Raw genomic sequence first — 57,671 nt, forward strand, 5'->3', positions numbered from 1 at the left:
TAAAACCGTGACTTGGGACGTGGTCACTGTTGAAGATCCAGAGCTATTAAGAGGTTGTGAAACCGGTTTATTCGAACCTATTGATTGGAAAATCGTAGGTGCTGAAGATCAATTTATCGAAGGTGCAACCAGTGAGTGTGGTGTAGGTAGCTATGTCTGGTCTACGGCTCTTGCTTATAACACTGACACTTTAAAAGTAGGCCCAAAAAACTGGGCTGATTTCTGGAATGTACAAAAATTCCCTGGTAAGCGCGGCCTACGCAAAGGCGTGAAAAGTAACCTTGAATTCGCATTGATGGCTGACGGTGTTGCACCAACGGAAGTCTATAAAGTATTAAGCACACCTGAGGGTGTTGATCGTGCTTTCCGCAAACTAGACGAATTAAAACCTCATATTCAATGGTGGGAAGCGGGTGCACAACCACCAGAGTGGTTAGCGTCTGGCGATGTTGTAATGACCTCGGCTTATAACGGCCGTATCACTGCCGCCAACAAAGAAGGTAAACACTTCCAAGTGGTTTGGAGTGGGCAGGTTTACTCGGTTGACTCATTTGCGGTAGTTAAAGGCTCGCCTAATAAGAAACAAGCGATGCAATTTATCGGCTTTGCCAGCCAGCCAGATAACCAGAAAAACTACCCTATTGAAATTCCATACGGCCCAACCCACAAAGCAGCAGTAGAAAAAGTGCCTGCAAAAGTGGCGAAAGACCTACCAACCCATCCTGACAACCTAAAAACAGCACTGCGTGAAGACACCATGTTCTGGTTAGATTATCAAGATGAACTGACACAGCGTTTTAACGCTTGGGTTGCCCGTTAATCAAGTCTGATCTTGAGTAAACAAGGAGGTGTTCAGCACCTCCTTTGTACCCGATGTGTACCAGACCTCCCTTAAGAGACGAGGAACAAAGATGGAACTGGCAGTTGAAAACAATGGCCCATCGTTAAAAGACGAGTCGCGTGAGCTAAAAATACGTTTGCGACGTTCGCAGCGTCGGCAAAAAATGAAAGCGTTACTGCTAGTAGCTCCGCTGTTTTTATTCACCTTAATCGTATTTATTACCCCTATCGCACTGATGATGGTGCGCAGTGTTGAAAGCCCTGAAGTACAGAATGCATTTCCAGAAACCAGCAAGGCCTTAATGCAGTGGCAGGCGACTGAATTACCCAGCGTTGATATCTACGCGCTAATGGTACAAGAGATTCGTCAGTCTTGGGCAGACAAAACCTTATCGCAGGCTGCACAACGTATTAACTACGAAGACCCCGGCTTTCGCAGCTTACTCACCCGTACCGCTCGACAGCTGAGCCGTGGCAGTGCGCCAAAAACCGCTGCTGAGGCCAAAGCCTTATTGATTAAAACCAATGCCCAATGGGGCGAGTTGCCCACTTGGCAGGTGATTAAAAACACTGCTCCGGCTTACACCAGTTACTACTTGCTCACCAGTCTTGATCTACAAAAGAATGCCCAAGGTGACATTGTTGCCGCACCAGAAGATCAGGGTATTTACGTGAATATCTTCTTACGCACCTTATGGATCGCTTTTGTGGTGACCATGATCTGCTTGGTGTTAGGTTTTCCATTGGCACATTTACTGGCAAACGCGCCATCTAAATATGCCAACCTATTGATGATTGGCGTGTTGCTGCCGTTTTGGACCTCGCTACTGGTACGTACCAGTGCATGGGTGGTGGTATTGCAGAAAAACGGCTTAATAAACGGCCTACTAGAAAGCATCGGTCTCATCAACGAGCCCCTGATTTTGTTGTTCAACCGCCCCGGTGTGTATATCGGTTTAGTGCATATTTTATTGCCCTTTATGGTGTTATCGCTTTACAGCGTGATGAAATCCATTCCAGGTACTTATATGCGTGCGGCACTGAGTTTAGGTGCGCATCCAGTGGTGGCGTTCTTTAAAGTTTATGTGCCTCAGACCCTGCCCGGTGTGGCCGCAGGTTTTTTACTTTGCTTTATCATGTCGATTGGTTACTACATCACTCCGGCATTGATTGGCTCACCCCAAGACCAGATGATCAGCTACTTTATTGCTTACTACACCAACAACGTCATTAACTGGGGTATGGCATCGGCATTAGGTGCCATTCTATTGCTGGCCAGCACATTGTTGTTTGTGCTTTACGCTCGCTTGAGTAACCGTAACCAGATCAAAATGGGATAACGCAAATGGCCTTTCAACCTTACCACACCAAAACAGATCGCTTGGCCCACTACCTTTACTGGGGCGTAGGCTTAGGGGTATTGCTGTTTTTAATTTTACCGATTTTGGTCGTTATTCCATTGTCGTTCAGCTCGGATAGCTTTTTAAGCTATCCGATGCCGGGTTGGTCACTGCGTTGGTACGAAGAGGTATTAACCTCTGAGCAATGGACAAGCGCGTTAAAAAACAGCTTGCTCATTGGTTCTGCGGCAACCTTATTGGCCACTATTCTAGGTACGCTGGCCGCCATTGGTTTGAACTATGCTGACTTTAAAGGCAAAAACTTGATGTTAAGCCTCATGATTTCACCCATGGTTGTCCCTCTGGTGATCTCTGCATTAGGTTTATATTTCTTCTTTGCTGAAATGGGTCTAAATGCCAGTTTCCTCGGTTTAGTACTGGCTCATGCCATTTTAGGCGCGCCTTTTGTACTGATTACGGTGAACGCCACGCTACAAGGCTTTGACCGCAACTTAATGCGTGCAGCCAGTAGCTTAGGCGCTAATCCTTGGATCAGTTTCTGGAAAGTTGTGCTGCCGTTGATTTTACCAGGCGTGATTTCAGGCGGGCTTTTTGCCTTTGCCACCTCGTTTGATGAGGTTGTGGTGGCACTATTCGTGGCAGGGCCTGAGCAGCGCACGTTACCTAGACAAATGTTTGATGGTATCCGTGAGAATATCACCCCCGCAATTTTAGCGGTGTCAACTTTACTGACTTTGTTCGCTTTAGCGTTGCTCTCAACATTAGAGTGGCTGCGCCGTCGCAATGAACGTTTACAAGGACGCTAAGGCCTTAGTTTGATTGTTTAGAAGTTGCTTGTTGTTTTAGTCTGTTGTCTGTTTGCCCTTACATCTCGTTAGGTGTAAGGGCTTTTTTAGTTTACAGTTTAATAACACTACTGATGCTGGCGACTCTCTTGTTTAAAATTTCTCTCTTAATACTTTGCACGATGTTACTACCCAGTCAGTTTGTCTTTGCGGCTAACGCTTGCCCAGTGCAACACAACAATACTGAAATAAAATTTGAGATGATCACAGGAGAACCAAGCTACGATCATAGCCACAGTTCGGCACAAATTAACCGTTTAAGCAAAAAGCAACTGGGTAAAAACTGGTATCAAGCAGGACTTACCGTCGCAAAATTACAGTACCAGCAAAGTATCAATGTCACCTATTACGACTTGGGGCGAGGGCAATATTGTATGCGCTTGTCTGGAGTAGATTTTAAATTAGGTTATACCGACGTTAATGTTTATATCGACAAAAAATACCCGCGTAATAGCTGTGAATTTGCCTCAGTGCTGGATCATGAAAATCGTCATGTATTGGTCAACATTACCACTTTGAAAAAGCACTTCCCTATCATCGAACGTGAAATGAAAAACTTTATCCACAGCCTAAAACCTGTGCATTTTAGAAAAGCAGAGCAGCAAGCGGTAACTGAACAGCTAAAAGCAAAACTACAAAAGCAGATGATGCAGCTGGTAAACGCGGTTAATAATGAAGTTCAGCGAGGTAACGCAGCGATGGACACCAAAGCCAACTACCTAAAAGAGCAAGCTCAGTGCTCGAATTGGTGATGCCCTCATTAACAGCAATTCTGCAATGTAACATTTGATACGGGAAGGATTGAAATCTACCACGTACGGAGGAGGCCATTACGAAATGCTTGCTCCGATCAGTGATCTAAACCTCCGCGCCCCATCTCCCCATACGCCTCATTCAAAAACGCGCTAAACGAGATCTTGTCATCCTCTTCAAATACGCGGTCGGTGCTGCTGACCCTTGTGATGAGATCCACGCGAAAGCTGCGGTAGCTGTGGCGTAACTCGCACCACGCGGCAAGCGTCCAAACCTTGCCCCAGAAGAACAGGCCAAGTGGCTTTAACTCCCGTTGGGTGGTTTCGCCCTTCAAGCTGAGGTATTCAACATGAATGACCTGTTTGGCGTTAACCGCTTCACGCAGGTCATCTAACAAGGCTGCGGTGCTGCTATTGGTGAGGACTTCCGGTGTATAGAGCCTTGGTTTTGCCAGTTCTTTTTTCAGGTTGTTCGGTAGTACAGCTTCTATCTTGTCTAGTGCGCTGTCGGCAGAGCGCGCGAGTTTAGATCCCGCCCAAGTTTTAACCAATCGGGCGGCGATAACCAACGCTTCTATCTCATCTTTGGTGAACATGATAGGTGGGATGTCAAAACCGTGGCGCAGTACATAGCCAACTCCGGCTTCACCTTCGATGGGGACGCCAGAGAGCATTAAGTCCTGAATGTCACGGTAGATGGTGCGCTCGGAAACTTCGAGCTTTTCCGCCAACCATTTCGCCGTAGTTAAACGACGGTTACGCAGGTATTGGATGATTTGGAAAAGACGGTCTGCCCGGCGCACGCGAATCTCCTAACTTTATGGCGAAGTAAGTTATAACATGGAGTGAATACCGAGGCGGTTACCTTCGGTGTCCATAAAGTGGGCGATGTAGCCAATTTCATCACTCAGATGGATTTTAGGTAGCAGCACTTTACCACCCGCTGCTTCGACTTTCGATAAAACAACCGCCAGATCAGCCCCGCCATTTAAGTAGACGATGCAGCCATCTGATGAGGGTTTAAAACCTTCACCGTGAATTACGGCACCGGAAACTTCGGCTTTATTATTATGGGGGAAAAGTCCCATCCGAAGTTCTGCCATATCGAAGTTTTCAAGCTCCACCTCAAAAATGCTCTGGTAAAAGCTGACTGCACGATCAAAATCGGTGGATGGGATCTCAAACCATACGGCGATATTGGTTTTATGTTCCATTGCGGATACTCCATGTTGCTGTTTGGGGTGTTGTTAAATTTGACCTGTGCAGTGTAATGCAGGGCTACTGACAGCATGGTGTCAGTAGTGTTGTCTTGGAGGGCAGTTTTTTAATAACTGAGAATCCATACAGTCTTTTTCTGCAAGATTTGCTATCATCTCTTTTTCGTTCATCACTTGATAAAAGCCTGTTATGACCACGCCTTTCACCCTTCGCCCATATCAGCAGGAAGCCGTTGATGCCACGATAAAGCATTTTCGCAAGTCGAATACGGCGGCTGTGATTGTGCTGCCCACGGGTGCGGGCAAAAGCTTGGTGATTGCCGAGTTGGCGCGGTTGGCGCGGCGTAAAATTCTGGTGCTGACCCATGTGAAAGAGTTGGTGGAACAAAACCATGCCAAGTACCAAAGTTATGGTTTAACAGGCAGCATCTTCTCCGCAGGGTTAAAGCGCAAAGACAACCAGCATCAGGTGACTTTTGCCAGTGTGCAGTCGGTGGCGGCTAACTTAGAGCAGTTCAATCAGGAATACTCATTGCTGATCATTGATGAGTGCCATCGGGTGAGCGGTGATGACAGCAGCCAGTATCAGCGCATTATCGAATTGCTGCGCCAACAAAATCCCGCGCTTAAAGTATTGGGACTCACCGCCACGCCTTATCGGTTGGGAATGGGGTGGATCTACCGCTATCACTATCGAGGATTTGTGCGCAGTGAAGAGGACAAACCTTTTCAGCACTGCATTTATGAACTGCCTTTGAGCTACATGATCCATCGGGGCTATCTCACCAAACCTGTATTGGTGGATGCTGCGGTGGCGCAATATGATTTTTCATCACTGTCTCAAAACCGTTTTGGCGAATATGCTGAAAAAGAGGTCAATCAACTGCTGGGCAAATATCAGCGAGTCACCCGCGCCATTATCGAACAAGTAGTAGAACTGGCGATGCAACGCAAAGCCGTAATGATTTTTGCCGCCACGGTAGAGCATGCCAAAGAGATCACAGGCTATCTACCGGAACCGCAAACCGCGTTAATTACAGGCGCCACTGATCTGAAAGAGCGCGACCGTTTGATACAAAGTTTTAAACAACGTCAGTTGAAATATCTGGTCAATGTTTCAGTGCTCACCACAGGTTTTGATGCACCTCATGTGGATGTCATCGCCATATTGCGCCCCACTCAGTCGGTGAGTTTGTATCAGCAAATTGTCGGGCGCGGCCTGCGTTTGGATGAAGGCAAAACCGACTGTTTAGTGATGGATTACGCAGGTAACAACGTCAACCTGCATCACCCCGAAGTGGGCGAAAAGAAACCCAATCCCGATAGCCAACCTGTACAAGTGTTCTGCCCCGGTTGTGGATTTGCCAATATCTTTTGGGGCAAAACCGACAGTGCAGGCCATGTGATAGAACACTACGGACGCCGTTGTCAGGGGCTGCTAGAACCTGTCGAGGAAAACGAGCGACCAGAACAATGCGACTATCGGTTTCGCTTCAAAGCCTGTCCACACTGCGGGGCTGAAAATGACATTGCCGCCCGAAACTGCCATCAATGCAAAAAAGCCATTATCGACCCTGATGATCAGTTAAAAGACGCCCTAAAGCTGAAAGATGCGATGGTGATTCGGTGCGCGGGTATCAGCTTAAACACCAGTGAGAGCAAACTCAAAATCACCTATCAAGGAGAAGATGGAGAGGAGCTGAGCGAATCGTTTGATTTCAGTAAACCTGCACAGCGCCATGTCTTTAACACCCTGTTTGGGCGACGTTTAGCCAACGGCCAAACCCCGCTAACGTTCAAAACCCTTGAAGAGGTCTTGCAGCTGCAATCCCTACTGCCTGCACCAGATTTTGTGATTGCCCGTAAACAAAAACACTACTGGCAGGTGCAGGAGCGTATTTTTGATTATCAGGGCAATTACCGAAAGGCCAATGAGATTTAGGGATTATGAGAAGGCTAAAAAACTTCCTCGCAACTTCTATAGGATGGAAGAGGATGAGACTTAAGGTGCAGTTTACCGATTGTAGGGCTTGGGATAGACTGCAAATTCAAGTAATTATGAAAAGTAGGCTCGAAATTACAAGTGCCTGCTGCTCAGAGCCGAATAACGCACAAAAGCGTTTAGCAGGGAGGCTGCCAGATCAGAAAATGGATTTTTCCTTCTTATCAAAATCTTTCCTTAAAAGCTGCCGATATTTTGAAACCGGTGACGTGTATCTGGCTGGAATTTTACAAGTCTAAATCAGTAGAGCGTAAAAAGAATGGAATCATGTAACTGTGGCGATAAAGCTGAGATTGGTGCAACAGTAGACTTTCAATGCAAGATTTGTGAAAACACTATAGAAAGGTTTTCGATCAAAAAACCACTTAAAGCGGCCAGTTTAGCCGCAATACTTGCCTATGGTGGAAGTCAATTTATTGATTACGCAATTACCGATAATCGCTATCCACTAGCGGTAGAGTCAGCAGTTTTAGAGGCATGCCATAGCGCATATCAGGAACCGTTATCCTATCAAGGTTTCGAATCGAAGAAGAAAATATGCCTTTGCGCTCTAGAGGAAACTATGAACGAAATTTCATATATTCGATACAAAGTGGATGAAAAAGGCTTTTTGAGAGCCTTTGAAAACAATGCAAAGGCATGCAAGTAGCTTGAGCTTGCCCAAGCTACTTTTTTAACTAGTCTCCGAAATAATTGTCGTTGTTTGGATTATTAATATCTGACCAAAGATCTAATTCCTCGTCAGACATTGTTGACGTATCGGGCATAAAACCTCCTATTTACTTTTTGGTGGGTTGTTGCCTCGACCACCACCGGAGGGATTGCCTGTTTTACTTGGCCCATTTGGTGGTGGAGTTGAACCAGACTTACTTGCTGCAGACTGAGCTCGAGCAGCGAAAGAGCCTTTAGGAACAGAGCCACCGTTTGATACTGCAGTTGCAGATTGAATTCGTGCAGCAGCGGCTTTCGACATTGTATTCTTGGTCATTATTTACTCCCATTGAATAAAGGTTTACTGCTCCCGCTGGAGCAGTGTCTGGAATATAACAAAGGTGCTAGGGACAAATGGGGACAACAGAAACACAAGTAGAAATTAAAAGACTGCTAGGCAAGCTTAAATGGTCACAAAAAAGACTAGGCCGAGAATTTTATTATGCTAAGCATGAATACGAGAATGACCCTAATGAGATCATTCGCTATGAGGAAAAAGTGAAAAAAGACCTTTCAAGGGAAAGCACCAAACTTGAGGTCCTGCAGTCTTATTTGGATATAATTGCTCAACATAATGAGTTCCAAAAATTAGATTTAGTTATTCCTATTTACAAAAGAAGCAGCATATTGAGTGAAGAAATGGAGATGGGAATGGCTGATATATCAGAATTAATTAACAAGATGACGTCTGATTAAATTTCTTGTAAGAAAGCGCTGCTGTCAGATCAATTTTTAGCAACGCACGGTTCTAGCACTCTAGCCCTTTGATGCTGTGAAAAAACTCCTTCACAGCATCAAAGTGTCAAAACCCAATATTCAGAACTTACTCGTAATCCGGCTCTGGCAGATGCGGCAGTTTCTGCACAATGTAGGTGTATACCGTTGGCACCACATACAAGGTTAGGATCGTACCGAAGGTTAAGCCCCCTACAATCACCCAACCAATGGCCTGACGGCTTTCTGCCCCTGCGCCAGTGGCGAGTGCCAGTGGTACGTTACCCAGCACCATTGCGCCTGTGGTCATGAGGATCGGGCGTAAGCGCAGCACTGAGGCTTCGACAATGGCGTCAAACTTTTCACGCCCCGATTCACGCAGTTGGTTGGCAAACTCGGTCATTAAGATACCGTGTTTGGTGATCAAACCAATGAGGGTGATCAAGCCGATCTGGCTGTAGACGTTTAAGGTGCCACCGGTCATTTTCATGGTCAGTAACGCCCCTAAGATTGCCAAAGGCACGGTGAGCATGATCACCATAGGTGAGCGGAAGCTTTCAAACTGTGCCGCTAATACCAAGTAGATGAACAACAGCGCTAGGGCAAAGGTGACCATTAACGAGCTGCCAGAGGTCATAAACTCACGGGCTTGGCCGCTGTAATCCAACTGCACCCCTGTGATGTTCAACTCTTTGGCGGTGGTTTCTACGGTTTCAGCCAACCACGCCAGTGCTTCACCTTGGGTTAAACCGGGGGTTAAGCTGGCTTGAATGGTGGCAGAGCGCAGTTTGTTAAAGTGGTTCAGCGCCCTTGGTGCCACGTTTTCAGAAACGGTCACTAAGTTTGACAGCTGTACCATTTGCCCTGTGCTGGCGCGTACATAGATGGCCGACAATGATGACGGGGTGGCACGATCTACATCGGCTACTTTCACGATCACGTCGTACTGCTCGTTGCCTTGTTTGTAACGGGTCACGGTGCGACCGCCTAACAAGGTTTCTAAGGTACGGGTAATTTCTGAAACCGATACACCTACCGCGGCGGCTTTATCACGGTTGATGTTGACCTGTAGCTGAGGTTTGTTCAGTTTTAAGTCCACATCGGGGTTGGCCAGTTTACCGCTGGCATAGACTTTACCCATTACCGCGCCCACTAGCTTTTGTAGTTCGGCAAAGTCGCCTGTGGTTTGCACCACCAGCTCAATCGGGCGTGCTATCGGGCTTTGGCCTAATGAAGCAGGGGTGATTGGGAATGACATAATCCCCGTGATCCCCGCAAACATAGGGCCACGTAGGCTACCTGCGATGGCTTGAGAGCTGCGCTCACGGGCTTCCCAGTCGGTTAAACCCGCAAAGGAGATGATGTTGCTTTCTGTGGGGAATAAACCCGTGATCACAAAGTAGCGTTCAATTTCGGGAACGCCTGCAAACACTCCTTCGATGCGGCGGCTGTATTGGTCTAAAAACTCGGTGGTAGAACCTTCAGGACCAATACCAAAACCGATGATGGTGCCACGGTCTTCAACAGGGGAAAGCTCAGACTGCAAGCTGTTAAAGCTGTAATACAAGCCGCCCATGCAGCTAAGGCCAACCAGTAAAACAAGTGGACGCGCTTTTAAACTGGCTTTGAGCGAGCGGCGATAGAGATTGCCAAGACCATCTAAAACTTTCTCCCCCCACAGATAAAAACGTCCGTGGTTTTCATGTTTCAGTAAGCGTGAACACATCATCGGTGAGAGGGTCAGCGCCACAAAGCCAGACACCAATACAGCACCTGCCAGCGTTAAAGCGAACTCGGCAAACAGCTTACCTGTGCGGCCTTCGGTAAAGGCTAAAGGGGCAAATACAGCGGCTAAGGTGATGGTCATGGCGACCACGGCAAAGCCGATCTCTTTCGCACCTTTAAAAGCGGCTTGAATCGGCTCCATGCCTTCTTCGATATGACGGTAGATGTTTTCCAACATCACAATGGCGTCATCCACCACCAAGCCAATCGCCATCACCATCGCCAATAGGGTTAAGGTGTTGATGGAATAGCCCAGTACATACATAAAGATAAAGGCACCGATCAGTGAGACTGGAATGGTGACTAACGGAATCAAGGTGGCGCGGAAGGAGCGCAGGAACAGGAAGATCACCAAAATCACCAGCGCAACCGCTTCGATAATGGTGGTGTAAACGGCTTTGATGGAGCGATCAATAAAGATCGAAGAATCATAGGCCACGTTAACTTTCATGCCTTCCGGCAATAGCGCCTCAATCTCAGGCGACATTTTGCGTACCGCTGCAGACACATCTAACGGGTTGGCAACCGACTGTTTCACAACCCCCAGTGCTACCGCTGTTTGGCCTTTAAAGCGCACGGTGCCTTGGTCGCTGGCACTGTCGATACGCACACGGGCAACGTCGTGTAGACGCACCAGATAACCGTCGTTGTTTCGTAGAATCACCTGCTCAAACTGTTCTGGGGTTTGCAGATCAGTTTGTGTCAGTACGGTGAACTCTCGCGCGGCTGACTTAATCGTACCGGATGGCACCTCTAAGTTTTGGCTGCGCAGTGCGTTTTCAATATCAGATACCGTCACGCCATAAGCGGTCATACGCGCCTGATCTAACCAGATTCGCATGGAGTAGCGGCGCTCACCAAAGATACGCACCTCTGCCACACCAGGAATGGTTTGCAGACGATCCTTCACCAAGCGATCGGCATAATCGGTCATCTGTAGCGGGGTGTGGTTCGGGCTTGAGAACGCCAGATACATAATCGGCTGTGCGTTGGCTTCAACCTTAGCAACAATAGGCTCGTCAATATCCGCCGGCATACGGCCGCGCACTCGACCTACACGGTCGCGCACGTCAGAGGCGGCATTATCCGCATCACGATCCAGCTTGAAGTTGATCGTGATCTGGCTTTTGCCTGAGCTGGAGGCTGAGGTCATAAAGTCGATGCCTTCAATGCCCGATAGAGAATCTTCCAGCACGTTGGTGACTTGCGACTCAATAATACTGGCGTTAGCGCCGGTATAAGTGGTGGTCACCGAAACCGTAGGCACGTCAATATTGGGATATTCCCGCACCGACAAACGGTCAAAGGTGATGATCCCCAGTAGTAGCAACAGTAAGCTCATTACTGTCGCCAGTACGGGGCGTTTGATGGAGATTTCAGACAAGACCATGCAAAAACTCCTTATTGACCACTGGTCGCTGCGGGGGCTTTAGGCAGATTGATCGGCATAGCCGCTGCCCCCGGACGTAGCTTCATTTGGCCTGCAGTGACAACGATATCCCCTGCATTTAAGCCCTCTACCACCTGTACACGGCCACGCTCACGAATGCCTAAACGCACGGGACTGATTTTAACTTTGCCCTCAACCAAGGTGTAAATCAGCTGTGCGTTACCTTGTGGTACTAGGGCTTCTTCTTGCACCATCAAGACGTTGTCTAAGGTTTGCAGCTGTAAATTCACTCGAGCAAACAAACCTGGGCGTAACTTACGCGCACTGTTATCGACACGGGCGACTACTTTTACGCTGCGGCCATTGGTGTCGACCTCTGGTGAGATTGCAAACACTTCACCCGTGAAAACCTCACCCAGCACCGCATCTAACTTCACATCCACTTTTTGCCCTACTGCCAAGCTGGTCAGGTAAAGCTCAGGTACACGAAACTCAACTCGTAGCGGGTCAATGGCGACTAGGTTAACCAAAGCTTGGCCGGGGGTGACATATTCACCCAAACTGACCGAGCGCAAACCCACTAAGCCATCAAATGATGCCGTTAGGTTCATCTGTGCAACACGCTCTTTGGCAAGGCTGACGCTGGCCTCATCAATTTGTAGTTTGGCCTGTGCGGTGTCACGGGCATTTTCACTGCCTGCATTGCGGCTGTATAGCTCATCTGCCCGTTTGAATTCGATCTGGCTTAAGCTACGGCTGGCTTCTGCCTTTTTCAGTTCGGCCCGTTGGATTGAGCTGTCCATCGTAAAAAGGGTTTGGCCCCGTTGAATCAACTGGCCCTCTTTAAAATTAATACTGGCAATACGGCCTGATACTTCTGGGCTGATCATAACGGATTCGTTAGCACTTAAAGAGCCGACCAGTTCAACACTACGAATTAGGGTTTCTGGCTGCACAATTTGTGCTTCAACAGGCATCGCTGGCATTTTAGGTTTTTCAGCTGCGAGTGCAGAAGAGGCCGCTAACGGGCTAAGTAAACTAAGCAGCAGCGCTGAATGGGATAGTAAGTTGCGGGGTAAAATTGTTTTCATAACAGGCCTCTGCGGGTTCCTTGAGTTAACTCGGCGTGTAGCAAATAAAGCAGTAGATCAATAAGAAGGGGCAAAATTTGCTCTGCTGCTGAAACATAATGTTCAAAGGAAGTAAGTGATCAAAACATCAAAATAACACCATTCAATTAAGGACGTTAGTGGGATGCTTTGAGCCGTTGAGATACTCATGCTCAACGGTGCACGACATCATACCCAGCTTTAGCATAGGCGACATATGAAACAATTAATCATAATCGTTTTAAACATTAATATGCGCGCTTGATGTCGTACTAAACCGCTAGTACCTGCCAAATTAAACGTAGTGCAAGCAGTGTTACCATCCATTTGAAGATTTGATTAAAACGTTGTGCAGGGATTTTATTCAGCAATTTCAAGCCAAGCCAAGTGCCGACCGCGCCCGATAAAATCATCAGTAAAATGGGCTGCCACCAGTCAGCAAAAGCAAAGCCCAATGCACCAAAGACTGCGGCTTTCAAAATATGCTGAAATGACATGCAACTGGCAAAGGCGGCGGTGGTGGCTAACTTGTCATGCCCCATCCGATGGATAAAAGCGGCAACCAGAGGGCCTGATGCGCCCACAAACATTGAGATTAAGGTGGTGGCGAACCCCACCAGAAGGGTTCCCGTATGTGAAACCGTCACCTGTTTAGGTTTAGGTGCCCACACCACCAATAAAATAAAGCAGGCAACCGCCAGACGGATGGTATCAACGGGCAGCTCTACTAACACTTGAGAGGCCAGCAGCGCCCCTGCACTTGCGCCAATGGCAAAGCGAATCAGCATGGGCCAGTGAATATGATGGCGGGTGACAAAAGCTCGGTTGGCATTGGAGCCAAGCTGTACCATGCCATGAACGGGGATCAAAACCATAGGGGGTAAAATGCTGGCCATAATTGCCAACAGCATCACACCGCCACCAATACCCACTGCTGCGGTGATAAAAGAGGTGATACCGCTGGAGATGATCAGTAGTCCGAGATCGAAAGAGGAAAGCACCAAGGTTGTCGCTCCAATTTGAACGAGAAAAACGACAGCCTAGGCGCAATCTTAATGAAGGTAAAGCGGGATAATTAAGTCTCTGAACGCTCGACTTTAAGCTGTGGCTGAGTATTTTGTTGTCGATAACGACCAATAATTGACCCCATCACTACGGTAACCAAAAGTGAGCTTAACCAAAGCTCTGCACCAAACATCACCAATGCAGAGCCAATAGTGATTGCATCAATCGCCAATAATGCAAAGCCACGATTGAGGTGCCACTTACGCTCTAAAAAGAGTACCAATACCGTGAACCCCCCTGTAGAGGCGTTGTGTTGAAATAGCGTCACAATACCAAAAGCGATTAAAGCACCACTGGCTAGCGCTCCTAAGATAGGGGAGTTTAGTTCAAGCTGAACGTTTTGCACTAATAGATCAGTGAATAAACTGATCAAGGTTACCGCTATAGCCGTGCGCACCGTAAACATTAAACCTTTTTCACGATAGGCCAACCAATAGAAGGGTAAGTTGACCACTAAAAAAATCTGGCCAAAAGAAAAACGTGGCATTAACCAATCTGCAATCAAAGCCACTCCTGTAATACCACCGACGGCAACATGGGTCGATTTTAAAAATAAAATCCCCAGCGCCACTAAAAAGCTGCCTTCTAATAAGCCTAACCAAGCATGTGCATGACGTTTCATAGTTGTTCCCAACTGAATATAACTAAGCCAGCGTTTATAGGATTTAACCTAAAGCCGCTAACTTAAAAATAGAAATAAAGAGGTTTGAATTAAAGCGCGTACAGTCAGAAGGGAAATCAACTGTGGCAAATACGCTGCAATAGTTGCAGTGAGGCAAACAGCCATTCATTAGGTTTAGAGGTGGCAGATTTAATGCGTCGTACAGGAGATAGGCGCAGCACTGAGCAAAACCCGCTTAACATCGACGCGTAGGAACACTGGAGTGCCATGCACCAGTTCAACTGCGTATGATGATTGTTAGGGTGAGTCATTCAGTTTATCGCTCTATGCTAGAGGCCAGATAGCGTCTGCTTTTATTGAATAGAAGTGCGCGCATTTTAGGCGGCTATTTTTAAAAGAAAAGCAGAAGAAGGGTATTGTAAACTATAGTTTACGCAGGATTTCATCTACAAGGCATAGGCTCCAAAATGGTGCGCTTTAGTCTAGCGCTTGTACAGGCACCATGCTCATCACCGCTGCTTTTACACGGGCAACCGTTAATGCCTCCACACAAGGGGCGGTTTGATTGCCACGGGCTAAATGGCAGGTGCTAGGTTCACAGGGCTGACAATATAGGTCGCTACGTACTGAGCGCGACTTCTCCGGTTGATCGACGGGCATAAACTCTTGTAAGCCCGAAGTGCCAGATAAGGCTATTAGCGGTTGTTTTAATGCCAGTGCAAATTGACTGAATAACCGATCTTGTGCAACTACGACTCGGCTAAAAGCCATTAGATCAATCATCTCTTCCCATGCCAAGCGGCCTGCAAGATTACTGATCGACATCTGCTGCTCACGATCAAGCCCTGCACAGATCTGCTCGCATAACGCCTGCTCAGCCTTAGGTGCCATTAACCAAATCACCCAACCCTGAGAGATCAATTCTGCGGCCAGTTGACTCCAATTACGGACAGGCCAACGCTGATTATTAGCCAGTGTTGCTGCGGGGCAAAACAGTGCCACAGGTTTGTCATCTTGAATATCGTCTTGCAAGTAATGGCTTTGTAGCAGTGCTTGGCCTTGTTCTGCGTCGGCAAATAACTCAGGTTCTGGCAGCTCTGTCACTGCTTCACCGTGATCATCCGCTAAAGCCAAATACTGTTGGCGCTCGGTGGCAAACTGTTTGGAGTTTAATAAGCGGGCATCATTGAGCAAAATGAAGCGCAGACGACCTAACCAACCTGTACGACGTTCTACCCCAGACAGAGTGGGTATTAGTGCAGGCTTCCAACGGCGGGTCAATACAATGGCTTGATCAAAGTGATAGCTCTCGAGTTGTCGCCCTGCCCACCAAAAGTACTTAAAGTGAACATCTGCCTCTGGTAATACCAATAACTCATCCAATAGCGGTAAACGACGCGCCAACGAGTGTAACGCTTTAGGCGCCAACAAACTGATTCGGCAGTTACGGTGTTTCAACACCAGTCGCTGCATTAATGCTTGCAGGTTTAGCAAACCTTCAGGATGTTCATCAGCAATAAGCAGAATTTTCATAAGGGTCGTCTTGGCTAAAAAAAGAGTGTTTAAGATGGTAAACAGAACGAGCAGATTTACAAGTGAGATGTATCAAGGTTTGTTTCGGGGATAAAAAAACCGGCTTTGGTCGAGACCTTAGCCGGCTAAAACTCCAAATCTAATCTTTGCGCGGGTTAGGCGCTTAACACGTACCCTACGAGGTGACTTACTCTGCGTAGAACAGTGCTTCATCAATTGCCATTAAAGTCTCTGCGCCAGCGTCAACTTGTGCAGCCAGAGAAGCAGCTTTTGGCAGAATACGAGCATAGAAGTAGTTGGCCACTTTAACTTTAGCGTCATAGAAACCGCTGCTGTCATCGGCGGCTTTTGGCGCGGCAACCGCTACCATACGCGCCCATAGGTAGGCATAAGTCACCAAGCCAAAAAGGTCTAGGTAGTCTTGTGCAGCTGCGCCCATCTCTTCTGGGTTCGCTTTTGCACGCGCCAGAACACCTTCTGTTACGTGAGACAGCGTTTGTAGGCTTGCATCCAGTTTAGTCAGATAAGGCTGTACAAAAGCGTTATCAGCTTGCTCGGCCATAAAGGCGCGGATGTCAGCTTCAAACAGTTTGACGTATTCGCCGTTATTCGCGACCACTTTACGACCGATCAAATCCATCGCCTGAATGCCGTTGGTGCCTTCGTAGATCTGTGCGATACGGGCATCACGTACATATTGCTCAGCGCCCCACTCACGGATATAACCTTGGCCGCCGTAGATCTGTTGTGCGGTAATGGTGCAGTCTAAACCACGGTCGGTTAAGTAAGACTTGGTCACAGGGGTTAGCAGGGCAACCAGTGCAGCGGCTTTGTTACGAACCTCAGCATCTTCGTGATACTTGGACATGTCCAACTGCATGCCTACGTAAGAGGCGAATGCACGACCCGCTTCGTTGAATGCACGTACATTCAATGCCATACGACGCACATCTGGGTGAACCAGAATGTTGTCAGCAGATTTCTCAGGATATTTTGCGCCCGTTGGTGAACGGCTCTGGGTACGTTCTTGTGCGAAGTCCATCGCGCTTTGATACGCCACTTCGCCCAAACCTAGACCTTGAATACCAATTGATAGACGCTCGTAGTTCATCATGGTGAACATGCAAGCCAGACCACGGTTAGGCTCGCCGATCATCCAACCTTTGGCACCGTCAAAGTTCATCACACAAGTGGCTGAACCTTTGATGCCCATTTTGTGCTCAATAGAACCACAGAATGCTGGGTTGCGCTCGCCTACAGAGCCATCTTCGTTGATCAGGAATTTAGGCACCATGAACAGAGAGATGCCGCGAGAACCCGCTGGTGCATCAGGCAGTTTCGCCAATACAAGGTGAACAATGTTCTCAGTCAGGTCGTGCTCACCACCGGTGATGAAAATTTTGGTGCCGGTGATGTTGAACGAACCATCTTCGTTAGGCTCTGCCTTGGTGCGAATTAAGCCTAAGTCTGTACCAGAGTGCGGCTCAGTTAAGCACATGGTGCCTAACCAGCGACCTTCATACATGGCAGGCAGCAGTTGCTCTTTCATCGCCTCTGTGGCGTGGTTGTCTAAGCACAGTGCCGCACCACTGTTCAGTGCGGGGTACAACGCAAATGAGGTGTTGGCAGCGTACAGCATCTCTTCAAACAATACGGTCAGCATTTTTGGCATGCCTTGACCGCCAAACTCTGGGTTGCCGCCAAGACCTAACCAACCGCTTTCGGATAGTAGTGTGAAAGCTTCTTTAAAACCTTCTGGCGTTTTTACGTCACCGTTGTTGAACTGACAGCCTTCTTCGTCACCCGTGCGGTTCAGTGGAAATAGTTCGTTCTCTGCGACTTTTGCGCCTTCTTCTAGAATCGCATCCACCAGATCAGAGGTGACCTCTGCCGTTGCAGGCATAGACGCCCACAGTTTATCCGCTTCAAAAACTTCGTTCAGAACAAAGCGCATATCGCGCAAAGGGGCTTTATACTTTGCCATGACAATTATTCCTCTAAGTGTTCAGTGACCTGCGACTGAAGCAATCAAATCATGCCTGTTGATTAGAAACAGGAGGCGACTAAATAATATATTTTAGTCATATTACTGAATGCATCCGGTTGCTGCTAGCAAGTAGCGTGACTTGTGAGTTCAGTATTCATGCGCCTTTCAGCGATTTTGCGCTGCAATATAGAGCTGATGCGGCCTTCAGAAATGTCAATCTTAAAGCCTGCAACATTGGTCTACTATTGCGGCAAAAATATGGTGTGAAAAAAAACAGGTCGTCCCTGACCTGTTTGATTCTGAAATGCTGCGCTTAGATTAGTAGAGTGAATCTAAAGCTTAGATCTCAAAACCTAAACCAAATTGCTCATCTTCCATCGCCATTAAGCTATCTGCGCCTGTTTGCATAGTGGCAACCAATGCACGAGTACGTGGCAGCAGTTTCTGGAAGTAGAAACGTGCAGTGGCAAGCTTGCCTTGATAAAACGCAGTTTCATTAGTGCCGTTGGCCAATGCGGTTTGTGCTGTTTTAGCGGTTTGCGCCCAGAAGTAAGCTAGTGTGACGTAGCCTGAGTACATCAGGTAATCCACAGAAGCTGCACCCACTTCATCACGGTTCTGCATCGCTTTCATACCCACTTGCATGGTCAGCTCGCCCCACTCTTGGTTCAGTTGTGACAAGGTGGTGGTGAACTCAGCCAGTTCGCTATTGCCTTCTTCTGCTTTGCAGAACTTGTGAACCTGTTTGGTAAAGCGTTTCAGACTTTCCCCTTGGCTCATCAGGATTTTACGACCTAATAGATCAAGGGCCTGAATGCCTGTGGTGCCTTCGTATAGGCGAGTGATGCGACTGTCACGTACAAACTGCTCCATGCCCCATTCGTGAATAAAGCCATGACCACCGTAGATCTGTACGCCTTCGTTCGCAGCTTCAAAGCCTGCTTCGGTTAAGAAGGCTTTTACAATTGGTGTTAACAGACCTAGTAGTTCGTTGGCTTCGTTAGCGTCCTCACCACCTGCATGTACTTTGTCGATCAGTTGAGCGGTGTAGTAGATCAGCGCACGACCACCTTCTGCGAAGGCTTTTTGAGTCAGCAGCATACGGCGTACATCTGGGTGTACGATGATAGGATCTGCCGCTTTTTCTGGAAATTTAGGGCCGTTAAGTGAGCGCATCTGTAAACGATCACGGGCATAAGCCAATGAGTTCTGGTATGCCACTTCGGTTAAGCCTAGACCTTGCATGCCTACACCGATTCGTGCTGCGTTCATCATGACGAACATGTAAGACAGGCCTTTGTGCGGCTCACCAATCAGGTAGCCCTGAGCACCGTCAAAGTTCATCACGCAGGTGCTGTTGCCATGAATTCCCATTTTGTGCTCAATCGAGCCACACTGTACGCCGTTGCGCTCACCTGCTTCGCCTTGTGCATCAGGCATAAACTTAGGCACGATAAACAGCGAAATACCTTTTGAGCCGCCAGGTGCGTCAGGCAGTTTTGCCAGAACAAGGTGTACGATGTTGTCAGACATGTCGTGTTCACCGGCAGAGATAAAGATCTTGGTGCCGCTGATGGCGTAAGTACCGTCTGCTTGAGGCTCTGCTTTAGTGCGAATCAAGCCTAAGTCAGTGCCGCAGTGTGGCTCTGTTAGGCACATGGTGCCAGTCCAGCTACCTTCAACCATTTTCGACAAGAACATCTCTTTTTGTGCATCAGTACCGTGGTGGAGCAACACGTCCATTGCACCGTGTGATAAGCCCGGATACATACCCCATGATAGGTTTGCAGAGCACACCATCTCATTAAGCACCATGCCTAGAGAAGAGGGCAAACCTTGGCCACCATAAGCTGGATCTTGTGTCATTGATGGCCAGCCACCCTCAACATACTGTTGATAAGCTTCTTTGAAACCATCAGGGGTTGTCACTACGCCTTCGTTATAAGAACAGCCTTGGCTGTCACCCACTTGGTTCAGCGGGGTGAGTACTTCTTCAGTGAACTTAGCACCCTCTTGCAGAATTGCACTGACGATTTCAGGAGACGCATCGTCACCGTTTGGCAGCTGTGCATAGTGCGTAGGGAAATCCAATAATTCATCCATAACAAAACGGATATCACGCAGGGGAGCTTTATAAGTTGGCATAGTGACCTCGGTTTTTACTGTTCTTGTATCAGTTCAGATGGGTTGAATTAGGCGTTTTAAGTTTGCTCTTTAGGCTCTAATTCAAACGTATGTTTGAAACTTATGATAGAGAGGGGCTGGGGTCAAGATTTTTTTATCAGTTCCTTAGAATATAGTTCGAAATTGCTCTGAAATATTAAAGCGCATAAAAGATTTTATGCGCTTACGGATATTTGTTGGCCAGAGGCTATAGGCGGATAAGTAAGACCAAGCTCATCAAACTTATTTTTAAGTTGTTGAGCTTGTGAAGGTGCAGGATTTTCTCGTTGAAAATACGCTGCGGTGTAAGTTTGTGGTATCACCATAGCAAAAGAGAAACTTTTAGGTTTGGCAGCTTCTGGGTTTTGCTCTGCTGTATGATCGGTGTCGAGGGTTTCTACATTGGCGTCAGGATCATTTGCCGCTAAAGCCTCTTCATCTTGCTGTGCCAATAGCTGTATATGGGCGTCCATCTGCATGGCACGCGCTTCAGCTGCAACTTTTAGGTCTTGGCCAGAGGGTTGAGCAGGTGCAAGAGCAGCACGGGCAATAATCTCCGCTTTTTCTAGAGTGGCTTCAGGGTCGTTAGGGATTGGAGAAGTGTCGATATTAACTCGACCACCAGTGGCATAGGTTTTACCGTCTGGGCCTTTAGTTAGCTCATACTCTGGCCCAGTAGCATATTGACCACCGATGGCTTTATGGGCCTGCTCATGTGTGCGCACTTCTGCGTCACGTTGGGCAAGCTGCGAGATGACTTCTTGTTTTTTTTGATCGAGCGTTTTCTGCTCGTCAGGATCGGTAGGCACCGCTCTTGTGAGTTCCTTTTTACGGTACTCTTGAACAATGTGACTATAACGCGCGGAGCTACTGACGGATGGCGTTTCCATAATGCACACCATTAATTAAGCACTTGATAAGCTAATTATGGTGGATTTTTCTGAGAAGTTCCTAGCATTTTTTTGTAACTTGTATCTTTGCTTGTTATACAGAAAAGCCCGCTAACAGAGAAGCTAGCGGGCTTTTTTTAGTAAATCAAATGCTTACAAAGTTGTATCTAATAGCTTACTTTTTTGATAGGCGAAATTTTATTTTGCGCGGTAGATAATACCAGGACGACATTGCACCATTTCATATAGGTCTGGCATATTGCTAAGCGCTTCAGATGCACCTAAAAATAAATAACCGCCAGGTTTTAGCGTGGCATGAATACGTGTCAGGATGTCTTTCTTTAGCTCAGCAGAAAAGTAGATCAGCACGTTACGACAAAATACGATATCGAATTTGCCTAGCATCGAATAGCTATGCAGCAGATTCATCGGGCGGAAATCAACTCGCTGTTTAATAGGGGCTTTCACGGCCCAGCGTCCGTCACCTGTTTGAGTGAAGAACTTTGTTAAGCGATCTTGTGATAAGCCACGACCAAGTGCGAGCATTTCATACTCACCTGCTTTTGCAGCAGCCAGAACAGTTGCTGCAATATCGGTCGCAACAATACGTTCGCCGCTACGGAAAGCACCTGGGTTTTTTTGTTTGAACTCATCCAACACCATACTAATTGAGTAAGGCTCTTGACCTGTTGAGCAAGCTGCAGACCAAATCTTAAGCTGTTGCCCACCTAAACTCTTACTTAACTCAGGTAATAGCTGGTTTTGTAGGATATTGAATGGATGGATATCACGAAACCACAGGGTTTCATTAGTGGTCATGGCGTCAACAACCGCTTCTTTTAAACCGGAGCGAGGGTGAGCCAGTATCTCTTTAGTCAGCTCACCTAAAGTCGTCATGCCATGCTGTGCCATGATTTTGTTTAAGCGACTTGTGACAAGATACTGCTTGTTGTCACCAAGCAATATTCCACAGGCATCTTGTAAAAACTTACGAAACGCCTCGTAATCCTGTGCACCAATTGTTCTAACTGTAGACATCCCTTGAACTCACCAAACCGTATGACAGATATTTAATAGCTTACCACATGTTTTAAATAAACAAGGGCTTTTATGCGACCAGTGCGCCAATTTAAAAAGCTGGAGGCGCACAGGGTTATTTGGGGTATTATACTGTAGCTGTACCTTGCAACACATTGATACGCTGCACTACTTTGCGTGCTAGCTCATCGGCATCGTATTTGGGTAGGAAGTCATTGGCACCCACTTTTTTAATCATCGCCTCATTAAATATGCCGCTCAGAGAGGTGTGCAGCATAATGTTTAGATTATTAAAAGCAGGGTTGCTTCTGATTTCGGTTGTTAAGGTGTAACCATCCATTTCAGGCATTTCGATATCTGAAATAACCATGAGTATTTCTTCACTGGCCGACTTACCGCTTTCCTCGATGGCGTTGAGATAGTCCAGAGCTTCTTTGCCATTGCTTAAGCCTATGGTTTGCACGCCTACTTCCTCAAGGCAGCGAATCACTTGGTTGCGCGCAACACCAGAATCATCTACAACCAAGACGTTATACTTGGATGAAATCAGCTTCAGTTTCTCGTCGATAACGCCTTTGCTGATGCGTTCATTGACAGGGTGTACCTGCGAGATAACCTTTTCGACATCAATGATCTCTATCATTACGCCATTCAGTTCTGTTACAGCCGTCAGATAAGTGTCTTTACCTGTTGCCGCTGGCGGCGGATGAACCTCTTTCCAATTGAGATTGACAATTTTGTCTACTTTAGTAACAAGAAAGCCCTGAGTGACTCGGTTGTATTCCGTTACGATAACAACTGATTCCGAGAGGTCTTTAATTGGCGGTAGCCCAATTGCCATGCCGAGGTCTACAACAGATATGGTCATACCTCGAATATTGGCTACACCTCGTACAATAGGATTGTGTTGAGGTAAATTGGTTAGTTTGGGACAAGGTAAAATTTCTTTTACCTTAAAAACATTAATTCCGTAGCTCTGTCGACCGCGCAAGTGGAAAAGCAGCAATTCCATACGGTTGCCACCTACGGTTTGTGCGCGCTCAGCTAAACGCCCTGCCTGTTCAGTCATGTTTATTTCCACAGGTATGAATTCAATTCAGAATCAGTAGACTAACATTTATCTAGAGTAAGGTAGAACTATAACCCTATTAAACAAAGTGAAAACTGACAATTTCTCTCAAAAAAATTACGAGACGGTTACATTAAAATGCTAACCTCTCCATAGGTTGCGAAATGTCAAAAGGATCCCAGTTTGTTACTTAAATATTTACTAGGCTTATATCTTGTTATGCTCAGCTTGTGCCAGTCAGTATGGGCTGTAGAGGATGATCCTCTATTTGAAAGTCAAGCCAGCTTAGAACAAGCCATTAAGGCGTATTTAGAGCCTCAGTTTACCTCATTGAAAGGCGCACGCTTTGAATTAGAGATTAATAACATTGATCCGAGACTGCGCTTAGGTAAGTGTCAAGTCCCCTTGGAATTGAATCCTCTTGGCCGCAATGAGTTGCGCGGTAAGATGAATATCAAGATAACTTGCACAAGTCCTCTATGGGGTATATTCATCCCTGTGCAAGTCAATAGTTTTGAACCTGTGGTCGTTAGCCTTGTCAGTTTACCTAGAGATACTGTAATCAGTGCCAGTATTCTAGGGTTAAGAGAGATGGAAACTAGTGCGTTGAACTACACGTTTTTCCGTTCTATCGATCAGGTTGTTGGCACTACGGCTGCACGCTCCATCCAAGCTAACAGCGTTATTTTTACCAATATGGTGAAAGCTGCTGAGGCAGTCCGTAATGGTGATAATGTGATTATTAAGGCAACGGCAGGATCGTTAACAGTACGTATTAAAGGACAGGCGTTGCAAGATGGCGCTATTGGCGAGCAGATTCAGGTGCGAAATACGCAATCTAGGCGTATAATAAGGGCAATTGTTATCGCGCCAGGGCAGGTCGAAGTGCCCATGTAATCAACTGAAAAAGGTATATTTTCTACAACAAATAAGCGAATAAAATACTAAAGTTTATTAAAGTTTTAGAATTGTATGCCGATACCTATTTTAGGTTAAAGATGAATTACTTATAGGGGTCAGCACATATGGCTATTGATCTAAACAGCCTGTCTGGCGGTCTTCACGGCAGTAAAATACGTAGCAATAACGTTAGTACCTCTGGTAAAGAGGAGGTCTCTAAACGTGAGACAGCTACCTCTGCAAGCACCGCTCAAACGGGTGTAAGAACTGACAGTTTCCAGCTCAGCGAAGAAGCGACGGCACTGCATGAGCGAGCAAACTCTGCACCTGACATTAATGAAGATAAAGTAAATGCTATTCGCGCAGCTATAGCTGATGGCAGCTACAAAGTTGATGCTAAGACGCTAGCGAAAGATATTATGCAATTTGAAACTAACTTCTGAGGTTAGCAGTGAAACCCGAACTTCCATCTGAAATCAAACAGCATTTACTTGATAGCATTCAAAATTTGAAGGCTATCAAGCTTTGCCTTGAGAATGAGAAGTTGGCATTGCAAACTCGAGATTTAGATCAAATTGAGTCTTTAGCTAAGCAAAAAGAACATTGCTTAGAGCAGATTAAAGGCGATATTAAAGCTAGAAACAGCCTGATTAGCAGTATGGGTTTTAGTATTGACGAAGCGGGTATGGAGTCTTTGATTGCCTCTTTGCCTGAGCAACATGCCAATGCTTTAAATAAGGGTTGGCAGCAGTTGGTTAATCTGCATAATGACATACAGCAGCTTAATCAAGCAAATGGCATGGTCATTAACCGAGGTTTGCAACAGGTCGATATGATGTTAGGTATTGTACAAAGTGGTAGTAATGCACGTACTACTAAAACTTACAATGCCAAAGGGCGTTCGGTTGCGACAACTTCTCGGATCATTGGACAAGCATAGCTAGCATTGCTTAATACACATTAGGGGCTAATCTATGTCTGGCAATGAAGCTATCAGCATTACCACTACATCAAAAGATGATGAAAAACACATCATCACCCGCCAAGCCAGTATCTTTGCTATTTTGCGCTCATTGCAGAAGCATCGCTCTGCATTGTCTATTGTTTTTCGTGGCGATAGCAAACAAGTCTATACCAGTATTGTTTTAAAAGTTGACCTTGATGAAGGCTACTTTCTAATAGATGAGTTAGCGCCTGCCAGTGGTAACAAGCGTATTCTAGCAGGTGATGTCTTTAGCATCCGAGCCAATGACCGAGGCGTACAAGTGTTGTTCAGTGGCAATAAAGTTGTTGCCGCAGGTCATAACAATGGTGCTGCAATCTACAAAGTAGCCTTGCCAAACAAAGCGCTTTATAAGCAGCGCCGTGATGCTTTTCGTGCTCACATCAGCATTGCCAACCGTGCAGAAATTAAACTAGTTTCGTATGAGCGTCAGCGACCATTAATAGGTAGCTTGATTGACATATCCTCAACTGGCTGCAAAATTGAATTTTCATATTTGGTCGAGCCTGCATTTGAAGAGTTTGAAGTATTTGACGAAGTAAGCTTTGACCTTCCTGAAGCAGTATTCGACTCGTCAGTACTTTGCTCCGCAGAGGCTCGACATGCTGTATATGATGAACATAAGCAGATAACTCAGTGCGGTTTTCGCTTTTTAAGCCCAGATGGCCGCAATCAGCGTGAAATTGACCGCTATGTGGCTTTTCTTCAACGTGATGCCCGTCGTTTAGGTATCGCTGAATAAAGCCTCGCTCAGTGCTCGCCAGCGCCTTAAATCCTCAGGGCGATCAATATCCCAAAGTGGCTCAAATGTAATCACGCTAAGTCCTGCCCTTTCAATGCAAGCTAAGCTTTGCTTTAGTACTTTACTTCCCCCCCATTCAACTCCTTCAAACAGCTGCTCTGGTAGTGGCTGGCGGCTGCCTATCAACACATATCCTCCATCTTCAGCGGGAATTAATACCAAATCGGATGAGTTCTCTTGTGTAAGTAAGGCATGAAAAGCCCTCTCTATAACTTCCCGTGTCAATACAGGGCAGTCGCTACCTACAAGTAAAGCCACGTTGCTGGTGCGGAGCGCTTGATTTAATGCTACACACATTTTTACGCCTAAATCCCCGTCGACTTGAACTTGTACCTGTGCCTTAGGATGTTGGTGATAGGGTGCAAAGAAGTTATCGTCTATTGCTCCTGCAATTTGTAAGTGGATCTGGTCAGCTGTTGTGGTTGTGAGTAGCGAAAAGGTTAAAGCAGTAAGCTCGCAGTGAACTGCCAAGGCTTCTTCTGCGCTGAGCTGAGTTTGCAGGCGAGTTTTAACTTGCCCAAGCACAGGGGCCTTTGCAAATTGAATGGCTGTTTTTTGAAAACGCATAAGCTGGTTCATTTAAGGTTGAGATGATGAGCCTGACACCTGCTCAGTCTTGGAATGAGCGTGATGGTTAGCGGGCTTAACATCAGGGTAATAAAGCCGTACTAAATGCTCAGGTGAGTCACCGAAGAAATAACGTAGACGCAGTTGCCACATAAAGAGAATTGTTTTTATGGTGCCATTTTTCTGCCAACGACGTGCAGAAGTCGTTACCTTTGCATGAAAGCAAATTGGCTTTTGTAACTTTTTTAGACGTGTAGATAGTTCAATGTCCTCCATTAAGGGTTGTATCGGTATACCACCTATTTGACGCCATAGTTGCCGACTGACAAAAATGCTCTGGTCACCTGTTGCTATACCTGTTAATCGAGAGCGTAAGTTCATCATATGCCCAACTAAGGCTAGCAGCCCTTTACGTTCGTCTAGCTGAACATCGAAGCGCCCCCAGCAAGGCTGAGCATTAGCGATAGGTGCTAATAAACTTAATGCATCGGGAGGTAGAGTAGAATCACAGTGATGAAACAACAGTAAGTGGCCTTCAGCGTGCTCTGCGCCTGCGTTCATCTGTAGCGCCCGCCCTTTGGGGCTGTGCAGTAATTTATCGCATAGAGGTTGTGCGATATGTACACTCTGATCAGTGCTACCGCCATCGACGACAATAAGCTCGTGCCCTTCAACTCTAAATGCTTGTAGTGCTTGTAAATGCAAGGCCAAACCCTCAGCCTCATTTAAAACGGGCACGATAATACTGATCAATTTCTACCTCTTACTTCTTTATGTATTGAATACAGAAGATTAAGCCAACGCACCACCACAACTGCTACCTTGCCCAGCAGTACAGCCATAGCAATGGTCTGCAATGCGAATCTCTTTATCTTGAATATCAATATCTAATAGGTCTTTGACATGCACTTTGCTGCGATCAGAAGCGATCATGGGCATTTTGAGCATTTGATTGAAGTCACAATCATATACATAGCCCTGCCAATCAATGCTGACTAGGGATCGGCACATTAGGTTCTGCAAATTATGCTCAGAAAAGTTGTCTTTCAGTAGTGTCATATAGGTTTCGAATTGACCTTTTGACAATAGCGTGCTGCCAAATCGGCTAATGGGCATATTGGTGATGGTTAATAACTCGTTAAACTGAATACCGAAGTTTTCACCAAGCTCTTTTTGATAAGCCTGTTGTAAGCCTTGCTGACTTGGAGGTAGAAAAGCACCACTAGGATTATAGACAAGGTTTAACGTTAAGTGCCCACCCTCAATGCCATAGCCTAGCGCATTAAGCTTTTGTAGCGCTGCAATGCTGTCAGCGAAAACCCCCTTTCCACGCTGGGCTTCAACATTTTGCTCTGAGTAACAAGGTAGTGATGCGGTTATGATGACGTTATTTTCGGCCAAAAACTCTGCTAGATCAGCATATTCTGGCAACATTAGGATAGTAAGATTGCAACGATCTATAACTTGTACGCCCCTTGCTCGCGCCTCTTTTACAAGGTAACGAAACTCAGGGTTCATTTCAGGCGCACCACCAGTCAGATCTAATACTTTTATTTTTCGTTTATCAATAAGCTGTAAAAGATTGTCGATAATGGCTCTAGACATCATCTCTGTACGCTTTGGCCCAGCATTAACATGACAATGTACACAACTTAAGTTACAGCGATAACCTAAATTCACCTGCAATACACTGAGCGGGCCTCGATAAATTGTTGGAAAGTCAGTTTCCGCTAACAATGGTGCAGTGTCTAACATCAATCAATCCTCTGTTTGGTATTTTGCGGTTAACTCTTTATAATGCCCGCTCTTGATATTTTGCCTCAATAGCTCAGTTGGATAGAGCGTCCCCCTCCTAAGGGGAAGGCCGCAGGTTCGATTCCTGCTTGGGGCACCAATAAACCCTTATAAAACAATGTGTTGCAAGTCTGTGTAAATCGCCTAAAAACCCTGTTTTAAAATTAGATACAGCATAGATACAGGGCGGCACAAACTAAGACAAACAAACACCCCTAAAGTTTAGCCTCTCCCAAGCTCCCATCCCACTGTATTTTCCAACCCCCTCAATATGCGTACCCCATTGGTCAGATTGGCACCAACTTTTAGGCGTTCTGTATCAGCCAAATTAGCGCCAGCACTTGAGCCTAATTTTCTAAATCTTTTTCAGCTTTTAGCTTTTGGTGGTGTAACAGGTGTAACAGGTGCTACAGCGTTGATTTATATAAACTTTCCAAGGTGTAACACTTAAAAGGCTTGGTGTAACAGGTGTAACAGGTTGCCTTTGTTGTGGTGGCGCGAATCGGCCTGTAACCCGCATGGTTTATAGGTTTTGGTGTTTTTGCTGGCGCTCTGTGTCAATCAGGTGGGCAAGTTCAACAGGCTGTTGAAGTGGGTTAGGCGTGGTCAAATCGGCCACCCTTGTAAGCGTTGGCGCTTGTGTTGGCGGTCTGATCTCTAGGCGGCTGGGAATGGGTAGCCGTTACCTTGACGGGGTTCAGGGGGTAATCTGCATTTTTTGCAATAACCGCTTTTGCTAGTAGTGAGGCTTTTACAGGCTGGCGTTTTGCATCGGCTTGGTAGGCTTAGAATCATGGCGGGAATCTCTATGCTGTATTTTTAACCAGTATATCGACTGGGCGGCTTTTTTGCCTTGGGTGTGTTGCGTGTCTGCCCATTGTCTGCGCACCCCTGTTTTGAGCTGTTGCGGGTTGGCCTTTATGTTGGCCTTTATGTTGGCCTTTTGTTGATCTGTGCCTGTGTTGGTGGCTGATCTAGTGGGCGTTTGGGAGCTGTTGCGGGTTGGCCTTTATGTTGGCCTTTATGTTTTGCCCGTCAAACCCACTGAGAAAATTTTTCTTATTTCGCACATAAAAAAATACAGCTAAGGGTGCGGTCATTCGCCCTATAGAGCTTTGGACTTTTGAGCCGCCCCTACTCGTTGTGCGTTCATTGTCTGCTTAGCCCTGTTTTGGGGTGTCGTGGGTAGTTGATGTGTCTCTGGTTTAGAGACAGATTTTGTCTTTAACTTAGAGACAGTATCTCTAGTTTGATCCTGTGGCGCTTTGGTCGTGGTGTGTTGGTTTGGTGTTGGTCGCTGGCCGTGTTGGCTTCGGCACCTTCGGCACCACAAAAAGGCTCTGCAATGCGGTGTTGGGTTCGGTGCTGCTGACGACCCTCTACCCCCGAAATTTAGCCAATAACCGCGACTCTGCGTCCCCGTGGCGTTCAAAATGTCGCTGGGAAGTACCTTGGGTTTTATTGCCAATGTGCGCCAGCTTATGATCTGCACCCAAGATCGGATACGCAGGTATAAGGTTAAAACAACCCTAAAGAGGTCAGAACAACCCTAAAGAGGTCAGAACGACCCTATATACCTGTGATTGATGTGTCTCCGGTTTGATCCTGTAGCGCTTTGGTCTTGGTGTGTCGTTTGGTGTGCCGTGCTTCCGCTACAGCCCTTGTTATTAGAAGCCTCTAGCGTGTCACTAGGTGTGTCGTTTAGGTGTTTGGGTTGTGTGAGTGCGGCCAACGGCTTATAGTGCGCCTCAGAGCCTCATTGAAGGCCAACAAATAGCCCAGATCGGCATCACTACTGATCTGGGCTTTTTTTCGTCTGTTGGTTTCTGATTAATGGCTGGCGCTTTTGTATGCCTGCTTAAGACTTTGGCCTTCTAAGCATAAGTTAGTAGGCGGCCTGTGTTTGGGGCTGCGGTGCTGTACTTGGCATAACTTGCATTTAAAGTAGTGCCTGTGCCAGTTGTCACGCGCCAGCACAAAGGCGGGGTTTGTTGGCTTGCTGGGTGCAATAGCTGTAGTGCCCTGCCTGTTGTTGTAGGTGTTGATTAACTCGCTTAACCCCATATCTAGTACCCTTTGTAGCTTGGTAATACAGCATATAGCCTAACTGGGCGGCCTCCTACACGCTTTGATACTGAGCTTTTACCATCGCTGTTTTTCTCATAGAGCCACCCTTCCCCGTCTAGCTTTCTGGCAATGGTCTTAATGTCATAACCCGCCCCAGCTTCTTTAAGTGCTGCTGAGTTGAAATAAAACACCCGCCCTTTTTCGGTATCCTGATAGTACCCTGCGCGGTTTATCACCTTGTCATTTTGCGGGTTGGTGTACTGTAGGTTGGAGAATCGGCTATCCCCGTGCGCCTCTATGAACTCATTAATGCTGGTGAGTATGTGACGGGTTTCTGTGTTGCCTTGGCCACGTTCATTACGCCAAAGGTTAAAGCCCTCTATGGCTGCGAGTAGTGCGCTACCCTCTTGCCAGCCTGTAAAGCCAAACTCGGTAGCCAGTTCACCCGCCAGCGCCAACAGGGCAAAGGTTCCACCCGCCCTAGATTCCGCTCCGTCATTGGATTTAAAGTCGTCCAGCGCCAACAGCTTTTTGTATTGCTCGGGTAGGCTCTTTTGGTAGCTGGCTAATTCACTGATAAAGGCTAACCCCACTTGCCCGTAATGGCTGGCGGCTTCGGCCTGTATCATATCGGCAAAGGTGCGGCCATCTTCAAAGCCGTGTAAGTCGTCAAAAGCACCATAGCGCCTAAGGGCTGCGGGAACGCTTAAAAGCCTTGCCTCTTGCCCTGCTGCGGCCTGTTGTCCAGCTTTCGCCATGTGTGCGGGTAGTGTGACCTCTCCATTAGATAAGACCATCAAGCGCCAACTTGCGGACGTTTGCATACCGCCTGTTTTAACCGCCCTCTGCTTGCCGTTACCATTGGCTAACAGATAAACCATGTTACCTACGTCATTTGGGTCGCTGAGCGCGAGTTCATCCAGTATCAGACAGCTATCGTTTAAACTGGCGGCCAGTGCCTCTACCCCGTTGCCCGTTGTTGCCCAGCCCCGTCTAAAATTAGGCGCGCCCCAAACACTTGCGGCCACATAAAGCGCAACAGATTTACCCTTAGAACTATCACCCACAAGGTGAAGCCCTGCGCCCCCTTCGGTCTGCTGTTTCGCAGGTAGTAATAAGGTTCCCGCTAAACTGGTGCAAACCGACAGAATTAAAATCAAATTGCCTTCGCAGTATTTCCCCACGGATCCGCGCCAGCTCTTAACCGTACCTTTTTGGGCAAAGTAGCTTTGGTACCTGCCCTCTGATTGGAACCTGTAGAGCGCATCACCAACGGTCTGATCGGGAAGCACAAAGGCGGCTCTATCGCCATGCCAGCCTGTACGGGTTGCAGCGACTAAACGGGCGCTCGGTTTACTGCTCATCAGGTAGCGGGTTAGGTGGCTTTTGGCCTTGTCGTTGTACACGTAGCCCATTTTCAACAGTTCGCCCCTAAGTGTGTCCCCGTTACCTGCTAATAGCGCCATAGGGGCTAACCATTCACGCCAATAGTTGTTTGTATCTTTGAAGCGCAGCAACCGGCCAAAATTGTATTTGTGCTCGTCATGGCTTATGGCTTCAACGTGTAGCGGTTCACCTATCCATACGTCTACGGGATTGCCTTCTCTGTTGGTGTCGTGCCAGTACAAACCCGCTCTGTTGGGGTGAATGCTGGCGCTATCAGCAAAGCGCACATAATCATCATAAGCGCCATAGCAGGGGCGCTTAATCTCTTTAATGACTAGGCTTGTATCGGCTGGCGGTGTGTCGCTGGTGTTGATGACCTTTAGCTTTAGCGGTGCTTTCTTAACGGGGTTGTCTTTAGTCGGGTTGGTCATAGGCTCCCCCCGTTCATCCAGTTGGCTAGGTCGTTGAAGTCGGTTAGATGTTCAGGTGCACCAATAGGCCAATCAGGCGCAACCAGTAGGGCATCTGTGGCTATGGCGGCTTCACGGGCTTTCACCATGCCCACGTTTATTCCTTCGCGTTGGGCTAACAGGCGGTCATCATCAGCGCATACAGTGAGTGCGGCACTAGGCCACCGATTACGGGCAAAGGTGGCAACGGCTTTAAGGTTGTTAGCATTCATGGCACAAAGCACGGCCTGCCCTGTGTCCTCGTAAATGGTCGCACCGGTTGCCCATCCCTCGCAGATATAAACTGCAGTTGGTGCGTCACATAAACCCATAAAGGCAAAAGCGCCAGCCATACGGCCACCCGATAAAAAGCGTTTCTGTATTTGGCCTGATTCGTCTCGGTAGATGCGTTGCAGATTCACCAGTTGATCATCTGCAAAAAGCGGTACAAGCAAGGTGTTACCCAATTGCATTAGGTCATGTGCGCCAACTTGTTTATTGACTAAGTACGGGTGCTGCGGATCGGCTGGGGTCGCACGGCTGATTAGTTTGAATGCTTTCTCTCTGGCGGCTTGTTGGCGTTGGCGGGTTTCTTGTTCCCGCTGCCTTTTGGCCTCTGCCAGCTTTTGATCAAATAGCTTGCGCTCTGATCGGGTCATGGATGGCTTACCGCCACAAATCCATGTTTGATAATGGCCTGTACGCCAGTTGCCAAAGTAACCCGCTGGGTGGCAATCATCTAAAAACAATTGGCAATAACAGGCGTTGTTGCCGCGCTTGCCCTTGGGATCATCAAAGCGGGTAATCTTGCTGGGGTTGACGTGATTGGGGGCGGCTCCCAAGTCTTTGAGCATGGCCGCCTTGAACTGATCCTCTACCATTCCGATTAACCAATCATCACTCATGACTCACCCCACTAGCGCCAGCGGTTGCCGCTTGTTCTGCATCGTCATTGCTTGGGTATAGGCTTTCGCTCATGTCCTCGATACGTGCGGCCACCTCTGCGGTCTGTGCTGCCATCACGCTTAAGGCATCCATTAAACCCAAGGTATCGGCCTCAGTCATAAATGGCACGTTTTCAAAATTAAGCGTTGCCAGTTTGGTAATGGTGCGGCTGCCCCTGCTGATCGTCATTAGCTGCTGTGCGTAGTCGTTCAACAAGGTGGTCTTGTAGTGCTCAATAAACGCCTGGTTGTTTGGTGTATGGCTCATGCTTTGCCCCTCGCCCCTTTGATGCTGTTAACGTCTCGGTCAAAACTCCCCGTTGTTTCAACTGTATGGTGCCCAAGCTGGCGCAAGGCGTAGATAAGCCCAAGGCGGTCATTGCCGCTTAGCTGTGCGGCTTCGTGGTCAACCTCTGAGTGAGCCAACAGGTTAGCGATTGAATAAACCGCTGTACCAATCTCAAAAAAACGGGTGCTGTAGTCTTCTGCAATATCTTTGATTAAGTCATGGCGGCTCATTGTGTGCGGCCTCCATGCTGTAGAGGCTTACGGCTGACTAGCGCCAACGACAGGCCAACGAATGCAGAACGGGCAACAGATAGCGTGGGGGCGTAACAGCTCACCAAACGGACGCGGTTAAGCTGGGATAGCTTTAAGCCCTTGGGGGCAATAAGAAAGGTGTAGATCATGGGATGGAACCCCTTGTTCATTTTGAAAACAAAGGGCGGATTGGCAGCCGCAAGACAGCACCGAACAAGGAAGGTGCAGCGGGGGGCTTCGCGGTCAAGCCGCTTGGCTCCCAATCCATCCCCCCAAAACAGGGCAAAGCGCACCAGCTTAAGGCCAGTGTGCAAAAATTTGTCATTAGGGAGATTATGTTCTCCTTGTTCAGATACTGCCTGCGGGTGTCTAATCCGCCTGCTGTGCTGGGTGTCTAGTCCAGCGCCACCGATACTAACGACAGCACCGACAGAAGGCAATACACAATGCGTGTTAGGTGTGGTCATCATGCGGCCACCTTTGCGAGATAATGCTTAACCAAGTTATCAGCATCAGCGCGGCTACTTTCGGCCAACGTGTAGCGGGTAAAGTATGCTGTGCCGCCATCTTGGTGAATGTGCGGCTCTGGCTGGCGCTCAATGGTTAAACCGTGGGTATTGCTTAACTCGCTGATTGTTGAGTGTAAGCAGGTTTCCCCGTACAGGCTCAACGCTTCCAACTGAATCAGTGATCGCGCCATCAGATACTGTAAGGCTATAATCTTTTTCGGTGGCTTACGGCTGGCGGCCTTCTTAACGGGGGGCGCTGGTTGTTGCTTCGTCATCTTGTCACCTTCCCCTTATGCAACCGCCATTGCGGCCTGTGCGGTGTTGGTGAAGGTCTGAAACTGCGCCAGCCAATTATCTAGGTCACTTTTCTTATAACGAACGTTGCGCCCCATTTTAATGAATGGCGGGGCTTCTACGCCTGCCAGTGTTCCAGTGGCACGACTTAAACGAATGGTGTATTCACTAAAGCCCAAAATTTCAGCGGCTTGAGCACTGGTTTTAAGTGTGGTGTTAGTTTCTGGTGCGGTCATGTGTTGCCCTCACGTTTCTTTGTTGTTTAACGTGAGGGCAAGGTTAAGCGGGAGTTAGATTGCTTTCTCTACAGGTTTTAATTTAACAAAACCGCCTCAATTTCATGTTGAAGGATGTTGTAGCAATTAGTTAAAACTAATTATTGCCGCAAGTTTTGGTTTCTAGTTTATGGCTGGTTAATATTTTCTATCGCCATTTCTGCATAGAGCTTATTTAAAAATGTTTCAGATAATGCCTTTTCTGCATTAGGGGCAGTTACTCTTTGTACCTTGTCTGCGCTTCTAACTTCTTTAACGCCATTGTTAAAAGAGAACAGAATCTGAGCGGCTAAAGCATCGGTTAAAATTCCATGCCCCTCTAAAGAATCCCATATAGTTAAATCAATATATGGAATAACTCTGTCATTTATCACTTTCTCAATAGTTAGGTTTTTAGGCTCTGGCGGATATATGCCTATGATCTCTCTGTATTTCTCAAGAAAGGCTTTTACATCTCTTAGTATCTCTTTGTTAGTTGCGGCTAGGTCAATTGATAAATGAACCTCAGTTCTACCTTTGCAAACGCCAGAGCAAGAATTCAATAGGGCAACGTCATAAGCCATGTGGTCAATATCGTATTTTGGCAGGCTGGCGCGCTCTTTTAGCAGCATATAGGTGTCATCTAAGCCCCCATCCCTAAAGTTTTTGGTATCTGCTGACAGGCTTTTTTCTCTGATCCTCTCATCTCCAAAGGAATCTATTATGTCGTATTTGTCGTTAATCTCTTGTTGTGCTTGCTCGGCCAGAAAAAGCATTGTCTCTTTAGCCCTAATTACCGCCTCTGCCATTTCTTCGACTTGACTAACATAGATGGGCGAAACCAAGGCGGTTCGGGGTGTTTCTTTGGTCGTGGCAATATCAATTTGGTAACCCATATCTGATAGGCTTATTTTTCCTGTTTGTTTGATCTGCTCCCAGTGAGATAAAACCCATTCGTTTTCCGTTGGCAGCATATCCCGTAAAAGCGCCCTAGCCGATAACTGTTGGTATAGTTCATACAAAGAACAGCTTTCCAAATACTCGTAATTGCTGTGCTTATACCAACTTAAATCAATATTTTTCTTGGTCACTTCCATTTTGCTGAACCCTTACCAGCACCCCCTCATTAGATCGGCTAACCAAGGCAAAGAGGGTTGCTTTGCTTTTCAGGCCGTCACCCTATGGTTAACCGTTGCTGTATATAATCACAGCTATACAACAGGCAACAAGCGCAAATAAGGAAAGGGTTAGGCGGGTTGGCTTACTGGCGCTTCCTTAGTAGACACCATAGGATTAAAAAGTGTTACACCTGTTACACCTACTATTTCTTTAGGTGTAACGCTTAAAGCCCTTATAAATCAATGTTGTAACACTTGTTACACCTGTTACACCTAAAAAACATAGCTCCCCAAAATTAATTTAACTATTCCCGCCCTTAATTCGTGACCGCCTTAACCTCTGGCAAGCCTGTAGTGTCGCTGGGCATCAGTGCGGTATTTGCAAACAGATCAACAGCATGGCGCTTGTGGTCAGGTCTAAGGTGGCCGTAATTCTTAATCGTGGTGTGTATGTCCTTGTGCGCCATCAGTTCAGATACGGCCAACAGATCGACCCCCGCCATAATCAACTGACTAGCGAAGTTATGGCGCAAGGTGTAGAGCACTAGCTTTGTGGGTAGACCTGCCAACTGGCGTATTTTTGCCCAAGGCGTTTGCATCGCGTTTTTACTCATGCGGCCACCTGTACGCTCAGAGGGGAATACATAGCCGCTTATTGGCTTGCCTCGTTGCTGGTGCCAGTCGGTCAGTATTTTTACTAACGGCTTGCTGATCGGGAATGAACGTGGCTCAGGGTTATGGTGAGCTGTTTTCTCTATGGTCTTGGTGATCGTGGCAAAGTTTAGGTTAACGTGCTCCCATCTCAAGCCGAACATATCCCCAGACCTAAACCCCGTGTAATACATCATCAACACCATAGGCTTAACGTGATCAACATACGTCATAACATCCCAGTCAGGTAATCGTAACTTTCCATGTGATCGGCTGTTCCTGCGTTGCTGGCGTTTAATTTCTTGATAGTCGTCTAGTGCTTTGAATAGTGCGGTGACTTCGTAAGCCTCTAGGTACCTGCGACTAGCGCCAGCTTTAGAAAGCTCGATTTCCGTCATAGCAGGCTTGGTTAATTTGTATCCCTTGATAGGGTTGCTATCAATAAACCCTTTGGTGGCGGCATGGTTGAGCATGGTTCTAAGCGCGCCAAAGATTCTAGTAATGGTTCCCCATGCCAAACCCTCAGCCTCTTTGGTTGCCTGCCATCGTTCTATGTCTCTTGAGGTGATTTTTGATAAAGGTCTGCCCATCAGATCAGTAAAATGGTTGCTGATCATCGACAGGGTTTCTTTGCCCTTTTTGTGTCGGTCTTGGTATACCTTGTAATGCGTCCATAGATAGGCTTTTAGCGTTTGCTGTTTTTGCAGGTCAGATTCTTTTTTAGCACTTCGCTTAATTTCTTGAACATCCTCCCCTCTAGCGACTCGCCCTAATAGGTCTTTTGCCTGCTCTCTGGCTTGCTCTGCTGTTATTTTTGGGTAATGGCCTATCGTGTAGATTCTCTGGGTATTACTGTTTGGGGCTTGGTATTTGATTCTAAAACTAATGCTTTTTGCACCAGACCGAACATGAAAGCCTTGGATCTCAGAATCAAAAATATCTTTCGTTGGTTGGTCTGCTGAAATGGCTCGGGCAATTTGCTGTAGTTTTTTAGCAGTGATTTTTTCAGTTGTCTTTACCATCTCTCTGTACCTAGTTTTAAAATTAGATACAGCATAGATACAGAGCGGCACCCATTAATGTCAACAAGCACCAACAAGCGTATACAGTGAAAATCAGCTAATTGATTGTATTTGAAGGGATATTTTGAGTTTTCTTGTTTATGCTTGTTTGTGGTAATATACGCCCTTAACCCCCTCCTAAGGGGAAGGCCGCAGGTTCGATTCCTGCTTGGGGCACCACTTGAATCATGTGCAGCTGATAGAAGTCTGCGCGTCCACTTAAGCTAATACGTCTTATTATTGGCTTTGGATTCAAAACCCGCTTAACCAATATCTCTTAGCTTTACTCAAGGTATGGTTAACAAAGGATCATACCCTATGCATTCCAAACCCGTAAAATATACCGCCGTACTATTAACAGTAGTGACATTGTTGCATGGGTTTACCGCTGCGCTCCTTCCTCTTTCCATTGATGAAGCTCACTATGCTTTGTATGGCGCACTACCTGCTTTAAGTTATTTTGATCATCCTCCTATGGTGGGTTGGCTTCAGTTTGCAGCTCTATCTGTTTTAGGTGACAGCGAGTTAGCACTGCGGGCTTGGGCTTTGATCATTTGGTTAGCTATTTGCTTTGTGCTTTATCGTTTGGCCTGCCGACTCTCACCAGAGCAGCCTTATGCAGGTTTCTTTTCTGTTGCTTTAATTAACTTGGCGACATTGAATCAGCTGATTAGCATGAGTGTGCTACCCGAAATCCCCTTATTGCTGTTCAGTTTGCTCACAATGCATTTAGTGCTAGATCTGATCGAAACACCAATTAAACAAAGTGCGGTGATTTGGCTTAAGCTTGGTGCTATTTTGGGACTTGCTGCGCTTTCTAAATACACGGCGATCACCTTGGTGTTGTCGATAGCGCTTGTCATGCTAATGGAAAGGCGTTTGCCAGAGTTATTGCAAAGAGGGCCTTGGCTAGGTGCTATCATCGCATTGACCTTGATTAGCCCTATTTTGTTTTGGAATGCTGACAATCAGTGGATCTCGTTTAGTTATCAACTCGAACATGGTACGGGTAAAAGTGAGTGGGACTTTGCTAATATTGCATTACTGCAATTGGCTCAATTTGTATTGTATGGCTCAGCGCTCTATATATCAGGTTGGTATATCGGTATTAAAACGCTGTCACTAAAAGCCGAGACGCTGCAACAGCGTCAAGCTAGAGCCGTAGCCCTATTTTCACTTCCCATATTACTGTTGTTTGGCATTACCGCTGGCAAGGGACATTCATTACCCCATTGGACGATGGTGAGTTGGGGGTTATTAACGCCTTTGGCGATGACGGCACTGCTGGCTGGCTGGAAAAAAGCTATTTGGCGTAGATTGCAAATTTTTAGCTATGCATTAAGCGTTGTTCTAACGCTTACAATGCTTATGATATTAGCTTTACCCCAGTTATTACCTGCGAAGTTAGTCAGCTCAACACGTCAGGACTTTGATGGTTGGGCTGAGGCTGCACAAAGCGCTAAAGCACTATTAAGCAGTTTGCCTGAGACTAACGCTTCACCAGTGATGGAACAGATAGAGCCTTATACTGGTCGTATTATTGTTACGAGCTGGACAGAGGCGAGTCGAGTAGGCTGGTATGCCTATCCAACACCTTTAAATGTGTTATCTGAACGTAACAAGCAGTTCCACATTTGGTATGGCGAAGCTGATCCTTTGGAGCAGGGGGTACTTATTGTCGATGATCAAAAAGCACTTGATGCACCTATCCCCACGGCACCAGACAATCTCAACTGCCAGTATCATTCTAGCCAGCCTGCTTATCAAAGCAGTGTACTGGTAAATCGTTTCCATTTTTATGTTTGTAATCTCAAGCAAGAGACTGCAAATTCAGCCGAGCAAAATCAGTAATGAGTCAACAACCTTCATCAGCCTCGCCAATGCAGCTCTTTAATGCTTATCGTCGACGCTATCCTATAATTAATGATTTTCTTAAGTTTGGTACAGTGGGAGCTTCAGGCTTTTTAGTTGATGTAACAATCTACTATCTTTTGCAATGGCTGCTCGGTATTCCACACCTTACTGCCCGTGGTATGTCATTTTGGTTTTCAGCCAGCTGGAACTGGTATTGGAATCGTAATTTTACTTTTAAGCATCGCCGACATGGCCGGAAAGTCACTCAGTGGGTGGGTTATATCATCACAGGTGGCGTAGGTTTTGGGTTGAACTGGGGAACTTACTACTTGTTGGTTACCTACGTTGAGTTTTTTGACCAATATAAAATTCTGGCTTTAATTGCCGGTGTAGGAGCAGGTATGATGTTTAACTTCGTCAGTGCTCGTACACTTATTTTCCGCTCAATCTAAACGCGTTAAGGCAGCTCTCTATTATGAAAGTAGATACAATGCGCAAAATTGACCACCATGTGGGCATCCCCTTGTGTTTTTTATTGGGACTGTGGTTCAAAGTCAAAGCGCTTATCAGTAAACCAATTCGGCAGCGTCCACGCAATATTCTCTTTATTGAACTTTCAGAAATGGGCAGTGCAATTATTGCTGATCCTGCAATGCGCAAAGCTAAAGCAGAGGGTGCTGAGCTATTTTTTGTTATATTTAAAGATAATGTTCATAGCCTGCGTTTACTGCAAACGGTGCCTGAAGCCAATATTTTTAAACTGGGCAGCAGCAATCTGTTTGATTTAGCGTTAGATAGCCTGAAGTTTCTATTTTGGTGCCGTAAAAATAAGATTGATACAACAGTCGATCTTGAGTTGTTCTCACGCTTTACCGCTTTACTATCAGGGTTAAGTGGCTCTACTAATCGTGTGGGTTATGATGGTTTTCATAATGAAGGTCTATATCGCGGTAACTTTCTGACCCATAAAGTGAGCTACAACCCGCATATTCATATCGCGAAGAACTTTATGGCATTAATTCACGCTGCGTTTGCTCAACGGGAAGAAATACCATTTAGCAAAATTAAAATTGAAGATGCTGAAGTAAAAATTGCTCAGGCAACTTGTAGTGAGACAGATAAACTGCAGGTTATTGATAAGATTAAAGGCTGCTACCCAGCTTATCAGCCTGATTCGCACAGGATTATTTTGATAAACCCTAATGCCAGCGACCTGTTACCACAAAGACGCTGGATGCCAGAATACTTTGTGCAAGTAATGCAACATATTGTGCAATCTTACCCTGATACTCTAGTGCTCATCACAGGCGCACCAAGTGAGTCCGCTCAGGCTGAAAGATTACGCCAGCAGGTTAATCATGAGCGCTGTATTAATTTTGCAGGCCAAGTAGGCTTTCAGCAACTTATACCGCTTTATTATCTCAGCACGTTAATGTTGACCAACGATTCAGGGCCGGGACATTTTTCATCTGTTACGCCTTTACGTACATTTGTAATTTTTGGCCCAGAAACACCTGCTTTATATAGCTCCCTTGGGAACTCAACAGCAATTTTTGCTGGCTTGGCCTGCTCGCCTTGTGTCAGTGCAAGCAATCATCGAAAAACGCCTTGCGAAGATAACCGTTGCTTGCAAGTCATTACGCCAGAGTCTGTTATTCAAACCTTAACACCCGCACTAGAAAGCGAAATTAAGCTGACACAAGTCAGCGAATAAGTGAGCTACAATAAAGATAGAGAGAAAATGTCTGTTCGCTCTCTATCTTTTTGAAAAGAATTCACTTATAGATTAATTCATGCACAACAACATAATTTGACGGCATGACAATAATTTCTTATATCACGACTCTTATATCATTCTTAGCTCTATTTTTAGCCTTAAGCTTTTTATGGCGAAGGTTGCGTCGTGCCCAGCAGGCTGAACGTCATTCAGATCATCGGCTGAAAAGTTATCTGATGATTATCAATCGTTACGTTGTTACCTCTAGAACCGATATTCAAGGCAATATACTTGAGGTAAGCGATGCTTTCTGTGAAATATCGGGTTATAGCAGACAGGAATTGATCGGTAATAGCCACAATCTTGTACGCCACCCCAATACTGATGACCAGACCTACCAAGATCTTTGGCAAACCATTCAACAGGGTAAAAGCTGGCAAGGTGAAATGTGCAACCGCCGGAAAGATGGCTCGCTTTATTGGGTGCAGGCTTCGATCACCCCTGACTATGATCTTGATGGGAAAATGCGTGGCTTTATCGCCGTTCATCAAGACATTACAGACCATAAAATGGTGATAGAACTTTCTATTCGAGATGCTTTAACGGGCCTGTATAACCGTCGCCATTTCAATCAGAATTTTGAGCAACTCCTCCAGCAGCGCAAATCTCAAGATGGCTTCATCAGTTTAATGATTTTAGATATCGATAACTTTAAAAAGTACAACGATACTTACGGTCATCAAAAAGGCGATACCGTATTGTCTGAAACAGCAGCGGTTATTCAAGATTGTTGCGATAAAGAAATGGCCAGTTGCTACCGCTTAGGTGGTGAAGAGTTTGCAGTACTCTCAACGCTTGATTTGGAATCTGCTCAAGCCTTGGCTGAGAGAGTAAGAGCACAAATTGAAAACCTCAATATTGAGCACATCAATAATGCTAATTTGGGTAAAGTTTCAATCTCTATTGGTTTATACAGCTGTAAAATTGATCACTTTTCAGTTGATGAACCTGACGAAATATTCAGAATCGCAGATCAAGCGCTTTATCAAGCGAAAGAGATGGGGCGAAATAGGGTGAATAGCGCCAATCTAGATACGAGTAGTATTGAGTTATTCTAGTAAGGGAATAAAGTTGGCAATTCATTGAGAAGCGATTAGAAAACAAAAAGCCGTGTAATTCAAAGAGTTACACGGCTTTTTGTTTTGTGTTCGGTGGTGGGCCCACCAGGACTTGAACCTGGGACCAATGGATTATGAGTCCACTGCTCTAACCAACTGAGCTATAGGCCCTAAAACGAGCGTCATTGTACAAAAACAAAAGTGTCTAGGCTAGTCCTTTATGACTGAAACTACGCCTCAACTAGTTGAGTTGGTTAGAAAAACTAATTCAACACATGCTATGTCGTTCTTATTCAGATGGGCAGCCATATAACTTATCTAAATCTAATAAGATATGCTTTGGGTCTTAAACATTCCTATCGGTATGTTAATATCGAGTTCTACTCGGCACAGGCTTAAGACTCCCTGTCCATCAGCCCAAGGACGCAAGGGCTTTGCTCATTCATGTTCCCATTTATTCAGGTTAGGTTACAAATGAAGCTGAGACTGCGTTTTATTATTTTTTCCTTGGTGTTGATAGTCGTGTCGTTTTTGGCTGTTTGGGCCTCAGTAAAATCTCTGGCTGAAAATATTATTGAACAGTGGGCAGTACGCTATGCTGAGAAGCAAATTTTGTTTGATCGTGAGCGCACTTTACAACCCATCATGCGAGAAATTGTCCTATCTCGTCAGTTTGCCAGTTCTATAGTGATCAGAGCATTTGCAGAGAACCCTGACGACCCTGCTCTACGTGCCACTGCTATACAAGAGATGGAAAACTTCCGTTTTACCTTTGCTGAAGCTAACTACTTTGTGGCGATTAAGCAAAGCGGTGAATATTTCCATAACGACAGCAACAATACCTATGCAGGCAGGCAATTACGCTATCTATTAGACTCTTCACGTCCTCAAGACAGTTGGTTTTTCAAGTTAATTGAGCAGCGTAGAAATATTCATATCAATGTTAATCCTGATGTAGCGCTAGGTGTTACAAAGCTTTGGATTGATGTTCTGATGATGGATGGTAATAAGGTACTAGGTGTTGTGGGTACGGGGTTAAACTTAACACGCTTTTTGAACGAAATTGTGGCCTCAACAGATGAGGGGGTTACTAACTTATTTATTGATTCTGATGCAGCTATTCAACTCTATCATGATCGTTCAATGATTAATTTTGCCTCCATCAGTAAAGATCACGTACAAAAAATTACCGCACATCAGCTACTAGACTCTCCAGATGATAAAGAAAAGCTAACACAAGCTTTAAAGCAAGCTAGGTCTAAACGAGACCTTGTTGTGAGTGATTTCGTGATGGTGAAGAATACGCGTAATTTGATGGCTATTGCTTATATTCCTGAGCTTGACTGGTACGAAGTTACGCTTATTGATATTACCAAGCTTTTACCTATCTCGAAGTTCTCTGGCATATTCATTGTCTACGCACTGTCTATTGTAAGCCTTATTATTTTATTCAATTTATTCTTGAGGCGAACGGTACTGAAACCGTTACGTCATTTAGAGCAAGCAATGGCGCAGGTCAAACAAGGGCAGCCTTTGAATCATCAATTGGAAGGCCAAGGTGAGATAGGTGCTTTGATGATGCACTTTAGCCAGATGGCCGCATCAGTTCACGAGTCCAAATTAGAATTAGAGGCCAAAGTTCAGCAGCGTACAGAAGCTTTAGAGCGCCTATCCCAAACGGATACACTGACTCAGTTATTGAACCGTAGAGGTATGTCTGAGTACTTAGAATCAGCCTTGATTGATAATCAAGCAGGTTTTGGCTTTATTTGGTTAGATGTGGATTACTTTAAAGAGATCAATGACCTTTATGGTCATGCACAAGGGGATTATGCACTGAAAGAGATCGCCAACGTGTTAAATGAGCAGGTTGCCAGCTCAGGATTTTGTGCACGATGGGGTGGTGATGAGTTCTTAGCCTGCCTGCCTCAGTCTAATGATAAGCAGCTATTCAGTGTGGCAGAGCGCATTCGACTTTTAGTTACTCAGCTGAGTTTGAGTAGTGCTAGTAACAATCGAGTATTACCTTTGAGCGTAAGTATTGGTGTACATCTCTCGCGTGAAGAGGAGTCTTTAGAGCAAGCTTTACATTGTGCAGACTCAGCCTTGTATCAAGCTAAGGCAGAAGGGCGTAATAGGGTATGTTGTTATTCAGAAGGCTAAGCGTAATAAAAAAGAGTTGCGTAGATCCTATCTAAGCAACTCTTTCAGTATTGCGACTAATCCCTATACGGCTGTTTCTAGCTTAGGAAAGTGTAGTTCTGTGCTGTCTGGGCAAATACATTTAGCACGCCCTGACTGTTTGGCTTTGTATAACCGTTGATCAGCTAGTTCTACTAGCTCTTTCCAGCTTGCAGCGTGATCTTCTACTAGTTCAGCCATACCTATACTTGCGGTAACAGGTGTGCCGTCAGGTAACTGTGCTAAACCTGTTTCCATAATACGTTGTACGACATTCTTTGCAGAGCTGGCCTCTGTGTGTGGCAGTAGTACAAGGAACTCCTCTCCACCCCAACGAATAGCCGCATCACCTCTACGAATACAGCTGCTTAATGCTTTTGAAGTTTGGCGTAAAATCTCATCGCCAGCGTCATGGCCTAAGGTGTCATTAATGTTTTTGAATTTATCTAAGTCAATAAATAACACTGCGAAATTAGACTGTTGTAGGCCTGTCGCACGAAATAGTGACTCCATAATGTCCATGCCTGCACGACGAGTTAACAACTTAGTAAGCCCGTCATAGCTGGCCTTAACCATCTGAGAGATTAAGTAGCGCACTTGCTGTAGAGATGAAAACATGGACACGCCGAGAATAACCAGCAATAGCCAAACTTGAACCAATAGCATAGTTAAGTCGCTACCGTCGGCCCGATAAAGTCCCCAAGATGACAGCGCGGTCAAGATAACCGCAAACAATCCAAACTCTTTCAGCGTGAGTGGAAAGAGCGCCAACGAAGCGATCACAACGTAAGGTAGTAAGCCATATAAATGAATCAATATGTCGGCAATACCTGTTAGTTCAACTTTATCAATCAATGGTGTACTGAATTGATAAAACAGAGTGGGCACCATTAGCATTAACATAAGACTGGTTAGCGCACGCTTCATACCTATTCTAATTTTTTTAGTAACGTAAGCGAGGGCAAAGAATACAATGCCAGAGGCTAGGCGCATTATCAGGAACTGAATAGAGACCTCAGCAGGTAGAAAAATAAGGTCAAGCACTCCCCAGATTGGCACTAAAATAGCGAAGAGCAGTGCAAAGGGATAAATGCGACTGGCGATTAGCTCTGATCGGTGTTGACGAATAATATCCTGATGATCTTTTGCGCTGATTAAATCAGCAAACTGTTCTTTGGAGTTCACTCCAAATAGTTGATAGACAGATAACATGATTTTCCCCGTAGATGGTTCAGTCCATTGACACTTTTTTTAGTATAAGTGTTCTAGGGCTAATAGCATGGATGCGATAGCAAGGGAGTAATGTAACTAGTATGTGAACAACAACAAAGGGCTTCTGTTGTTTAATATCGAGAGCCTTGTTCTAAATCAAGTCTTTTAAGGACATTAAAGTATTCTTGCGCAATCCCCAAGCAAGACTCAACTTGGGGATTAATTCGGATCAGCGTTTTAATTCAAAGTCAGTTTTATTTCTGATAAATAAAATTAGTAAATAACAGATCTTCAATCACAGGGTGGCCAACCTCTTTTTGGAACAGATCTTTTACAACCTGAGTTGCATCAATACGCATCTGTTCTTGTCCAACAGGAGAGGTCACAGCATCGTCTGTTTGGCGGCTGAGTAATGAAACAATCTCATTACGAATCAGCGGCATGTGATGATTTACTGTTTGGGCTGCCAATGGACTAGCGGTGACCAATGTAATGCCTGCTTTTAAATATTTCAGTCTACCAGGGCCGCCATAGTTTAAAACAAAAGCAGGCTCAATAGCGGTGTAGAGTAGATCGCCAGAGCTGTTAGCCTCTTCAGCGAAAGCTTGACTGCCCATGCCTGTAATCAGCACCAGAGCCAGTAGGCAATGCTTAACCAACTTAATCACTAATATATCTCCTTTTGCATTTAGTCCGTCACAGTTTAGGGAACCCGCCGGAAAATTTGTTATCTACTGACATTGTATGGCTTAGGTGCATATTTTCCAATGCACAAGACCGATATAATCAACGCCAAGTTTCTTTATGGGTTTTGTAAAAACTCTGTTGAGCTGCATTTATATTTCACTGTTTGATCTTTTAAAAAGGAAGGATTCATGTCCTTAAACTACCGTACTCTTAACTTAGTGGGCTTTGTCAGCTGTGTGCTTCTGCTGGTTAGTGCTCTCATTATGCAGCATGTGTTCGAACTAGAACCCTGCCCACTGTGTATTTTTCAGCGTGTGGCATTTATGGCTGCAGCAGCCATTTTTTTAGTGGCAGCTATTCATAACCCTCAGAGTACAGGGCAAAAGGTTTATACCTTTTTAAATTTGGCGGCGTTGATCAGTGGCGTAGGTTTAGCGTTACGGCATATCTGGTTACAAAACCTACCTGCAGATAAAGTGCCGTCTTGCGGCCCTGGCTTAGACTATATGTTAGAGGTTTTACCCTTTACTGATGTGATTAATACAGTATTAAAAGGTAGTGGTGAGTGCGCCGAGGTCTCTTGGACTTTCTTAGGTTTATCAATACCTTGGTGGACACTTTTTGCTTATATTGCATTGTGTGCATGGTGTATTTTTAGCTTGAAAATAAGCAAAAGATAAAGAGGTGACATTAAATGAGTGCTACCGTATGCTTAGAGTCAAAGAGCGATTAATCTCTTTCCCTCAAGACTGGAGGTAGCACCATGCTGGAAGGTTGCAAAAACGCACAAGAACGTTGGAGTGGTGTGCATGAGCTTATTGATAAATGGCTGCATGAACGTCAATCACTAATCGTTTGTTACACAGGGCTAGTACAAACGGTCAAATCGGATCAACTACCCCGTATAGAGCAAATTAAAGCCCTATGTGATGTAATGGTTGACTATACTTCAGCCGGACATTTTGAGGTTTTCGAGCAGCTGTATCGGGAGGCAGAAGCTTTTGCAGACCAAAGTGCGCTTGATTTGGGTGAGAAAATACTGCCAAAAATACAGGTCAGTACAGAGGTTATTTTAGACTTTAATGAGAAAATTGAGTCTGGATTACTATCAGAAGGGCTAGCGCCTATCTCTGAACAACTCTCTCTGTTAGGCGAACATCTTGCAGATCGTTTTCAACATGAAGACCAACTCATCGAAACTTTACACACTGCACACCAGGAACTAGCAAGCACATGATATTGACCAGAAATAAGATTATTTCAGTACTTCTGGGCGCTACTCTGGCACTGGGTGGTTGTTTTAGCCAAACACCACCAGCCAACACATGGGAGCTAGCCATTGATAGCGCTTATGATGCGGCACTTTCTGATGATGGTAGCATTGCTGTTATAGCTTCTATCAACCATGGTGGAAGTTTATGGCAGCTACCTGTAAAAGAACGTGTATATAACTGGAATCACAAAGCAGGTGAATACAGCTTATTTGATCAAGTAGCAGTGTCTGGAGATGGCCGTTTTGGCGCAACTTCAGAACAAGACCGCCTTACACTATGGGACGGCACCTCTGGTAAGCCCATTAACTTTTGGTCTTTGCCTGCTCACATTCGCAGTTTAACTTTATCTGCTGATGGTAGCTTTCTACTCGCAGGGCTAGACAATAGTACTGCACTATTAATTAACACCAGCATTGGCAAAGGTGTAAAAACATTCAGCGCTGATGATCAGGTGTCTGCCGTTGCTTTAAGCCCTGATAATAAGTTGGCAATGTTAGGTACTAGCACTGGGAAGGTGTCCTTGTGGCAAATACCTAATGGTGAGCCTAGAGGCGAGTGGTCACACAGCAACCAAATTCAAGCGTTAGCGATATCTGCTAATGGTCAATATGCCTTCAGTTCAGCACAAGCGGGTGCAGGTGCTATTGTTGATCTCAGTAGTGGCAAAATCGCTATGAATATAGATATTAATCGTGGAGGAGAAATTGCAGCCTCAACTTACACCGCAGCTCGCTTTGCTCAAGATCAGCCATTACTACTAACTGGTAGCAATACAGGTAAGGTCAAATTGTGGAATATTAGTAGTAAGCAAGAGATCTCTGCTTGGGAAGCGACTAAACGTGATGCATGGAAACCTTCAGGTGTTAGTCTTCTAGATGTTTCATTTACAAGAGAGGGAAATTATCGCGCTATTGCTAGTAATGGCTTAGCTTATGAGTTTATCCACTAATAAAGTAACTCGCACTTTCGCTGCTGCTCTGTATTAAGCAGCTATTGGGCGAGTTACCTATTCTCTTCATTTTTTAACCTATAAGCTAGGTGGTATTAGGCTTCCGTATTACCTGCATCCATAATACTGCCAGCGCTCTTTGTTACCAGCTTGCCAATTTCTTTATCAATGAAGAACAAGCCTTTGCCATCTTCACCAATGATCTCAATCTTATCCAAAATACCTTTAAATAGCTTTTCTTCTTCATGCTGTTCAGCAACATACCACTGCAAGAAGCTAAAGGTTGAGTAGTCTTGTTCTGTAAAGGCTGTATGAGCTAGCTCATTAATTTTTTGGGTAATCAAGCACTCATGCTCAAATACTTTTTCAAATAGATCTTTGATTGATTGGTAATCAGATGCTGGAGCATCAATAGTACCAATCTGTGCCATTGCTCCTGTTTCATTAACATAAGTGAACAAGCGCTTCATGTGCTGCATCTCTTCATCAGCATGCTTTTGCAAAAATGCGGCACAGCCCTCATAGCCTTTATGCTCAGCCCAAGCACTCATTTGTAAATAGAGATTTGAAGAGAAAAACTCCAGATTGATTTGCTCATTAAGCCTATTGGCCATTTTTTTCTTTAACATGATGTCTCCAAAGGTATAAGTACTGAGTGAACTGAAGGAGTGTAAGTGATAATTCTAAGTGGTTAGATTGTGCTGAGAGGGCGACATAGCCATTTTTTGTCACGGGCTGAACGAGCACACTTGCCACATATATAGTGGCTAGGTTGAGTAATCTCTGCTAACTCTTTCAGATGCTTGCTGATATCGCTTTTGTCAAGCTTGCATAAACTGCCAGCCTTAAGGCTTTTTGACATGCTAAAGAACCCTCTGAAAAATGTACTACTTGTCACCCTTTTTGCCTATATTGCAGATTGCAAGGCATGCTACATAGTACTGTATATCATTTGATATTAATTATCATTAAGAATTATTTGCAATTACCGACAAGTGCTGAAGGTTTCTCCGATTAACTATTCAGGAGTTGTGTATAAGTCTGCATCGTCGTGCAGGCTAGAAAGAATCGTACTGCTAAGGTCATCTTCGGTAACAATTTGATTACGACCTCGGTTTTTTGCAGCGTAAACGGCAATGTCAGCACGGTGCATAGTCTCTTCAATGGTTTCTTTCTTGCGGTATTGTGCAATACCAATACTAGCTGTGACACGGTGCCCGCCTAAAATATCTAAGCGTGCTTTCTCCATTGATTTACGCAAGCGTTCAGCCACATGATATGCACCATTAAGATCAGTACGTACTAGTACTAAAACAAACTCTTCACCACCTAGGCGAGCAACAAAGTCAACTTCGCGTACCGCATTGCGGGCAATATCTGAGAAGGTTTGTAATACCTCATCGCCAGCTTTATGCCCGAAGTTGTCATTGACTTGTTTGAAGTGATCGAGATCGACAAAGCAAAGGGTAAAACAGTAGTCACCCCGTACAGTCAGAGCTTGCTGGCGACGTAGGATATCCATTAAGTGACGGCGGTTAAATAAACCTGTTAAATCATCCGTAATAGCCTGCTCTTTTGCTTGTTTCATCACAATATTGAGTTCTGAATTTCGACGCTTCAAGGCCCAGCGTAAGCTACTGATTTCGGTGCCAATAATACTGACACCCATCAGCATAAACAGGAATACAGCGGCGGATAAAATCTCCTGCTTCAGCTGTATTGGGTATCGCCCCTCCCAAAATAATAATGCCATAACTATGGCATAACAGCTGATAATCACTCCGCCAATAATAAAAAATCCTTTGCGCTGCATTCGAAATGCACCAAAAAGCACAACCAATAGGTAATGCATCAGAAATACGGTATGCAGCTCGGGAACAAGATAGATTGAGATGGTGTTGGTCAGTGTGTGCCAAATAAGCTGGGAGATGGTAAGGCTGGGGTCTTTAAACAGTAAATTAATGTCATAACTGATCATTAAAGGGAAGCTAACATTGCCTAGCCAAATAAGCGTATAGAGCAATAGAAAGTTGGGAACAGGCATTTCAACCATACCTGCCAACATTGCGGTGATGACCACTGTGGTTAGTACTAGACCAGACCCAGTTGCCATTAAGGTACGGCGCATCCTTAGCATCTGATGAGGATCATCAGGTACAAGATGTGGCACTAGTCTACGAAGTAATGTTGTCATGGTTCCCTCTGTAATAACCTACCTGTTAAACGTCGCATCCATGCAACGAAAGTACTCTTTTACCAGAAACGCCATAATATGCCAAATAAGAGCCTGTACTGAATCGAAAGTATTCGTATCTTCATGTCTTCGGTGAGCGTTTTTTGTTTAGCTGGTTAATATAGTATTACCTAATGTTAAGCGGCGTAACTTGGTTCCTAGAACAGCTGGAAGTATGGTTTTAAATTGCAATTACTGTATGCGTGCTATAATGAATCGAACTAAATCAGTTAACGTCAAACATGAATTGCACTCAAAGAAGCCATTATGATTGAGATTAGACACCTAAAAACTTTGATCGCCCTTAGGGATACAGGTAGCTTGGTTGAAGCGGCTGAGCGCATTCATTTAACTCAGTCGGCGTTGTCGCATCAGCTCAAAGATTTAGAGGATCGTCTAGGCTGCACACTATTTATACGCAAAAGTAAGCCATTACAGTTTACCAGTGCGGGTATGCGTTTACTGCAATTATCAGATGAGGTAATGCCGCTTTTACGCTCAGCTGAGCGTGATCTTGATCGTATGGCTGGCGGTGAAGTTGGGCGTTTAAACATGGCCATTGAGTGTCATAGTTGCTTTCAGTGGTTGATGCCCACAATTGATAGCTTTCGTAATAACTGGCCAGAAGTTGAGATGGACTTTACGTCTGGATTTAGCTTTACACCTTTGCCCGCCTTAGCGCGGGGCGAACTTGATTTAGTCGTCACCTCTGACCCTTTACCTCTAAGTAATGTTGAGTATGTACCGCTGTTTCGCTACGAAGGCTTATTGGCAGTTGCTAAGCAACATCCATTTGCCCAAAAGCACTTTGTAACAGAGCAGGAGTTGGCGGGCGAAACCTTGATTGTTTACCCTGTTGATAAAGAACGTTTGGATGTCTTCTCGCGGTTTTTAATGCCAGCTGGGCTTGAGCCTGTTGATACACGCTCAGCTGAACTCACTATTATGATGATGCAGTTGGTTGCCAGTGGTCGAGGGGTTTGTGCTTTGCCTAACTGGGCCTTAACTGAATACTTAGAGCGTGATTATGTGCGCTCAGTACGTCTAGGCCAAAATGGTCTATGGAGTACACTTTTTGCAGCAGTACGCAAAGACAGCTTAGACAGTGCTTATATGAAAGATTTTTTACGTACTGCTAGAGAGGTTTCATTTAGAACACTTAATGGTATTCAACCTGTACCGATTGGGGAGTAGAGGGATAAATTTTAGACAAAAAAAAGGAGCCCACTGCAAGGCTCCTTCTCAACAAGGAGAGATAAAGGATAGAACATCAAGTCTCAGCTACAAATCAACCTGCGTTCCAATTTACTGCAGACCTGATAGTACTGAATGACCGCGTGGTCTTTTTTGATATTCATCAAAAGAATGGAACCAGACCTTTAATCTGAATCAATGCTGGTTGGTATTTAGCCTAAAAGGCTGATTAATAAGCTACTTCTGTATGAAATCTAGGGAACACAAGGCTAAAACTAGCCCCTCCTAAGTCATCGCTACGACTTACAATTGCGCTACCCTGATGCCAATACATGATGCGATGTACAATAGATAAACCTAAACCGTAACCGCCAGATGCGCGGGTACGGCTGTCATCCAGCCTAGAAAATGGTGTGAACACTCTTTCCCAGTCTTCTTCTGGAATACCTGGGCCATCATCTTCTACATCTATACGCAGGCTGTCAGCTTCCATATAACAGCTGACCATAACCTGACCAGACGCATAGCGGCAGGCGTTACTGACTAAGTTTTGGACTGCACGCTGAAAATAGCGAATTTCTACCTCTGCATGATCGCCCTCGTAAGGGTTTAAGTGTCGAACCTGCAGTTTTAAGTTAGGCTTGAGTACCTGTAAACCGTCTAACACTTCTTGTACCAGTGGGAGTACATGACAAGATTCGTAGTTCAGGCTTAAACCCTCTTGTCCAAGGCGCGCATAAGTTAAAATTTCATCGACTAAACCGTCCAACTCTTGAATATCAGCGTCAATACCTTTCAACTGCTTGTGGACAAAAGGGTCTTCGACAAGGTCTTCTATCATTTGCATGCCAAAGCGAATACGTGCAACAGGAGTGCGTAGTTCATGAGAGACTGCATGAATCATCTCTTGCTGAGTACGTAGTAGCTCTTGTACTTGCTTAGCCATAGAGTTAAATGCTTTAGCCAAGCGCACAACAAAATCATCGCCCTCAACTCTTACTCTGGTACTTAAGTGACCCGCTGCGATTCGGCTTGCGGCCTGTTCTACTTTTTGCAAACGATGCTCTAGTATGCGCAGGGAAAAATAGATCCCACTACCAGAAAGTAACAAGGCAATTAAAGCAATTGCGGCCATAAGCACTAGAGGGTAAGGGTCAAATAAATTGACTGGCCCTACCTGTAAGAGACGGTTCTCATCTAAACGTGTATAGGCTATAACAGATCGACCCGATTCAATAAATACCAAAATTGTTTCATTATTGGCTAATTGCTGTTTTTGTGTACGCTCTAAGCGTATCTGATCAAAAGCCACAATTTTGATAGGGTAAGAGAAGTTTAGACCCAGCTCCGCAAGCACCTGCTCTGGCGGCTGGCTACTATTTTGAACGGTTTGTAGCAACAGCTGTACAGAAGCTCTTGCATGCTGTTCAGATAACCTTGGGATATAGGCTTGCACCAGAACGCCTTCTTCAGGGCTTAGATAACGATAAATCATAAGCTCATCTGTAGTGCGTCCATTGAGTAATAATGTTCTATTCTCAGACAATCGTCTGAGTTGCCAGTGATCAAGCCCAGAAGATGCTAGCGTAGTGGTGTTCAGCTCTATATCCAGTAGCTCGCCTGTTTCTATTAGCCAGCTTGCCCTTTTTTCAGTGGATTGCTGCTGCCAACCTCGGCTGAGTAAATAAAAGGTCCCCGAAGCCAGTTGCTCACGATACTGCTCAACACGAACATGATTGATCAGAGATGTTGCCCCTACTGCTAATATGATCACCAATAGCATAGAAAGCAGCATATGCAGGTAAACACGTATAAATATACTGTTTACACGGAAAAGATTAGACAAGTTCACAAGGGAAATCCTGAGGCAAGAAAAAAGGCAGGTTAAACCTGCCCTTTAATTTTAAACTTCCTTAACGAAAAGGTAGCCTTTACTGCGCACCGTTTTGATACGGCGTGGATGCATTGGGTCGTCGCCTACTTTGGGACGAATGCGAGAAACGCGTACATCAATGGAGCGATCTTGCCCATCGTATTCAATACCGCGCAACGCAGTGAAAATCTCTTCACGGGTTAATACCCTGCCTGCATTAGAAGCCAACAACCACAACAGGTCAAACTCTGCACTGGTCAGATCAACGCTTTCATCGTTTAACCAAGCTTCGCGCATAGCATTGTCGATGACCAAACCGCCAAACTGTAAGCGGCTGTCATCATCTGAAGCTATGGCTTCAGGCTGTTCGTTATGTGATAAGCGGCGCAACAGTGCTCTAACTCTTGCCAGTAGCACTCTTGGGCGTACAGGCTTAGAAATGTAATCATCAGCGCCCATCTCTAAACCAACGACTTGATCCATATCATCAGTACGTGCCGTCAGCATTAGTATAGGACCTGAATATTCAGGGCGAACTCGACGACATACTCCAAAACCATCTTCTCCAGGTAGCATCACGTCCAAAATGACCAGATCAGGCTTTTCCTTAAGAATACGCTCTACAGCTCGATTGCCATCACCCTCAACACTCACTTCAAAACCATTGCCGTCTAAATACTCTTGAGTCAGCGTGGCTAGGCGCTCATCGTCTTCAACGATTAATATACGGGAAGTTTCTTGTGTATCCACGGATTGCTCTCTAATTATTTTTGAGTCATCTCCTTGGCGTCGCCAAGGCTCTAAATCTGGTTGATACGTTTTCTATTGTGTGACCTCGAAAATAATAAATTTCAAGGATTTTTGTTAAAAATTTATATTCTTTATATCTTAATCAAGCAATATTAGCTTGATTTTTATGGTATTAAATCATAACTCAGCCTTAGACAAAAACAATAGAGTACTCTGTGCTGATTATCTGAGGAGGATCAATAAAAACTTTCATTTTTCTTCTGGTTTAGCTGAAAAAAAATTCTTTTTTTTTGCTTGAAATTCTTGATTCCCCTCTGCGCTATAAGCTGCAAGGTAAGTGTGCTTTTACCTCTGAAATAAACACAAGTTGTCCACAAGTTATCCACTTGCAAGAGAGGGAAAACAACATTATCTTGTGCCAACTGAAAAACAGACCCCAATATATAGGGGTTACGCACAAAACAAACTACATTTCAAGATAAGCCTTTGAAATAGCCAAAAGCTCCGGATTCTTCCGGATTTTTTTATGGTGTTGCAGCCTTTGTGACATCTAACAGTGCTTCACAACATCAGATCATAAACGAACCCACTCAACACCGAGTCACTTCGAGTTATTCGTTAGATTTATGTTGAAAGCATGGCGAACCATTGCGACACAAACCGACGAGCAGGCATTACAAGCTATGGCACAGGACAGTATGAACAACACCGCGCACAGCACTCTTCAAGTTATGAAGCGTAACAGTGATTTAGCCGTGTTTGATCCCAGTAAAATTTCCGTGGCAATGAGCAAAGCATTCATTGCTGTTGAAGGCGATAGTGCCAATGCATCAAGCCGTATCCATGAGTTGGTAGACCAGTTTACCCAAAATATCGTCGACACCTTTGTACGTCGTCTACCTGCTGGTGGCATCGTTCATATTGAGGATATTCAGGATCAAGTTGAACTGGTGCTGATGCGTTCAGGTGAGCAGAAAGTTGCTCGCGCTTATGTGTTATATCGCGAAGAACATGCGCGTCTGCGTGCCGCTAAAGAGCAAGGCATCCACAAGCCACACCCTAGCATCAATGTGACCCACTTGGATGGCGTGCGTTTACCGCTAGATTTAGGCCGTATTGAAACGATCGTGTCTGAGGCCTGTGAAGGTTTGGCGGGCGTTGATAAAAAGCTCATTCTAGACGATGCGCTGAAGAATCTATACGACGGTGTACCTGTCGATGGTGTTTCAACCGCACTGACCATGTCAGCACGCACACTGGTTGAAAAAGAACCAAACTACAGTTATGTGACAGCTCGCCTGCTACAGGACAGCTTGCGTCGTGAGGCTCTAAACTTCTTAGACGTAGCGCCAGAAGCCACCCTACACGAAATGGCAGATCTTTACCCAAAAGCCTTGATCGCTTATGTGGCAAAAGGGATCGAGCTTGAACACCTAGACCCTAAATTGGCCGAGTTTGATTTGGTTGCGTTAGGTCAGGCGATTAAGCCTGAGAACGACAACAACTTCACCTATTTAGGTTTGCAGACTTTATACGATCGCTATTTCATCCACAGCAACAATGTGCGTTATGAGCTACCTCAGGTGATGTTCATGCGAGTGGCGATGGGCTTAGCTTTAAATGAAGCCAATCGTACCGAGCGCGCCATTGAGTTTTATAACTTGCTGTCGAGCTTTGATTACATGGCATCGACGCCGACATTATTTAACTCTGGTACACGTCGCCCACAATTGTCGTCTTGCTATCTGACAACCGTTCCAGATGACCTTGAAGGCATTTATGGCGCGATTAAAGACAATGCGCTGTTATCAAAATGGGCTGGTGGTCTGGGTAATGACTGGACACCTGTGCGTGCATTGGGCTCTTACATTAAAGGTACTAATGGTAAGTCCCAAGGTGTTGTGCCGTTCTTGAAAGTAGTTAACGACACTGCAGTTGCCGTGAACCAAGGTGGTAAGCGTAAAGGGGCTGTTTGTGCCTATCTTGAAACTTGGCACATGGACGTAGAAGAGTTTCTTGATCTGCGTAAGAACACAGGTGATGACCGTCGCCGTACTCACGACATGAACACCGCGAACTGGGTGCCTGATCTGTTTATGAAGCGCGTCTTTGAAGACAAAGCTTGGACGCTGTTCTCGCCTTCAGACACCCCAGATCTGCATGACCTTTACGGCAAAGCTTTTGAAGCGCGTTATGAAGCTTATGAAGAGATGGCTCAAAACGGCCAGATCAAACTGAGCAAACAAGTTCGTGCTAAAGACCTGTGGCGAAAAATGCTGTCGATGTTGTTTGAAACAGGCCACCCTTGGATCACCTTTAAAGATCCGTGCAACCTACGTTCTCCACAACAACATGTCGGTGTCGTGCACTCTTCAAACTTATGCACAGAGATCACGCTGAACACCAACCGTGATGAAATTGCGGTTTGTAACTTAGGCTCCGTGAACTTAGCGCAGCATGTGACCGAAAGCGGTGAACTGGATGTGGATAAAATCCGCAACACCGTCACGGTTGCGGTACGCATGTTAGACAACGTGATCGACATTAACTACTACGCAGTGCCACAGGCGCGCAACTCGAACCTGAAACACCGTCCAGTAGGTTTAGGCATCATGGGCTTCCAAGATGCGCTTTATAAGATGAAGACCCCTTATGCGTCTGAGGCGGCTGTGATCTTTGCTGACCGCTCAATGGAAGCGATCAGCTACTTTGCAATTCAAGCCTCTAGTGACTTAGCCGCTGAGCGTGGCCGCTATGAAAGCTACGAAGGTTCACTCTGGAGCCAAGGCATTCTACCGCTGGACTCACTGAGTAAGCTGGTTGAAGCCCGTGGCGCACAGTTTATTGAAGTGGACACCAGCAGCACATTGGCGTGGGATGAACTGCGTCAGCAAGTGTTGGCTCAAGGTATGCGTAACTCAAATGTGATGGCTATTGCGCCAACAGCGACCATCTCTAATATCTGTGGCGTGTCTCAGTCGATTGAACCGACCTATCAGAACCTATACGTCAAATCGAACCTATCAGGTGAGTTCACCGTGGTGAACCCTTATATGGTGCATGATTTGAAAGCGCGCGGTCTGTGGGATGAGGTGATGGTCAATGACCTGAAATACTACGATGGTTCTGCACAGCCAATCGATCGTATTCCAGATGACCTAAAAGAGCTGTATGCCAACGCTTTTGAGGTTGAACCT

At 45.7% G+C, this 57,671-nt stretch carries 52 protein-coding genes and 2 tRNA genes (2 of these 54 running past the window's edge); 22 read left to right on the forward strand and 32 right to left on the reverse strand.

Features of this window, described 5'->3' with window-relative positions:
* The 4 genes from B5D26_RS08985 to B5D26_RS09000 all read left to right on the forward strand — a co-directional run.
* Window positions 1–820, forward strand: the 3' portion of a protein-coding gene (locus B5D26_RS08985) for an ABC transporter substrate-binding protein (RefSeq protein ID WP_078745407.1). It extends 221 nt beyond the left edge of the window; only the last 820 of its 1,041 coding nucleotides appear in the window; its start codon lies beyond the left edge, outside the window; it ends in the stop codon at window positions 818–820.
* Between the two features lie 91 nt (window positions 821–911).
* The gene (locus B5D26_RS08990; protein ID WP_078745408.1) at window positions 912–2,180 is read left to right on the forward strand and encodes an ABC transporter permease; all 1,269 of its coding nucleotides are present in this window, start codon (window positions 912–914) and stop codon (window positions 2,178–2,180) included.
* A 5-nt stretch (window positions 2,181–2,185) separates the two neighbouring features.
* Complete coding sequence (locus B5D26_RS08995) at window positions 2,186–3,007, forward strand: ABC transporter permease (RefSeq protein ID WP_078745409.1); 822 nt, start codon at window positions 2,186–2,188, stop codon at window positions 3,005–3,007.
* Between the two features lie 128 nt (window positions 3,008–3,135).
* Window positions 3,136–3,798 (forward strand): hypothetical protein, encoded by a 663-nt coding sequence (locus tag B5D26_RS09000; RefSeq protein WP_139776580.1) that lies wholly within the window; start codon window positions 3,136–3,138, stop codon window positions 3,796–3,798.
* 98 nt (window positions 3,799–3,896) lie between these two features.
* On the opposite strand, the gene B5D26_RS09005 is transcribed toward B5D26_RS09000, so the two are convergent.
* Both B5D26_RS09005 and B5D26_RS09010 read right to left on the reverse strand, forming a co-directional pair.
* Complete coding sequence (locus B5D26_RS09005) at window positions 3,897–4,601, reverse strand: helix-turn-helix transcriptional regulator (RefSeq protein WP_078745411.1); 705 nt, start codon at window positions 4,599–4,601, stop codon at window positions 3,897–3,899.
* Between the two features lie 30 nt (window positions 4,602–4,631).
* A complete protein-coding gene (locus tag B5D26_RS09010) occupies window positions 4,632–5,012 on the reverse strand; it encodes a VOC family protein (RefSeq protein WP_078745412.1) in 381 nt (126 codons plus the stop codon).
* Window positions 5,013–5,205: 193 nt separating this feature from the next.
* On the opposite strand from B5D26_RS09010, the gene B5D26_RS09015 reads away from it, so the two are divergent.
* Together B5D26_RS09015 and B5D26_RS09025 are read left to right on the forward strand one after the other, a co-directional pair.
* Complete coding sequence (locus tag B5D26_RS09015) at window positions 5,206–6,957, forward strand: DNA repair helicase RadD (RefSeq protein WP_078745413.1); 1,752 nt, start codon at window positions 5,206–5,208, stop codon at window positions 6,955–6,957.
* A 319-nt stretch (window positions 6,958–7,276) separates the two neighbouring features.
* On the forward strand, window positions 7,277–7,666 hold the full coding sequence (locus tag B5D26_RS09025; protein WP_078745415.1) for a hypothetical protein: 390 nt from the start codon (window positions 7,277–7,279) through the stop codon (window positions 7,664–7,666).
* A gap of 126 nt (window positions 7,667–7,792) precedes the next feature.
* Here B5D26_RS09025 and B5D26_RS09030 read toward each other — a convergent pair whose 3' ends face one another.
* The gene (locus B5D26_RS09030; RefSeq protein ID WP_078320907.1) at window positions 7,793–8,005 is read right to left on the reverse strand and encodes a hypothetical protein; all 213 of its coding nucleotides are present in this window, start codon (window positions 8,003–8,005) and stop codon (window positions 7,793–7,795) included.
* A 77-nt stretch (window positions 8,006–8,082) separates the two neighbouring features.
* Here B5D26_RS09030 and B5D26_RS09035 point away from each other — a divergent pair, with 77 nt between their 5' ends.
* The gene (locus tag B5D26_RS09035; protein ID WP_078745416.1) at window positions 8,083–8,424 is read left to right on the forward strand and encodes a hypothetical protein; all 342 of its coding nucleotides are present in this window, start codon (window positions 8,083–8,085) and stop codon (window positions 8,422–8,424) included.
* A 127-nt stretch (window positions 8,425–8,551) separates the two neighbouring features.
* Here the strand turns inward: B5D26_RS09035 and B5D26_RS09040 are convergent, their stop codons facing one another.
* From B5D26_RS09040 to B5D26_RS09085, 10 genes are all read right to left on the reverse strand, one after another.
* Window positions 8,552–11,617: an efflux RND transporter permease subunit gene (locus B5D26_RS09040; RefSeq protein WP_078745417.1), complete on the reverse strand. Its 3,066-nt coding sequence runs from the start codon at window positions 11,615–11,617 to the stop codon at window positions 8,552–8,554.
* A gap of 11 nt (window positions 11,618–11,628) precedes the next feature.
* On the reverse strand, window positions 11,629–12,708 hold the full coding sequence (locus B5D26_RS09045; RefSeq protein ID WP_078745418.1) for an efflux RND transporter periplasmic adaptor subunit: 1,080 nt from the start codon (window positions 12,706–12,708) through the stop codon (window positions 11,629–11,631).
* Window positions 12,709–12,998: 290 nt separating this feature from the next.
* Window positions 12,999–13,727: a sulfite exporter TauE/SafE family protein gene (locus tag B5D26_RS09050; RefSeq protein ID WP_234985255.1), complete on the reverse strand. Its 729-nt coding sequence runs from the start codon at window positions 13,725–13,727 to the stop codon at window positions 12,999–13,001.
* Window positions 13,728–13,801: 74 nt separating this feature from the next.
* A complete protein-coding gene (locus B5D26_RS09055; protein WP_078745420.1) occupies window positions 13,802–14,413 on the reverse strand; it encodes a YitT family protein in 612 nt (203 codons plus the stop codon).
* Between the two features lie 477 nt (window positions 14,414–14,890).
* The gene (waaF, locus tag B5D26_RS09060; protein WP_078745421.1) at window positions 14,891–15,946 is read right to left on the reverse strand and encodes a lipopolysaccharide heptosyltransferase II; all 1,056 of its coding nucleotides are present in this window, start codon (window positions 15,944–15,946) and stop codon (window positions 14,891–14,893) included.
* 187 nt (window positions 15,947–16,133) lie between these two features.
* Window positions 16,134–17,930: an acyl-CoA dehydrogenase C-terminal domain-containing protein gene (locus B5D26_RS09065; protein WP_078745422.1), complete on the reverse strand. Its 1,797-nt coding sequence runs from the start codon at window positions 17,928–17,930 to the stop codon at window positions 16,134–16,136.
* 342 nt (window positions 17,931–18,272) lie between these two features.
* On the reverse strand, window positions 18,273–20,078 hold the full coding sequence (locus B5D26_RS09070; RefSeq protein WP_078745423.1) for an acyl-CoA dehydrogenase C-terminal domain-containing protein: 1,806 nt from the start codon (window positions 20,076–20,078) through the stop codon (window positions 18,273–18,275).
* Between the two features lie 194 nt (window positions 20,079–20,272).
* Window positions 20,273–20,986: a putative metalloprotease CJM1_0395 family protein gene (locus B5D26_RS09075; RefSeq protein WP_200810649.1), complete on the reverse strand. Its 714-nt coding sequence runs from the start codon at window positions 20,984–20,986 to the stop codon at window positions 20,273–20,275.
* A 198-nt stretch (window positions 20,987–21,184) separates the two neighbouring features.
* Entirely contained in the window at window positions 21,185–22,024 is an 840-nt protein-coding gene (locus tag B5D26_RS09080; RefSeq protein ID WP_078745425.1) for a CheR family methyltransferase, read from the reverse strand.
* 127 nt (window positions 22,025–22,151) lie between these two features.
* Window positions 22,152–23,093, reverse strand: coding sequence for a chemotaxis protein CheV (locus B5D26_RS09085; protein ID WP_078745426.1), 942 nt, complete (start codon window positions 23,091–23,093; stop codon window positions 22,152–22,154).
* Between the two features lie 183 nt (window positions 23,094–23,276).
* Between B5D26_RS09085 and flgA the strand changes: the two genes are divergently transcribed.
* The 4 genes from flgA to B5D26_RS09105 all read left to right on the forward strand — a co-directional run bounded on the left by flgA (window position 23,277) and on the right by B5D26_RS09105 (window position 25,738).
* Window positions 23,277–23,990 carry a flagellar basal body P-ring formation chaperone FlgA gene (gene flgA, locus B5D26_RS09090; protein ID WP_078745427.1) on the forward strand — a complete coding sequence of 238 codons (714 nt, stop codon included), beginning with the start codon at window positions 23,277–23,279 and terminating at the stop codon, window positions 23,988–23,990.
* Between the two features lie 128 nt (window positions 23,991–24,118).
* Window positions 24,119–24,436 (forward strand): flagellar biosynthesis anti-sigma factor FlgM, encoded by a 318-nt coding sequence (gene flgM, locus B5D26_RS09095; protein ID WP_078745428.1) that lies wholly within the window; start codon window positions 24,119–24,121, stop codon window positions 24,434–24,436.
* 8 nt (window positions 24,437–24,444) lie between these two features.
* Complete coding sequence (locus B5D26_RS09100) at window positions 24,445–24,933, forward strand: flagella synthesis protein FlgN (protein ID WP_159445633.1); 489 nt, start codon at window positions 24,445–24,447, stop codon at window positions 24,931–24,933.
* A 34-nt stretch (window positions 24,934–24,967) separates the two neighbouring features.
* On the forward strand, window positions 24,968–25,738 hold the full coding sequence (locus B5D26_RS09105) for a flagellar brake protein (RefSeq protein ID WP_078745430.1): 771 nt from the start codon (window positions 24,968–24,970) through the stop codon (window positions 25,736–25,738).
* Here B5D26_RS09105 and B5D26_RS09110 read toward each other — a convergent pair.
* The 3 genes from B5D26_RS09110 to arsS are packed head-to-tail and all read right to left on the reverse strand — an operon-like array spanning window position 25,721 to window position 28,120.
* Complete coding sequence (locus tag B5D26_RS09110) at window positions 25,721–26,365, reverse strand: TIGR04282 family arsenosugar biosynthesis glycosyltransferase (protein ID WP_159445634.1); 645 nt, start codon at window positions 26,363–26,365, stop codon at window positions 25,721–25,723. The two genes, B5D26_RS09105 and B5D26_RS09110, sit on opposite strands and share 18 nt — an antisense overlap.
* A 12-nt stretch (window positions 26,366–26,377) precedes the next feature.
* Window positions 26,378–27,118, reverse strand: a complete 741-nt coding sequence (locus B5D26_RS09115; RefSeq protein ID WP_078745432.1) for a TIGR04283 family arsenosugar biosynthesis glycosyltransferase — start codon at window positions 27,116–27,118, stop codon at window positions 26,378–26,380.
* Window positions 27,119–27,157: 39 nt separating this feature from the next.
* Window positions 27,158–28,120, reverse strand: coding sequence for an arsenosugar biosynthesis radical SAM (seleno)protein ArsS (gene arsS, locus B5D26_RS09120; protein WP_078745433.1), 963 nt, complete (start codon window positions 28,118–28,120; stop codon window positions 27,158–27,160).
* A gap of 62 nt (window positions 28,121–28,182) precedes the next feature.
* On the opposite strand from arsS, the gene B5D26_RS09125 reads away from it, so the two are divergent.
* A tRNA-Arg gene (locus B5D26_RS09125) sits at window positions 28,183–28,259 on the forward strand.
* A 1,966-nt stretch (window positions 28,260–30,225) separates the two neighbouring features.
* Here B5D26_RS09125 and B5D26_RS09135 read toward each other — a convergent pair.
* The 9 genes from B5D26_RS09135 to B5D26_RS09175 all read right to left on the reverse strand — a co-directional run bounded on the left by B5D26_RS09135 (window position 30,226) and on the right by B5D26_RS09175 (window position 37,393).
* Window positions 30,226–32,043 carry a DUF927 domain-containing protein gene (locus B5D26_RS09135; RefSeq protein ID WP_078745435.1) on the reverse strand — a complete coding sequence of 606 codons (1,818 nt, stop codon included), beginning with the start codon at window positions 32,041–32,043 and terminating at the stop codon, window positions 30,226–30,228.
* Window positions 32,040–32,966, reverse strand: coding sequence for a toprim domain-containing protein (locus B5D26_RS09140; protein WP_078745436.1), 927 nt, complete (start codon window positions 32,964–32,966; stop codon window positions 32,040–32,042). The genes B5D26_RS09135 and B5D26_RS09140 overlap by 4 nt, the downstream gene beginning before the upstream one ends.
* Entirely contained in the window at window positions 32,959–33,273 is a 315-nt protein-coding gene (locus tag B5D26_RS09145) for a hypothetical protein (protein WP_078745437.1), read from the reverse strand. The genes B5D26_RS09140 and B5D26_RS09145 overlap by 8 nt, the downstream gene beginning before the upstream one ends.
* Complete coding sequence (locus B5D26_RS09150; RefSeq protein ID WP_078745438.1) at window positions 33,270–33,524, reverse strand: hypothetical protein; 255 nt, start codon at window positions 33,522–33,524, stop codon at window positions 33,270–33,272. The genes B5D26_RS09145 and B5D26_RS09150 overlap by 4 nt, the downstream gene beginning before the upstream one ends.
* On the reverse strand, window positions 33,521–34,015 hold the full coding sequence (locus tag B5D26_RS16060) for a hypothetical protein (protein WP_139776579.1): 495 nt from the start codon (window positions 34,013–34,015) through the stop codon (window positions 33,521–33,523). Before B5D26_RS16060 ends, B5D26_RS09150 begins: the two co-directional genes overlap by 4 nt.
* A complete protein-coding gene (locus B5D26_RS09160) occupies window positions 34,012–34,329 on the reverse strand; it encodes a hypothetical protein (RefSeq protein WP_078745440.1) in 318 nt (105 codons plus the stop codon). Before B5D26_RS09160 ends, B5D26_RS16060 begins: the two co-directional genes overlap by 4 nt.
* 15 nt (window positions 34,330–34,344) lie before the next feature.
* On the reverse strand, window positions 34,345–34,584 hold the full coding sequence (locus B5D26_RS09165) for a helix-turn-helix domain-containing protein (RefSeq protein WP_078745441.1): 240 nt from the start codon (window positions 34,582–34,584) through the stop codon (window positions 34,345–34,347).
* A gap of 167 nt (window positions 34,585–34,751) precedes the next feature.
* Window positions 34,752–35,699, reverse strand: coding sequence for a DUF6387 family protein (locus tag B5D26_RS09170; RefSeq protein ID WP_078745442.1), 948 nt, complete (start codon window positions 35,697–35,699; stop codon window positions 34,752–34,754).
* Window positions 35,700–36,037: 338 nt separating this feature from the next.
* Window positions 36,038–37,393 carry a site-specific integrase gene (locus B5D26_RS09175; protein ID WP_078745443.1) on the reverse strand — a complete coding sequence of 452 codons (1,356 nt, stop codon included), beginning with the start codon at window positions 37,391–37,393 and terminating at the stop codon, window positions 36,038–36,040.
* 357 nt (window positions 37,394–37,750) lie between these two features.
* Between B5D26_RS09175 and B5D26_RS09180 the strand changes: the two genes are divergently transcribed.
* From B5D26_RS09180 to B5D26_RS09195, 4 genes are all read left to right on the forward strand, one after another.
* Complete coding sequence (locus tag B5D26_RS09180; protein ID WP_159445635.1) at window positions 37,751–39,283, forward strand: ArnT family glycosyltransferase; 1,533 nt, start codon at window positions 37,751–37,753, stop codon at window positions 39,281–39,283.
* Entirely contained in the window at window positions 39,283–39,738 is a 456-nt protein-coding gene (locus B5D26_RS09185; protein WP_078745445.1) for a GtrA family protein, read from the forward strand. The genes B5D26_RS09180 and B5D26_RS09185 overlap by 1 nt, the downstream gene beginning before the upstream one ends.
* 23 nt (window positions 39,739–39,761) lie before the next feature.
* Window positions 39,762–41,000, forward strand: a complete 1,239-nt coding sequence (locus B5D26_RS09190) for a glycosyltransferase family 9 protein (protein ID WP_078745446.1) — start codon at window positions 39,762–39,764, stop codon at window positions 40,998–41,000.
* A 104-nt stretch (window positions 41,001–41,104) separates the two neighbouring features.
* Complete coding sequence (locus tag B5D26_RS09195; RefSeq protein ID WP_078745447.1) at window positions 41,105–42,121, forward strand: sensor domain-containing diguanylate cyclase; 1,017 nt, start codon at window positions 41,105–41,107, stop codon at window positions 42,119–42,121.
* 94 nt (window positions 42,122–42,215) lie between these two features.
* On the opposite strand, the gene B5D26_RS09200 is transcribed toward B5D26_RS09195, so the two are convergent.
* Window positions 42,216–42,292 (reverse strand) — tRNA-Ile (locus B5D26_RS09200).
* A gap of 303 nt (window positions 42,293–42,595) precedes the next feature.
* Here B5D26_RS09200 and B5D26_RS09205 point away from each other — a divergent pair.
* Window positions 42,596–44,284 carry a diguanylate cyclase domain-containing protein gene (locus tag B5D26_RS09205; RefSeq protein ID WP_159445636.1) on the forward strand — a complete coding sequence of 563 codons (1,689 nt, stop codon included), beginning with the start codon at window positions 42,596–42,598 and terminating at the stop codon, window positions 44,282–44,284.
* Window positions 44,285–44,347: 63 nt separating this feature from the next.
* Here B5D26_RS09205 and B5D26_RS09210 read toward each other — a convergent pair whose 3' ends face one another.
* Window positions 44,348–45,514 carry a GGDEF domain-containing protein gene (locus B5D26_RS09210; RefSeq protein ID WP_078745449.1) on the reverse strand — a complete coding sequence of 389 codons (1,167 nt, stop codon included), beginning with the start codon at window positions 45,512–45,514 and terminating at the stop codon, window positions 44,348–44,350.
* Between the two features lie 254 nt (window positions 45,515–45,768).
* Window positions 45,769–46,182, reverse strand: a complete 414-nt coding sequence (locus B5D26_RS09215) for a flagellar basal body-associated FliL family protein (protein ID WP_078745450.1) — start codon at window positions 46,180–46,182, stop codon at window positions 45,769–45,771.
* 207 nt (window positions 46,183–46,389) lie between these two features.
* Here B5D26_RS09215 and B5D26_RS09220 point away from each other — a divergent pair, with 207 nt between their 5' ends.
* The 3 genes from B5D26_RS09220 to B5D26_RS09230 all read left to right on the forward strand — a co-directional run bounded on the left by B5D26_RS09220 (window position 46,390) and on the right by B5D26_RS09230 (window position 48,424).
* Window positions 46,390–46,881, forward strand: coding sequence for a disulfide bond formation protein B (locus B5D26_RS09220; protein WP_078745451.1), 492 nt, complete (start codon window positions 46,390–46,392; stop codon window positions 46,879–46,881).
* A gap of 83 nt (window positions 46,882–46,964) precedes the next feature.
* Window positions 46,965–47,438 (forward strand): Rsd/AlgQ family anti-sigma factor, encoded by a 474-nt coding sequence (locus B5D26_RS09225; protein WP_078745452.1) that lies wholly within the window; start codon window positions 46,965–46,967, stop codon window positions 47,436–47,438.
* Window positions 47,435–48,424, forward strand: coding sequence for a WD40 repeat domain-containing protein (locus B5D26_RS09230; RefSeq protein ID WP_078745453.1), 990 nt, complete (start codon window positions 47,435–47,437; stop codon window positions 48,422–48,424). The genes B5D26_RS09225 and B5D26_RS09230 overlap by 4 nt, the downstream gene beginning before the upstream one ends.
* Before the next feature lie 95 nt (window positions 48,425–48,519).
* Here the strand turns inward: B5D26_RS09230 and ftnA are convergent, their stop codons facing one another.
* Together ftnA and B5D26_RS09240 are read right to left on the reverse strand one after the other, a co-directional pair.
* The gene (ftnA, locus tag B5D26_RS09235; protein WP_078745454.1) at window positions 48,520–49,053 is read right to left on the reverse strand and encodes a non-heme ferritin; all 534 of its coding nucleotides are present in this window, start codon (window positions 49,051–49,053) and stop codon (window positions 48,520–48,522) included.
* 389 nt (window positions 49,054–49,442) lie between these two features.
* The gene (locus B5D26_RS09240) at window positions 49,443–50,618 is read right to left on the reverse strand and encodes a GGDEF domain-containing protein (protein WP_078745455.1); all 1,176 of its coding nucleotides are present in this window, start codon (window positions 50,616–50,618) and stop codon (window positions 49,443–49,445) included.
* A 306-nt stretch (window positions 50,619–50,924) separates the two neighbouring features.
* Between B5D26_RS09240 and B5D26_RS09245 the strand changes: the two genes are divergently transcribed.
* A complete protein-coding gene (locus B5D26_RS09245; protein WP_078745456.1) occupies window positions 50,925–51,851 on the forward strand; it encodes a LysR family transcriptional regulator in 927 nt (308 codons plus the stop codon).
* A 229-nt stretch (window positions 51,852–52,080) separates the two neighbouring features.
* Here the strand turns inward: B5D26_RS09245 and B5D26_RS09250 are convergent, their stop codons facing one another.
* A complete protein-coding gene (locus tag B5D26_RS09250) occupies window positions 52,081–53,703 on the reverse strand; it encodes an ATP-binding protein (protein WP_078745457.1) in 1,623 nt (540 codons plus the stop codon).
* 51 nt (window positions 53,704–53,754) lie between these two features.
* The gene (locus tag B5D26_RS09255; protein WP_078745458.1) at window positions 53,755–54,474 is read right to left on the reverse strand and encodes a response regulator; all 720 of its coding nucleotides are present in this window, start codon (window positions 54,472–54,474) and stop codon (window positions 53,755–53,757) included.
* A gap of 626 nt (window positions 54,475–55,100) precedes the next feature.
* Between B5D26_RS09255 and B5D26_RS09265 the strand changes: the two genes are divergently transcribed.
* A protein-coding gene (locus B5D26_RS09265; protein WP_078745460.1) for a ribonucleoside-diphosphate reductase subunit alpha crosses the window boundary here: on the forward strand, window positions 55,101–57,671 show its 5' portion. Its footprint extends 363 nt past the window's final position; the window shows 2,571 of its 2,934 coding nt (coding positions 1–2,571); its start codon is at window positions 55,101–55,103; its stop codon lies off the right edge, out of view.

It is taken from the genome of Oceanospirillum multiglobuliferum (genome assembly GCF_900167095.1).
Classification (GTDB): domain Bacteria; phylum Pseudomonadota; class Gammaproteobacteria; order Pseudomonadales; family Halomonadaceae; genus Oceanospirillum; species Oceanospirillum multiglobuliferum.

Coding starts and splice junctions, on each gene's coding strand:
- B5D26_RS09185 (WP_078745445.1), top strand. CDS start 39,283: ATGAGTCAACAACCTTCATCAGCCTCGCCAATGCAGCTCTTTAATGCT.
- B5D26_RS09160 (WP_078745440.1), bottom strand. CDS start 34,329: ATGACGAAGCAACAACCAGCGCCCCCCGTTAAGAAGGCCGCCAGCCGT.
- B5D26_RS09110 (WP_159445634.1), bottom strand. CDS start 26,365: ATGCGTTTTCAAAAAACAGCCATTCAATTTGCAAAGGCCCCTGTGCTT.
- B5D26_RS09105 (WP_078745430.1), top strand. CDS start 24,968: ATGTCTGGCAATGAAGCTATCAGCATTACCACTACATCAAAAGATGAT.
- B5D26_RS09230 (WP_078745453.1), top strand. CDS start 47,435: ATGATATTGACCAGAAATAAGATTATTTCAGTACTTCTGGGCGCTACT.
- B5D26_RS09245 (WP_078745456.1), top strand. CDS start 50,925: ATGATTGAGATTAGACACCTAAAAACTTTGATCGCCCTTAGGGATACA.
- B5D26_RS09075 (WP_200810649.1), bottom strand. CDS start 20,986: ATGGAAACGCCATCCGTCAGTAGCTCCGCGCGTTATAGTCACATTGTT.
- B5D26_RS09135 (WP_078745435.1), bottom strand. CDS start 32,043: ATGACCAACCCGACTAAAGACAACCCCGTTAAGAAAGCACCGCTAAAG.
- B5D26_RS09240 (WP_078745455.1), bottom strand. CDS start 50,618: ATGACAACATTACTTCGTAGACTAGTGCCACATCTTGTACCTGATGAT.
- B5D26_RS09150 (WP_078745438.1), bottom strand. CDS start 33,524: ATGAGCCGCCATGACTTAATCAAAGATATTGCAGAAGACTACAGCACC.
- B5D26_RS09180 (WP_159445635.1), top strand. CDS start 37,751: ATGCATTCCAAACCCGTAAAATATACCGCCGTACTATTAACAGTAGTG.
- waaF (WP_078745421.1), bottom strand. CDS start 15,946: ATGAAAATTCTGCTTATTGCTGATGAACATCCTGAAGGTTTGCTAAAC.
- B5D26_RS09175 (WP_078745443.1), bottom strand. CDS start 37,393: ATGGTAAAGACAACTGAAAAAATCACTGCTAAAAAACTACAGCAAATT.
- B5D26_RS09010 (WP_078745412.1), bottom strand. CDS start 5,012: ATGGAACATAAAACCAATATCGCCGTATGGTTTGAGATCCCATCCACC.
- B5D26_RS09025 (WP_078745415.1), top strand. CDS start 7,277: ATGGAATCATGTAACTGTGGCGATAAAGCTGAGATTGGTGCAACAGTA.
- B5D26_RS09035 (WP_078745416.1), top strand. CDS start 8,083: ATGGGGACAACAGAAACACAAGTAGAAATTAAAAGACTGCTAGGCAAG.
- B5D26_RS09170 (WP_078745442.1), bottom strand. CDS start 35,699: ATGGAAGTGACCAAGAAAAATATTGATTTAAGTTGGTATAAGCACAGC.
- B5D26_RS09190 (WP_078745446.1), top strand. CDS start 39,762: ATGAAAGTAGATACAATGCGCAAAATTGACCACCATGTGGGCATCCCC.
- B5D26_RS09165 (WP_078745441.1), bottom strand. CDS start 34,584: ATGACCGCACCAGAAACTAACACCACACTTAAAACCAGTGCTCAAGCC.
- B5D26_RS09220 (WP_078745451.1), top strand. CDS start 46,390: ATGTCCTTAAACTACCGTACTCTTAACTTAGTGGGCTTTGTCAGCTGT.
- B5D26_RS09205 (WP_159445636.1), top strand. CDS start 42,596: ATGAAGCTGAGACTGCGTTTTATTATTTTTTCCTTGGTGTTGATAGTC.
- B5D26_RS09195 (WP_078745447.1), top strand. CDS start 41,105: ATGACAATAATTTCTTATATCACGACTCTTATATCATTCTTAGCTCTA.
- flgM (WP_078745428.1), top strand. CDS start 24,119: ATGGCTATTGATCTAAACAGCCTGTCTGGCGGTCTTCACGGCAGTAAA.
- B5D26_RS09085 (WP_078745426.1), bottom strand. CDS start 23,093: ATGACTGAACAGGCAGGGCGTTTAGCTGAGCGCGCACAAACCGTAGGT.
- B5D26_RS09015 (WP_078745413.1), top strand. CDS start 5,206: ATGACCACGCCTTTCACCCTTCGCCCATATCAGCAGGAAGCCGTTGAT.
- B5D26_RS09030 (WP_078320907.1), bottom strand. CDS start 8,005: ATGACCAAGAATACAATGTCGAAAGCCGCTGCTGCACGAATTCAATCT.
- B5D26_RS09045 (WP_078745418.1), bottom strand. CDS start 12,708: ATGAAAACAATTTTACCCCGCAACTTACTATCCCATTCAGCGCTGCTG.
- B5D26_RS09065 (WP_078745422.1), bottom strand. CDS start 17,930: ATGGCAAAGTATAAAGCCCCTTTGCGCGATATGCGCTTTGTTCTGAAC.
- B5D26_RS09080 (WP_078745425.1), bottom strand. CDS start 22,024: ATGTCTACAGTTAGAACAATTGGTGCACAGGATTACGAGGCGTTTCGT.
- B5D26_RS09055 (WP_078745420.1), bottom strand. CDS start 14,413: ATGAAACGTCATGCACATGCTTGGTTAGGCTTATTAGAAGGCAGCTTT.
- B5D26_RS09225 (WP_078745452.1), top strand. CDS start 46,965: ATGCTGGAAGGTTGCAAAAACGCACAAGAACGTTGGAGTGGTGTGCAT.
- B5D26_RS09145 (WP_078745437.1), bottom strand. CDS start 33,273: ATGAGCCATACACCAAACAACCAGGCGTTTATTGAGCACTACAAGACC.
- B5D26_RS09070 (WP_078745423.1), bottom strand. CDS start 20,078: ATGCCAACTTATAAAGCTCCCCTGCGTGATATCCGTTTTGTTATGGAT.
- B5D26_RS09140 (WP_078745436.1), bottom strand. CDS start 32,966: ATGAGTGATGATTGGTTAATCGGAATGGTAGAGGATCAGTTCAAGGCG.
- arsS (WP_078745433.1), bottom strand. CDS start 28,120: ATGTTAGACACTGCACCATTGTTAGCGGAAACTGACTTTCCAACAATT.
- B5D26_RS16060 (WP_139776579.1), bottom strand. CDS start 34,015: ATGATGACCACACCTAACACGCATTGTGTATTGCCTTCTGTCGGTGCT.
- B5D26_RS09040 (WP_078745417.1), bottom strand. CDS start 11,617: ATGGTCTTGTCTGAAATCTCCATCAAACGCCCCGTACTGGCGACAGTA.
- ftnA (WP_078745454.1), bottom strand. CDS start 49,053: ATGTTAAAGAAAAAAATGGCCAATAGGCTTAATGAGCAAATCAATCTG.
- B5D26_RS08995 (WP_078745409.1), top strand. CDS start 2,186: ATGGCCTTTCAACCTTACCACACCAAAACAGATCGCTTGGCCCACTAC.
- B5D26_RS09210 (WP_078745449.1), bottom strand. CDS start 45,514: ATGTTATCTGTCTATCAACTATTTGGAGTGAACTCCAAAGAACAGTTT.
- B5D26_RS08990 (WP_078745408.1), top strand. CDS start 912: ATGGAACTGGCAGTTGAAAACAATGGCCCATCGTTAAAAGACGAGTCG.